Source organism: Cupriavidus sp. CuC1 (assembly GCF_044627735.1).
GTDB lineage: Bacteria > Pseudomonadota > Gammaproteobacteria > Burkholderiales > Burkholderiaceae > Cupriavidus > Cupriavidus ulmosensis.
In genome coordinates this window covers 1-57,131 of the sequence record NZ_JBIUHC010000043.1, presented here as the reverse complement: position 1 = coordinate 57,131, position 57,131 = coordinate 1, and the positions used below count along the sequence as shown (strand labels likewise).

At 67.4% G+C, this 57,131-nt stretch carries 50 protein-coding genes and 1 pseudogene (1 of these 51 running past the window's edge); 35 read left to right on the top strand and 16 right to left on the bottom strand.

The features are described 5' to 3' along the window. Together ACGLHR_RS19750 and ACGLHR_RS19745 are read left to right on the top strand one after the other, a co-directional pair. On the top strand, positions 1-46 hold the end of the coding sequence (locus tag ACGLHR_RS19750) for a hypothetical protein (RefSeq protein ID WP_400095972.1). Its footprint begins 254 nt before the window's first position; 46 of the gene's 300 nt are visible here — the last part of the coding sequence; its start codon lies beyond the left edge, outside the window; the stop codon is at positions 44-46. 62 nt (positions 47-108) lie between these two features. Continuing rightward, complete coding sequence (locus ACGLHR_RS19745) at positions 109-582, top strand: PRC-barrel domain-containing protein (RefSeq protein WP_400095971.1); 474 nt, start codon at positions 109-111, stop codon at positions 580-582. Between the two features lie 304 nt (positions 583-886). Here ACGLHR_RS19745 and ACGLHR_RS19740 read toward each other — a convergent pair whose 3' ends face one another. From ACGLHR_RS19740 to ACGLHR_RS19705, 8 genes are all read right to left on the bottom strand, one after another. Next, complete coding sequence (locus tag ACGLHR_RS19740) at positions 887-2,845, bottom strand: response regulator (RefSeq protein ID WP_400095970.1); 1,959 nt, start codon at positions 2,843-2,845, stop codon at positions 887-889. Positions 2,846-2,852: 7 nt separating this feature from the next. Beyond that, positions 2,853-4,250, bottom strand: a complete 1,398-nt coding sequence (locus tag ACGLHR_RS19735) for a sensor histidine kinase (RefSeq protein WP_400095969.1) — start codon at positions 4,248-4,250, stop codon at positions 2,853-2,855. Beyond that, the gene (locus ACGLHR_RS19730; protein WP_400095968.1) at positions 4,247-5,353 is read right to left on the bottom strand and encodes an ATP-binding protein; all 1,107 of its coding nucleotides are present in this window, start codon (positions 5,351-5,353) and stop codon (positions 4,247-4,249) included. The genes ACGLHR_RS19735 and ACGLHR_RS19730 overlap by 4 nt, the downstream gene beginning before the upstream one ends. Before the next feature lie 11 nt (positions 5,354-5,364). Next, a complete protein-coding gene (locus ACGLHR_RS19725; protein WP_400095967.1) occupies positions 5,365-5,835 on the bottom strand; it encodes an anti-sigma regulatory factor in 471 nt (156 codons plus the stop codon). After that, the gene (locus ACGLHR_RS19720; protein WP_318233437.1) at positions 5,832-6,185 is read right to left on the bottom strand and encodes an STAS domain-containing protein; all 354 of its coding nucleotides are present in this window, start codon (positions 6,183-6,185) and stop codon (positions 5,832-5,834) included. Before ACGLHR_RS19720 ends, ACGLHR_RS19725 begins: the two co-directional genes overlap by 4 nt. A 23-nt stretch (positions 6,186-6,208) precedes the next feature. After that, positions 6,209-7,090 (bottom strand): STAS domain-containing protein, encoded by an 882-nt coding sequence (locus tag ACGLHR_RS19715; RefSeq protein ID WP_400095966.1) that lies wholly within the window; start codon positions 7,088-7,090, stop codon positions 6,209-6,211. 192 nt (positions 7,091-7,282) lie between these two features. Further along, positions 7,283-7,894: a type 1 glutamine amidotransferase domain-containing protein gene (locus ACGLHR_RS19710; RefSeq protein ID WP_400095965.1), complete on the bottom strand. Its 612-nt coding sequence runs from the start codon at positions 7,892-7,894 to the stop codon at positions 7,283-7,285. 146 nt (positions 7,895-8,040) lie between these two features. Next, the gene (locus ACGLHR_RS19705; protein WP_400095964.1) at positions 8,041-8,355 is read right to left on the bottom strand and encodes a hypothetical protein; all 315 of its coding nucleotides are present in this window, start codon (positions 8,353-8,355) and stop codon (positions 8,041-8,043) included. A gap of 91 nt (positions 8,356-8,446) precedes the next feature. Here ACGLHR_RS19705 and ACGLHR_RS19700 point away from each other — a divergent pair, with 91 nt between their 5' ends. The 7 genes from ACGLHR_RS19700 (at position 8,447) to ACGLHR_RS19670 (ending at position 15,286) form a co-directional block, all read left to right on the top strand. Then, positions 8,447-9,505, top strand: a complete 1,059-nt coding sequence (locus ACGLHR_RS19700; protein ID WP_400095963.1) for a ligase-associated DNA damage response exonuclease — start codon at positions 8,447-8,449, stop codon at positions 9,503-9,505. Further along, entirely contained in the window at positions 9,502-11,160 is a 1,659-nt protein-coding gene (locus ACGLHR_RS19695; protein ID WP_400095962.1) for an ATP-dependent DNA ligase, read from the top strand. Before ACGLHR_RS19700 ends, ACGLHR_RS19695 begins: the two co-directional genes overlap by 4 nt. Before the next feature lie 120 nt (positions 11,161-11,280). After that, on the top strand, positions 11,281-11,961 hold the full coding sequence (gene nthA / locus ACGLHR_RS19690; protein ID WP_400095961.1) for a nitrile hydratase subunit alpha: 681 nt from the start codon (positions 11,281-11,283) through the stop codon (positions 11,959-11,961). Then, positions 11,958-12,629 (top strand): nitrile hydratase subunit beta, encoded by a 672-nt coding sequence (gene nthB / locus ACGLHR_RS19685; protein ID WP_318233443.1) that lies wholly within the window; start codon positions 11,958-11,960, stop codon positions 12,627-12,629. Before nthA ends, nthB begins: the two co-directional genes overlap by 4 nt. Continuing rightward, complete coding sequence (locus tag ACGLHR_RS19680; protein WP_400095960.1) at positions 12,622-13,035, top strand: nitrile hydratase accessory protein; 414 nt, start codon at positions 12,622-12,624, stop codon at positions 13,033-13,035. Before nthB ends, ACGLHR_RS19680 begins: the two co-directional genes overlap by 8 nt. 176 nt (positions 13,036-13,211) lie before the next feature. After that, entirely contained in the window at positions 13,212-13,808 is a 597-nt protein-coding gene (gene ribA, locus ACGLHR_RS19675; RefSeq protein ID WP_043355124.1) for a GTP cyclohydrolase II, read from the top strand. A 131-nt stretch (positions 13,809-13,939) separates the two neighbouring features. Further along, positions 13,940-15,286, top strand: a complete 1,347-nt coding sequence (locus ACGLHR_RS19670; RefSeq protein WP_400095959.1) for a sensor histidine kinase — start codon at positions 13,940-13,942, stop codon at positions 15,284-15,286. Positions 15,287-15,293: 7 nt separating this feature from the next. On the opposite strand, the gene cqsA is transcribed toward ACGLHR_RS19670, so the two are convergent. After that, the gene (cqsA, locus tag ACGLHR_RS19665; protein WP_400095958.1) at positions 15,294-16,622 is read right to left on the bottom strand and encodes an alpha-hydroxyketone-type quorum-sensing autoinducer synthase; all 1,329 of its coding nucleotides are present in this window, start codon (positions 16,620-16,622) and stop codon (positions 15,294-15,296) included. 220 nt (positions 16,623-16,842) lie between these two features. Further along, positions 16,843-17,694, bottom strand: a complete 852-nt coding sequence (locus tag ACGLHR_RS19660) for an AraC family transcriptional regulator (RefSeq protein ID WP_400095978.1) — start codon at positions 17,692-17,694, stop codon at positions 16,843-16,845. A gap of 155 nt (positions 17,695-17,849) precedes the next feature. On the opposite strand from ACGLHR_RS19660, the gene ACGLHR_RS19655 reads away from it, so the two are divergent. Beyond that, positions 17,850-18,659, top strand: a complete 810-nt coding sequence (locus ACGLHR_RS19655; protein WP_400095957.1) for a sulfite exporter TauE/SafE family protein — start codon at positions 17,850-17,852, stop codon at positions 18,657-18,659. 54 nt (positions 18,660-18,713) lie between these two features. On the opposite strand, the pseudogene ACGLHR_RS19650 reads toward ACGLHR_RS19655, so the two are convergent. Both ACGLHR_RS19650 and ACGLHR_RS19645 read right to left on the bottom strand, forming a co-directional pair. Next, positions 18,714-19,376, bottom strand: a pseudogene (locus ACGLHR_RS19650) (PIG-L deacetylase family protein); the annotation flags it as partial. Positions 19,377-19,388: 12 nt separating this feature from the next. Continuing rightward, entirely contained in the window at positions 19,389-21,665 is a 2,277-nt protein-coding gene (locus tag ACGLHR_RS19645) for a catalase (protein ID WP_400095956.1), read from the bottom strand. 405 nt (positions 21,666-22,070) lie between these two features. On the opposite strand from ACGLHR_RS19645, the gene ACGLHR_RS19640 reads away from it, so the two are divergent. The 5 genes from ACGLHR_RS19640 (at position 22,071) to ACGLHR_RS19620 (ending at position 25,215) form a co-directional block, all read left to right on the top strand. Then, the gene (locus tag ACGLHR_RS19640; protein ID WP_318233450.1) at positions 22,071-22,520 is read left to right on the top strand and encodes a PA2169 family four-helix-bundle protein; all 450 of its coding nucleotides are present in this window, start codon (positions 22,071-22,073) and stop codon (positions 22,518-22,520) included. Positions 22,521-22,552: 32 nt separating this feature from the next. After that, positions 22,553-23,599, top strand: coding sequence for an acyl-CoA dehydrogenase (locus ACGLHR_RS19635; RefSeq protein WP_400095955.1), 1,047 nt, complete (start codon positions 22,553-22,555; stop codon positions 23,597-23,599). Continuing rightward, on the top strand, positions 23,596-24,264 hold the full coding sequence (locus ACGLHR_RS19630) for a class I SAM-dependent methyltransferase (protein ID WP_400095954.1): 669 nt from the start codon (positions 23,596-23,598) through the stop codon (positions 24,262-24,264). Before ACGLHR_RS19635 ends, ACGLHR_RS19630 begins: the two co-directional genes overlap by 4 nt. Further along, positions 24,261-24,944 (top strand): glycosyltransferase, encoded by a 684-nt coding sequence (locus ACGLHR_RS19625; protein ID WP_400095953.1) that lies wholly within the window; start codon positions 24,261-24,263, stop codon positions 24,942-24,944. The genes ACGLHR_RS19630 and ACGLHR_RS19625 overlap by 4 nt, the downstream gene beginning before the upstream one ends. A 70-nt stretch (positions 24,945-25,014) precedes the next feature. Beyond that, entirely contained in the window at positions 25,015-25,215 is a 201-nt protein-coding gene (locus ACGLHR_RS19620; RefSeq protein WP_400095952.1) for a hypothetical protein, read from the top strand. Between the two features lie 21 nt (positions 25,216-25,236). Here the strand turns inward: ACGLHR_RS19620 and ACGLHR_RS19615 are convergent, their stop codons facing one another. The 3 genes from ACGLHR_RS19615 to ACGLHR_RS19605 form a co-directional block, all read right to left on the bottom strand. After that, positions 25,237-25,662 (bottom strand): hypothetical protein, encoded by a 426-nt coding sequence (locus ACGLHR_RS19615; RefSeq protein ID WP_400095951.1) that lies wholly within the window; start codon positions 25,660-25,662, stop codon positions 25,237-25,239. A 104-nt stretch (positions 25,663-25,766) separates the two neighbouring features. Beyond that, the gene (locus ACGLHR_RS19610; RefSeq protein WP_400095950.1) at positions 25,767-26,738 is read right to left on the bottom strand and encodes a diguanylate cyclase domain-containing protein; all 972 of its coding nucleotides are present in this window, start codon (positions 26,736-26,738) and stop codon (positions 25,767-25,769) included. 364 nt (positions 26,739-27,102) lie between these two features. Beyond that, on the bottom strand, positions 27,103-28,281 hold the full coding sequence (locus ACGLHR_RS19605) for a site-specific integrase (protein WP_400095949.1): 1,179 nt from the start codon (positions 28,279-28,281) through the stop codon (positions 27,103-27,105). 122 nt (positions 28,282-28,403) lie between these two features. Between ACGLHR_RS19605 and ACGLHR_RS19600 the strand changes: the two genes are divergently transcribed. Next, on the top strand, positions 28,404-29,372 hold the full coding sequence (locus ACGLHR_RS19600) for a DNA-binding protein (protein ID WP_400095948.1): 969 nt from the start codon (positions 28,404-28,406) through the stop codon (positions 29,370-29,372). A gap of 208 nt (positions 29,373-29,580) precedes the next feature. On the opposite strand, the gene ACGLHR_RS19595 is transcribed toward ACGLHR_RS19600, so the two are convergent. Next, positions 29,581-31,053 carry a long-chain-fatty-acid--CoA ligase gene (locus tag ACGLHR_RS19595; RefSeq protein WP_400095947.1) on the bottom strand — a complete coding sequence of 491 codons (1,473 nt, stop codon included), beginning with the start codon at positions 31,051-31,053 and terminating at the stop codon, positions 29,581-29,583. A 266-nt stretch (positions 31,054-31,319) separates the two neighbouring features. Here ACGLHR_RS19595 and ACGLHR_RS19590 point away from each other — a divergent pair, with 266 nt between their 5' ends. The 19 genes from ACGLHR_RS19590 (at position 31,320) to ACGLHR_RS19500 (ending at position 56,865) form a co-directional block, all read left to right on the top strand. After that, positions 31,320-33,137: an acyclic terpene utilization AtuA family protein gene (locus tag ACGLHR_RS19590; RefSeq protein ID WP_400095946.1), complete on the top strand. Its 1,818-nt coding sequence runs from the start codon at positions 31,320-31,322 to the stop codon at positions 33,135-33,137. 265 nt (positions 33,138-33,402) lie between these two features. After that, entirely contained in the window at positions 33,403-34,173 is a 771-nt protein-coding gene (locus ACGLHR_RS19585; protein ID WP_400095945.1) for a helix-turn-helix domain-containing protein, read from the top strand. 108 nt (positions 34,174-34,281) lie between these two features. Next, the gene (locus ACGLHR_RS19580; RefSeq protein ID WP_400095944.1) at positions 34,282-35,094 is read left to right on the top strand and encodes a TIGR03084 family metal-binding protein; all 813 of its coding nucleotides are present in this window, start codon (positions 34,282-34,284) and stop codon (positions 35,092-35,094) included. A gap of 17 nt (positions 35,095-35,111) precedes the next feature. Further along, entirely contained in the window at positions 35,112-35,993 is an 882-nt protein-coding gene (locus ACGLHR_RS19575) for a phosphatidylglycerol lysyltransferase domain-containing protein (protein ID WP_400095943.1), read from the top strand. 123 nt (positions 35,994-36,116) lie between these two features. After that, positions 36,117-37,739, top strand: a complete 1,623-nt coding sequence (locus tag ACGLHR_RS19570; RefSeq protein WP_400095942.1) for an acyl-CoA carboxylase subunit beta — start codon at positions 36,117-36,119, stop codon at positions 37,737-37,739. Positions 37,740-37,804: 65 nt separating this feature from the next. Beyond that, positions 37,805-38,959, top strand: a complete 1,155-nt coding sequence (locus ACGLHR_RS19565) for an acyl-CoA dehydrogenase family protein (protein ID WP_400095941.1) — start codon at positions 37,805-37,807, stop codon at positions 38,957-38,959. Between the two features lie 44 nt (positions 38,960-39,003). Then, entirely contained in the window at positions 39,004-41,004 is a 2,001-nt protein-coding gene (locus ACGLHR_RS19560) for an acetyl-CoA carboxylase biotin carboxylase subunit (RefSeq protein WP_400095940.1), read from the top strand. 50 nt (positions 41,005-41,054) lie between these two features. Then, a complete protein-coding gene (locus tag ACGLHR_RS19555) occupies positions 41,055-41,840 on the top strand; it encodes an enoyl-CoA hydratase/isomerase family protein (protein ID WP_400095939.1) in 786 nt (261 codons plus the stop codon). A 57-nt stretch (positions 41,841-41,897) separates the two neighbouring features. After that, positions 41,898-43,481, top strand: coding sequence for a long-chain fatty acid--CoA ligase (locus tag ACGLHR_RS19550; protein WP_400095938.1), 1,584 nt, complete (start codon positions 41,898-41,900; stop codon positions 43,479-43,481). Positions 43,482-44,232: 751 nt separating this feature from the next. Further along, a complete protein-coding gene (locus ACGLHR_RS19545; protein WP_400095937.1) occupies positions 44,233-44,844 on the top strand; it encodes a methyltransferase domain-containing protein in 612 nt (203 codons plus the stop codon). Between the two features lie 274 nt (positions 44,845-45,118). Further along, entirely contained in the window at positions 45,119-45,991 is an 873-nt protein-coding gene (locus tag ACGLHR_RS19540) for a branched-chain amino acid ABC transporter permease (protein ID WP_400095936.1), read from the top strand. A 7-nt stretch (positions 45,992-45,998) separates the two neighbouring features. Further along, positions 45,999-47,075, top strand: a complete 1,077-nt coding sequence (locus ACGLHR_RS19535; RefSeq protein ID WP_400095935.1) for a branched-chain amino acid ABC transporter permease — start codon at positions 45,999-46,001, stop codon at positions 47,073-47,075. 11 nt (positions 47,076-47,086) lie between these two features. Next, positions 47,087-47,884: an ABC transporter ATP-binding protein gene (locus ACGLHR_RS19530; RefSeq protein ID WP_318233471.1), complete on the top strand. Its 798-nt coding sequence runs from the start codon at positions 47,087-47,089 to the stop codon at positions 47,882-47,884. Continuing rightward, positions 47,881-48,693, top strand: coding sequence for an ABC transporter ATP-binding protein (locus ACGLHR_RS19525; protein WP_400095934.1), 813 nt, complete (start codon positions 47,881-47,883; stop codon positions 48,691-48,693). The genes ACGLHR_RS19530 and ACGLHR_RS19525 overlap by 4 nt, the downstream gene beginning before the upstream one ends. Positions 48,694-48,774: 81 nt before the next feature. Beyond that, positions 48,775-50,604 carry an AMP-dependent synthetase/ligase gene (locus tag ACGLHR_RS19520; protein ID WP_400095933.1) on the top strand — a complete coding sequence of 610 codons (1,830 nt, stop codon included), beginning with the start codon at positions 48,775-48,777 and terminating at the stop codon, positions 50,602-50,604. Between the two features lie 71 nt (positions 50,605-50,675). After that, entirely contained in the window at positions 50,676-52,934 is a 2,259-nt protein-coding gene (locus ACGLHR_RS19515; RefSeq protein WP_400095932.1) for a 3-hydroxyacyl-CoA dehydrogenase NAD-binding domain-containing protein, read from the top strand. Between the two features lie 61 nt (positions 52,935-52,995). Beyond that, positions 52,996-54,168, top strand: a complete 1,173-nt coding sequence (locus ACGLHR_RS19510; protein WP_400095931.1) for an ABC transporter substrate-binding protein — start codon at positions 52,996-52,998, stop codon at positions 54,166-54,168. A gap of 46 nt (positions 54,169-54,214) precedes the next feature. Then, entirely contained in the window at positions 54,215-55,825 is a 1,611-nt protein-coding gene (locus ACGLHR_RS19505; protein WP_400095930.1) for a class I adenylate-forming enzyme family protein, read from the top strand. A gap of 182 nt (positions 55,826-56,007) precedes the next feature. Beyond that, positions 56,008-56,865 carry a helix-turn-helix domain-containing protein gene (locus ACGLHR_RS19500; protein WP_400095929.1) on the top strand — a complete coding sequence of 286 codons (858 nt, stop codon included), beginning with the start codon at positions 56,008-56,010 and terminating at the stop codon, positions 56,863-56,865. Positions 56,866-57,131: the final 266 nt, after the last annotated feature.

The following is a 57,131-nucleotide window of genomic DNA, read 5'->3' as shown; positions in this document are numbered from 1 at the left end:
GGCAAAGCCCGCCGCGCATCGCAAGGGCAAGACGGATTCGCATTGAATCGCAGCCGGCCCGGCTTCTCACCCTTCACAGCCTGAATTCGAACCTGGAGGTACAGACACATGAACCCACTACAAACCAACCCAGCCAACCCAGCCAACCCGCCTGTGCCCGGCGCCGCCATCGTCGGCGAGCTCGATGCGGACCGCTCCGGCCCGGGGCCATTCGTGATGGCCGCCGATACGCTGGAAGGCAACAAGGTGATCGGCCCGGGCGGCGAGGATCTCGGGACCATCGACCACATCATGATCGACGTGCGGGGCGGGCGGGTCGCCTATGCCGTACTGTCGTTTGGTGGCTTCCTCGGCATCGGGGAGAAGTTGTTCGCGGTTCCCTGGTCGGCGCTGACGCTAGATACGCGGCGCAAGTGTTTTGTGCTTGGCATCGACAAGGAAAAGCTCAAGGGCGCGCCCGGATTCGACAAGGATCACTGGCCGACCATGGCCGATCCGCAATGGGCGACCAGCATCCACCAGTATTACGGCACTTCGGCGTATTGGGAGTCCGATCACTATGACCCGTGGGTCGGCCGGTGAGCGCGTGTGAATAACGGGGTGAGGTGAGCGGGTGGGGTGTGCGGGCGGGGTGAGCAGGATTTCCTGCGTGCAACGATTGCGGGATACCGGGCGGGCCGGATGCGCGGCCAGCCCGGTCTCTTGTTGGCGTTGAAGCCTCACGCCCGCTGTGGCGGCGGCGGCCTGTCCCCGGGCGGCGGATCGCTCACGGGAGCGGGCGGATCGGGATCAGGCACTTCCGGCGGCGGAACTTCCGGCGGTGTCGGGGTCTGATCAGGCTCGGGTGTGATATGAAAGTGCAGCTGCATGTTCCATCTCCGAAAAGTCAAGGTCGGGGGGCAACCGGCTCCCCAAGGTCATCCAGAATCCGCAACAACGCCTCCAGATCCACCGGCTTCACCAGATGCTGGTCGAATCCGGCTTCCGTCGTGCGCTGCCGGTCAGCCGGCTGGCTATAACCAGTCAAGGCCACCAGCCGCACATGCTGCAACTCCGGTATGGCCCGAAGCCGCTGCGCAATCTCGAAACCATCCATCGCCGGCATCCCAAGATCCAGCAAGATCACATCGGGCTGCGCCTTGACTGCCCGCACGATGGCGGCCGGCCCGTCGATGGCGGTCACCACCGTGTGTCCCATGGCCTCCAGCGTCAGCGCCATCGCCTCCAGCGCATCGATGTTGTCGTCCACCACCATCACCGTGCGCGGCGTGCCGGGCCGGGACCGTAGCTTGCCCACCTCGGGCTGCCAGCTCTGCCACGGCTGCGCGGGCAGTTCCACCACAAAGGTGCAGCCCAGGCCGGCGCCCGCGCTCTGCGCGTAGACGTTGCCGCCGTGCAGCTTGACCAGCTTTTGCACCAGCGAGAGGCCGATGCCCATGCCTTGCGCACTGGTGGTGCCAGCGGGCTTGTCGCCGTGATGCGCGGTGGCCGGGTCGAAGATGGCCTGCAGCGCCTGTGGTGACAGGCCGGGGCCGTTGTCCTGGACGCGGACCGTGAGCAGCGTGCCATCGCTGGTGACTTCCAGCGCAAGCTGGCCGTCCGGCTGGGTATAGCGCGCCGCGTTGTGCAGCAGGTTGCTGAAGATCTGGGTCAGCCGCACCAGGTCGCCGCGTACGGGCATCGGCCCCTCCGGCACGCTCAGCCGCAGCGTGTGGCCACGGGAATCGATCAACGGGCGCACGGCTTCCACGGCGGTATTCAACGCGGTGCGCAGCTCGACCAGGTCGTCGCGCAGCACGATCCGGCCCTGGGTGAAGCGTGCGACATCGAGCAGGTCGTCCACCAGGCGGGTCAGGTGATGCAGCTGGCGGGCAATGATGTCGCGCGCCTTGAAGGTGTCCTCGCGGCTTGGCGCGCAGCGCATCAGCAAGTCGGCGGCGCTGCGCATCGGTGCGAGCGGGTTGCGCAGCTCGTGGGCCAGCATGGCGAGGAAATCGTCCTTGCGGTGGTCCTCTTCCAGAAGCATGCGCTCGGCACGCTTTTGCGGGGTAATGTCCTGGCAGATGCCGGCCACGCGATAGAAGACACCAGCCGTATTGGAGACCGGGGATGCGCGCGCGCGGACCTCACGTACCTCGCCATCGCCTCGCTCGAGCCGGAATTCCGCATCCATATGGCCGTCGCGCAGCATCGCATCGAAGGCGGCTTCCATGCGCTCGCGGTCCTCGGCGTGCACGCTGGCGAGCCAAAAGCGCGGGTTGTGCTTGAGGTCTTCCACCGGGCGCGCCCAGAGCTGGGCGAACGACGGGCTCATGAACAGGAACTGGTTCTCGGCGGGGTCCAGGATCCACAGCGGATCGGAGAGATTCTCGGCCAGCTGGCGGAACAATTCCTCGTTTTCGCGCAGGGCTTGCGATGACTGGCGGGAGGCTTCCTCAGCCTTGCGCATGCGCAGCAGGGCATTGATGCTCGATACCAGTTCTTCTGCCTCCACCGGCTCGACCAGGTAGCTGTCGGCGCCGCCATCCAGCGCCTGCACCCGGTGGCGCGATTCGGTCAGCGCGGCCGAAGTCTGCAGCACCAGCGTGCTGGCGGTCTCGGGATCGCTCTTGATCAGCCTGCACACTTCCAGCCCATTGATGTCGGGCAGCTTCACATCCAGCAGCACCAGGTCCGGGGCATGCTGGCGGACCAGGGACAGCGCGGCCTGTCCGCTCGCGGCCTCCAGCACGGAGAAGCCCGCGCGCTGCAGGATGCGGCCCTTGACGTAGCGAGGCCCGTCGCTATCGTCCACGTTAAGGATCAGCGGGCGCTTGGCGTTGATGGGAGAGGGCAGGATGTTCATGGCGAACTCAGCGATGTGGCGTATCGAAAGGTGCAGCGTGGCGCGTTCGCGCGTGGCAGTGGGCAGGGATCATCAGCGTGAAGGTGGATCCCTTGCCAGCCTCGCTTTGGACATGGATGTCGCCGTTCAGCAATTCGGCAAGCTGGCGGCACAGCGGGAGGCCCAGGCCAGTTCCCTTGACCCGGTGCTGCAGCGGGTTGGCGACCTGCACGAACTCTTCAAAGACCATCGGCAGGTGATCGGGGGCAATGCCGATGCCGGTGTCCGCAACCGTCAGCACCACTTGATCGGTAGCAGGAAGGTAGACGGCGCCCACGCGCACCTCGCCGCGCTCGGTGTACTTGAGCGCGTTGGAGACAAAGTTGCGCAGGATCTGCGCCACCTTGCCCTCGTCGGTATGCAGCGACGGGATATGGTCGACGGAGCCGAACACCAGTTCCACGTCGGCGGTGTGCTGCAGCGGGCGCATCATGCCGCGCAGCGCGCTGAAGGTATTGTCCAGCGTGAATTCGGTGACGTGCACCTCGGTCTTGCCAGAGGCGATCTTCGCCAGGTCGAGCAAGTCGTCCACCAGCTGGCTCAGCGCCTCGGCGGAATGGCGCACCATCGTCACCTGATGTACCTGCTCGGCATTGAGCGGGCCATCGGTCTGGTCGAGCAGCAACGTGGACAAGGCCCGGATCGAGCTCAGCGGCGTGCGCAGTTCGTGGCTCACGTTGGAGAGGAAGCGGCTCTTGGTTTCGTCCGCTGTGCGCAGGCGCTCGGCGCGATCATCCAGCTCCGCGTACAGGGCCACCACGCCGCGGTTGGTGTCCGCCAGTTCGTTGGCCAGCAGCTCAAGTTCGCGCTGGCGGGCGGCCAGCTCGTGCAGCGTGCCCGCCAGCTCGCGGTTCTGCTCGCGCAGCTCGCTCGCAATGAGATCGGGCGAGCGCTCGAGGCAATGCCCGGAGATGGCAGCCAGCGCGGCGGGCGCAGGCTCGGCCGCGGCTGGCGGCAGATGCCGGCGAATCGCGAGACGGGTTTGCGGCGATCCTTCGGGCTCGAGCGACCAGGTGTCGGCCAGCGCCACGGCATGCAGTAGCGCTTGGGCCGGCGGGTCGTCCGGCAGGGCCTCGCCACGCAGCATGCGCGCCAGCGTTGAAATCGCGGAGGGCGCCGCATCGACGACGATGGCGAGTTCGCGCGCCATCTCGTTGCGGCAATCGCCGCGAATCATCTCCGCGCGCAGCGTACGGGGCTCGTCCATCGCCAGCAGCAGGCGCGCAAGCTCCGACACCGTGGTGGCGATGGCCGTTTGCTCGATCGCGGAGAAGCCAAGCTCGGCCGCGGCGTTGCGGGCTGCCTGGCGCGCCACCACCACATCGGTGTCCGCGCGCAGGGCGAGCTGGAAGAGCGGGAGCCTCATGACAAGGCTCCCTGGCCAGCTGCGGCAGGCGAATCCGGGGCGCTCGCGGGGCCCGTCCACGTGCGGCATTCGCTGTTGCGGCGGCACACGATCACGGTGACGTCATCGCGCCCACGCGCGAAATCCCGGTACAGCACCGCCGCAACGATGGCCGGGTGCCGCGCGCTCAGTCCGGGATAATCATCCAGGTCCCAGTGCGTGCCCAGGCCATCGCTGTGCAGGATCAACAGTGTGTCGGGTGGCCACGGCGCCTCCACTTCAGTCACCTTGCGCATGGTGCAGCCGACAATGCCGTTGTGCGACATCAACTGGCGCCGCGTGCCGGCGCTGCCCAGCGCCCCGGGTGTGACCACGCAGGCGCAGATGTTGCCGATGCCGGCAAAGCGGATCCGCCCGGCCTCCGTCTCGATGCGGGCTACCGCGATCGCCGCGCCGCGCGTGGCGCGCAGTGCCGCATGGGCGTGCCCTATCAGCACCGCGGGGGCCACGAAGGCATGGGCGGCGGCAACCCGTTTGGCGGCCTCGGCGGCGCGCGCCGCATCGGGGCCGTGGCCGAGCCCGTCGGCCACCGTGAGGCTGGATAGCTCGCGCGCGGAACTCACGTGCCAGCCGTCGCCGCATTCAGTCTCGCCGGCGATGGGCACGCACACCGATCCCACCGAGATCGCCGGCAAGTCCGGCGCGGCCATCCGGTCGGACGGGGAAAAGGCCATGCGCAAGACGGTGCCTTTGCCGGGCGCGCTATAGATATCGAAGGCGGTGGCGAGCCGGCTCATTGCCCCCAGCCCGTTGCCGGCGGTGCCGGCCGTGGAGAAGCCATCGCGCAAGCTGGCGCCGAGGTTGGCCATGCCCGGGCCGCGGTCGATGGCGATCACCTCCACCTGCGGCGCGGCCGGCCCGGCGACTTCCTCCTGCAAGGTGCGGATCAGCAATTCGCCGTCCCCGCCGTACTTCAGGATGTTGGTCGCTGCCTCGGAGACGGCGATGGCAAGGCGGCCCGTGGCCACCTCGCCAAAGCCGCAGCGGATGGCCAGGTCGGTGACCGTGCGCCGCGCCTGCGCGACATGGCTGGCTTCCTGGATCGAGGCTCGAATCTGCATCATGTTTCCCGTGTTCAGAACACGCCGTAGCGGGCGATGGTCACGGTCGTCCCCCGGCCCGGCGCGCTATCGATCTCGAAAGCGTCGGACAGCCGGCGCGCGCCGCCCAGGCCAAGGCCCATGCCGTCGCCGGTGGTGAATCCGTCCTGCATGGCCGCCTGCACATCGGCAATGCCGGGGCCCTGGTCGATAAACCGCAGCTGCACGCCGCGCCGCGCGCCCGCCGTCACCGGCAGGACTTCCGCGGTGCCGCCGCCGCCGTAGAGCACCGTGTTGCGCGCCAACTCGCTCGCCGCGGTGACCAGCTTGGTCTGGTCCACCAGGGACATGCCCTGTGCCACCGCCGCTTCGCGCACCAGCTTGCGCAGCCGCACCACGTCCTCGCCCGTGCGCAACGGGACGTGTTGCACCGCCGCGTCGGTCTCGCGCAAGGCCTCCTGGAGCCAGGGCCACTGGGCCGCGAAAGCGCCGTCGTGGGGGTTCATGCGTCGGCCTGCAGCAGGGCCATGCCGCGCTCCACGTTCAGCGCGGTGCGTACCCCATCCAGCGTGACGCCGAGCTCGACCAGGGTGATCGCCACCGCGGGCTGCATGCCGACGACCACGGTCTGGGCGTCGAGCACGCGTGCTATGGCGGCGGTATTGCCGATCATCCGGCCGATGAACGAATCCACCAGGTCCAGCGAGGAGATGTCGATCAGCACGCCCTTTGCACGATCCATCACGATGCGCTCGGAAAGGTCCTCCTGCAGCGTCAGGGCCAGCCGGTCGTGCATGTCGACCTGGATCGTCACCAGCAGCAGGCGGCCCATGCGAAGAATTGGAATGCGCTCCATATCCGTTCGTCCGTTGCGCGCGGCTAGCGCTGGGCGGCGCTGGTAATGGCGCCCCCGGTACGCTTGAGCGCGACCTGGAACGCATCCGCCAGGGTCGCCTTGGTGGTGACATCGGCCAGGTCCACGCCGAGGTGGACGATGGTCTGCGCAATCTGCGGGCGAATGCCGCTGATGATGCAGTCCGCGCCCATCAGCCGGGCCGCCGCCACGGTTTTCAGCAAGTGCTGCGCGACCAGCGTGTCCACGGTGGGCACGCCAGTGATGTCGATGATGGCGATCGAGGCGCCGGTATCGACGATCTTTTGCAGCAGGCTCTCCATCACGGTCTGGGTCCGCGCGCTATCCAGTGTGCCGATCAGCGGCAGCGCCAGGATGTCGTCCCAGAGTTGCACCACGGGCGTCGACAGTTCCATCAGCTCGCGTTGCTGCCGCGCGATCACCTCTTCACGGCTGGCCTGGTACAGCGTCGTGGTGTAAAGGCCGAGCCGGTCCAGCAGGGTGTTGGTCGCCCAGGTCTCGTCCGCCAGCCGGACCGGGTCCTGGGCCAGCAGCTTGCGCAAGCGCATGAAAGCCGGCTGCTTGAGCGAGAACACGAACATGGCCGTGTCAGCCGGGGAGAAGCCTTCGCGGGCACGGCGGCGCGAGATATCCACCAGCACGCCGCGTACGCGCTCCCATTCCGGCTTGCTCAGGTCCTCAGCGGCACCAGCGCGCAGCGCCTCGCGCAGGCCATGCAGGAAGCGCTGGGACTGGTCACGCAGATCCGCCTCCGCCAAGCGCTGCCCGCCCGGCAGGGCAAGCTGCTGCGCTACCCATTCATTCAACAACGCCTCAGGCTCGCTTGTAAGAGCTACAAGGAAGTCCGGGCCCTGATCGGTATTTTCTGCATGTAGCGTTTGCGCCACGATTCCCCCCTTGGTATGCCGATTATTGCGTTTGCCTTGGCTGGCCACGGTTTGCCGGTACTCGCATGCAATCGCGCTGGCCTGACTCGCGCCGCACCGCGGCCCGATCACGGGAAACGGCGCAAAAGCCGTGCCCGCGTGTAGGACAAGGACCCAAGGTGGCGCCCGGTGGCGTCCTACCCGGCGCGATGCTCACCGGGTATTGGCCGTGGTGCGCGGCTGGGCTGGCCCGGCGAACAAGGCCACCATTTCCCGGTTGAAGGCCGGAATATCGTCCGGCTTGCGGCTGCTGACCCAGTTGCCGTCCCGCGCCACCTCGCGATCCACCCATTCGCCGCCGGCGTTGCGAATGTCGTCGGCTAGCGATGGCCAACTGGTCAGCGTACGGCCCTTGACCAGCCCGGCGGAGACCAACAGCCAGGCGCCATGGCAGATCACGGCGATCGGCTTGCCGTCATCCTGGATCCTCTTGACGAAGCGCTGGGCCTCCGGCTTGGTACGCAAGGCGTCTGCATTCATGACACCGCCCGGCAGTACCACGGCGTCGAAATCGTCGGGATGTGCTTCGGACAGCACGGCCTGCACGCCAAAGCGGTCGGCCTTGGCGTGGTGGTGCGCGCCCTGGACTTCGCCGTGCTCCGGCGCCAGGATCACCGTGGTGGCGCCAGCCTGCTGCAGGGCCTGGCGCGGGCCGGTGAGCTCGACCTGTTCGAACATGTCGGTGACCAGCAGCGCAACGCGCTTGCCGGCAAGCGCGCCGGCGGATGGGTCGGCATGGGGGGTATGGGCTGGTTGCTGGGTCATGTCTGGCTCCTGGAGTCGGTGGGTAGGAATGAAACAGGGGGCAGGCGGCAGTGCCCGGTCACCGTGTAGCTTTGGCATGCGCTTGTAAATGCGGCATGCCGCGAGGGGCCCAGAAAGGGCAATGGCAAGGCAGGTTCCGGCGGCACTTACTTGCGCGCCGCCTCGCCGCTGTGTGCCTCGGCGCTCGGCGATGTGCCGCCGCTTGGCCCGGCGTTGCCTGGCGCCTCTACTGCCTTCCGGGGAATCTGGGCGGGCGACGATTGCGCCGAGATTCCCCCGCCCTTGCCGAAGCGGGCGGCCAGGGTGTCCTGCGCCCGCGTCAACGCTTCGACTTGCCGCTGGGCTTCCTCCGCTTCCTTGGCCTTGCGGGCGTCGGCGGCCTGTTGCTGCTCTGGCGAAAGCGGGGGCAGGCGCGTGTGGAGCGAAAAACAAACTCCGCTACCGCCAGTGGCAATATCCATGCCCCGCCGGCGCCGGTGTATCGTGGCGCGACGGCCCTTGCCCGGATCTTGCGGCTCTACGCCGGGTCAACCTTGCTTGTGTCACCCCAATATGGACCTCATCGTCGCCCGGCCTGAAGGACTCTATTGCCCGCCCGGAAACTTCTACATCGATCCCTGGCGCCCGGTGGAGCGTGCCGTCATCACCCACGCCCATGCCGATCATGCCCGCCCCGGGCATGGGCATTACTTGTGCGCCGAACCCGGCCGGGGCGTGATGCTGGCGCGGTTGCCCGGCATCCGGCTCGATACGCTGGCCTACGGCGAGAGCATCAATCACCACGGCGTGCGCCTGAGTCTGCATCCCGCCGGCCACGTGCTCGGCTCGGCCCAGGTGCGGCTGGAATACGGCGGCGAGGTATGGGTCGCCTCGGGCGACTACAAGGTCGAGGCCGACGGCACCTGCGCGCCGTTCGAGCCGGTGCGCTGCGACACCTTCATCACCGAGAGCACCTTTGGCCTGCCGGTCTACCGCTGGCAGCCGCAGGCGCGGATCATGGCCGAGATCCACGCCTGGTGGCGCGCCAATGCCGAGGCGGGCCGCGCCAGCGTGCTGTACTGCTACGCCTTTGGCAAAGCCCAGCGGATCCTGCATGGGCTGGCAGCAGCCGGCGAGGGCCACGGCCCCATCGTCACCCACGGCGCCATGGCCGCGCTCAACGCGGCGTACGAGGCGGCCGGCGTGGCCCTGCCGCCCACCTTGCGCACGACGGACCTGCCGGGCAAGCCGGTGGCCTTCCGCCAGGCCCTGGTGCTGGCGCCGCCGTCCGCCCAGCGCTCCAGCTGGATGCGGCGCTTTGGCGATGCCGCGGATGCCTTCGCCAGCGGCTGGATGCAGTTGCGCGGCACGCGCCGGCGGCGCGGCGTAGACCGTGGCTTCGCGCTGTCGGACCACGCCGACTGGCCCGGGCTGCTGTCCGCCATCGAGGCCACCGGGGCGCAGCGCGTCATCGTCACCCACGGCAATGTACCGGTGATGGTGCGCTACCTGAACGAAGGTGGCTGGCAGGCGCAGGCGTTCCAGACCGAGTACGGGGAAGAGGACGACGCCGCCGCTGGCGATGCCGAGGCGGCCGCATCTGTTGCCATCGCCGGCGAGGCCCCAGCATGAGGGCCTTCGCCGCGCTCTACGCGGATCTCGACGCCACCACCTCCAGCAACGCCAAGCTGGCCGCGCTGGTGGCCTACCTGCGCGCCGCCTCGCCGCGCGACGCCGCCTGGGCGGCGTACTTCCTGGCCGGCGGCAAGCCGCGCCAGCTGGTGCCGGTGGCGGTGCTGCGCGAGCTGGCGCAGACCGCCTCGGGCTTGCCACCCTGGTTGTTCGAGGAAAGCTACCAGATGGTGGGCGACCTGGCGGAGACCATCGCCTTGCTGCTGCCACCCGCGGCTCATACCGACGAAGACGGCCTGGCCGACTGGGTGGAGCAACGCCTGCTGCCGCTGCGGGGCTTGCCGCCCGAGACGCTGCTGCCGCGCCTGGACGCGCTCTGGCAGGTGCTGGACACCCCGGCGCGGCTGGTGTTGTTCAAGCTCATCACCGGCAGCTTTCGCGTGGGCGTGTCGCGGCTGCTGGTCACTCGCGCTCTGGGTGAAGTGGCCGGCATCGACCCCAAGCGCGTGGCCGAACGGCTGGTGGGCTACACGGACCTGTCGGCGCGCCCTGGCCCGCAGCGCTATCTCGCCCTGCTGGCCCCGGTGGGCGGGGAGGGTGCCGAAGCGCGCATTGGCGGCCAGCCGTATCCGTTCTTCCTCGCCCACCCGCTGCAGGCGGACCCGGACGATTTCGCCACGGTGCTCGGCCCACCACGGGACTGGCTGGTCGAGTGGAAATGGGACGGTATCCGCGCCCAGGTTGTAAAGCGCGGCGGCGAGACCTGGATCTGGTCGCGCGGGGAGGACCTGATGACCGAGCGCTTTCCGGAACTGGTGGAGATGGCGCGCGACCTGCCCGACGGCACCGTGCTCGACGGCGAGATCGTGGTCTGGGAAGGGCGCCGCGCGCAGCCGTTCGCGCGCTTGCAGCAGCGCATCGGCCGCAAGAACCTGAGCGCCCGGCTGCTGCGTGAAACCCCGGTGATCCTGCTGGCCTACGACCTGCTGGAATGGCAGGGCGAGGACTGGCGCGCGCGCCCGCACGTCGAACGTCGCCGCCAGCTGGATTCGCTGCAGGCACGGCACAAGCATCCCGCGCTGGAACTCAGCCCCCTGGTCAGCGCGCCAGACTGGCAGGCCTACGCCCGCCTGCGCGAGGCCTCCCGCGAGATGGGCGTGGAAGGCATGATGCTCAAGCAGGCGGGGGCAGGTTACGGCGCCGGGCGGACCAAGGACACCGGCGTATGGTGGAAGTGGAAGATCGACCCCTACACCGTGGACGCCGTGCTGATCTACGCCCAGCGCGGTCACGGCCGCCGCGCCAGCCTCTATACCGATTTCACCTTCGCCGTCTGGAACGCGCCGGCGGGCAATCCGCAGCGTGCACTGGTGCCCTTCGCCAAGGCGTACTCGGGGCTCACGGATGAGGAGATGCGCCAGGTCGATGCCATCGTGCGCAAGACCACGGTGGAGAAGTTCGGCCCGGTGCGCAGCGTGGCGCCCAGCCTGGTGTTCGAGCTGGGCTTCGAGGGCATTGCCCGCAGCAGCCGACACAGGAGCGGCATCGCGGTGCGCTTCCCGCGCATGCTGCGCTGGCGCACCGACAAGCGCATCGATGACGCGGATACCCTGGCCGTGCTGGAGGCGATGCTGCCCGCCGAGGCGATGGCATGAGCGCACGCCGCCGCGCTCCGACGGCGCCGGGCGGATTGCCAAGCGCCGCAGGCGCGGCCATACTGGCCGTTTCGCAGTATCCATGCCAGAACGATCCCCGAACGATCTCCCAGAACACCGATGCGCCAAGACTCTTCCGACTCGCCAGCCGCTCCCTCGCACGACCATGGCCATGACCATGACCACGGTGGCAGCACGCTCTCCGAGATGGACCTGCGCGTGCGTGCGCTGGAATCCCTGCTGGTAGAGAAGGGCTATGTCGACCCGGCCGCGCTGGATGTCCTGATCGAGACCTACGAGCAGCACATCGGCCCACGCAACGGCGCGCGCGTGGTGGCCAAGGCCTGGTCCGACCCGGCCTACAAGGCCTGGCTGCTGGCCGACGCCACGGCTGCGATCGCCTCGCTCGGCTTCACCGGCCGCCAGGGCGAGCACATGATCGTGCTGGAGAACACGCCCGCTACCCACAACATGGTGGTGTGCACCCTGTGCTCCTGCTATCCCTGGCCGGTGTTGGGACTGCCGCCGGTCTGGTACAAGTCCGCGCCTTACCGTGCCCGGGCGGTGATCGACCCGCGCGGCGTGCTGCGCGATTTTGGCTTTACCCTGCCGGAGGCGGTGCAGATCCAGGTGTGGGACTCCACCGCCGAGCTGCGCTACCTGGTGCTGCCCATGCGCCCGGCCGGCACCGAGGGCTGGAGCGAGGACGCGCTGGCGGAGTTGGTGAGCCGCGACTCGATGATTGGCACGGGGCTGCTGCCGGATGTGACCACGCCGGCAACGGCAGGGGAGAGGCAATGAACGGTGGCCAGGACCTTGGCGGCATGCAGGGCTTCGGCCCGGTTCGCCCGGAACCCGATGAGCCGGTGTTCCACGCCGGCTGGGAGCGCCGCATGCTCGCGCTCACGCTCGCCATGGGTGCGGTGGGCAAGTGGAACATCGACACCATGCGCGCGGCCCGTGAAAGCCTGCCTCCGGCGCAGTACCTTGGCAGCAGCTACTACCAGATCTGGTTCGAAGGCCTCAAGGCCATGCTGGTCAAGACCGGCCTGGCCAGCGCGGAGGAAATCGCCAGCGGCGCATCCACCGCGCCGCCACTGCCCCTCGCGCGCATCCTTGGCGCGGATCAGGTGGCCCCGGCCCTGGCGCGCGGCACGCCCAGCGCCCGGCCAGCGCCCGGAGAAGCCCGCTTCCATGTGGGTGACCGGGTACGCACCCGCCAGATGCATCCCGCCGGCCACACCCGGCTGCCGCGCTATTGCCGCGGCCGGCAAGGCGAGATCGTGGCAGTGCATGGCGCCCATGTGTTTCCGGACGCCAGCGCGGCCGGCGCGGGCGACCAGCCGCAGTGGCTCTACACCGTGCGCTTTGCCGCTACCGAGTTGTGGGGCGCCGACACCACCGCGGCGTCGGTCTGCGCGGATTGCTGGGAGTCTTACCTTGACCCGGCGGAGGTGGCCCATGGTTGATCCCAGGACCGCATCGACCGCATCGACCGCATCGACCGCATCGACCGCGCCGGCGAACCTGCAGGCCATCCGGGCAGCGCTGCCGGCGCTGCCTTGCGACAGCACCGGCCCGGTCTTCCGTGAGCCGTGGGAAGCACAGGCCTTTGCGCTGGCGCTCGCCCTGCATGAGCGCGAGGCCTTTACCTGGACGGAATGGGCGGCCACCCTGTCCCAGGTCATCCGCGAAGCCCAGGCGGGCGGGGACCCAGACAATGGCGAGCATTACTACCGCTTCTGGCTGACCGCGCTGGAGCGGCTCGCGGCTGCCAAGGGCATGGTCGACGGCGCCGCGCTGCTGGACAGGCGCGACGCGTGGGACGCTGCGGCCCGGCGCACGCCCCACGGCCAGCCGATCGAGCTCGACTAAGAAGGTGCCCGAGGGGCAGGTTTGAACGCGACTTTCAGGCCAAAGACACGCCGCTGGCGGGCTCCCGGCTACTTGCCCGCCAGCGATCCGGCCCCGCTCGTGCTACCGTAGCGGACTAGACGCTATCAAGCGCCCCGATGCCGCGCCGCCAAGGCCGGCGCCAAACTCCGACTGACATGAACGACACAGAGATCCAGCTGATCGGCTCGGCCCGCTTGCCGACCCGTTTTGGCGAATTTACCGCCCACGCCTTCAAGGGTGCCGTTTCAGGCATCGAACACCTTGCGCTGAGCGTCGGCGACATCACCGGCGAGGCCGTGCTGACCCGCCTGCATTCCGAATGCCTGACCGGCGACGTGTTCGGCTCGTGCCGCTGCGACTGCGGCGAGCAGCTCGACCTGGCCATGAAGAAGATCGCCGAGGAAGGCCGCGGCATCCTGTTATACCTGCGCGGCCAGGAAGGGCGCGGGATTGGCCTGGGCCACAAGATCCGCGCCTACGCGCTGCAGGACGGCGGGCTCGACACGGTCGACGCCAACCTGGCGCTGGGCCAGGAAATCGACAGCCGCAACTACGCGTTTGCGGCCGACCTGCTGCACCAGTGGGGCGTCAAGTCGATCCGGCTGATGAGCAACAATCCGAAGAAGAAGCAGGCGCTGGAAGCCGCAGGCATCAAGGTGGTCGAGCAGATGCGCCACATCGTGCCGTCCAACGCCGAGAACGAAAAATACCTGGAGACCAAGCGCGAGCGGATGGGGCACCTGCTGGATTGAAACCGGGCGCGGCAAGCCAATGGCGGAGTCCGGCCTAAGCTACGAAAAGCGCACAAGATCGGGAAAAAGGCCGGTGTATCCGGCTACACTTTCGCATCGTTGCCACCATCAGCCATCAGCCGGTTCTCAACATGCTTGCCCAGATTCAACGCAGTTGCGGTGAAAGCGCGATGCGCCTGCGCCGGGTGCTTGCCAGGGAAGTCCATCTCGATGTCCGCCAGCCAGCCCAGGTCAAGCGCATCCGCCTGCTGGGGTGGCTCGCCTTTACGGGCTACCCGGCGTTCTACCTGATCTGGAAATTCTGGTTTCCCCAGCCTTACGAGAGCCTGGCCCTGCGGCTGGTGGCCATGGTCCTGTGCCTGCCGCTGATCGTCTCGCGCGACCTGCGCGACAAGAAATGGCTTCCTGCGCATTTTTTGGCGACATTGACGTACAGCTTGTCGTTTTTCTTCGTCTACATGTATTTGATGAATCACGGCAACCTGGTCTGGTCCCAGTCGCTCGTGATCGCCGTCATCATCCTTTTCAACTTCAGCGGCTGGCTGGGTGGCGCCACCTCCCTGGTGGTGGGCACGGCCATGGCGTGGCTGGTCTATAACTTCGTCACGCCGCCGCCGGCTGCAATGCTTGAGGTTAACTGGCCGATGGAGCTGCCGATCATCGGCTTCACCATCTGTACCATCGCTGTGCTGAAGATCGACCAGCGCATCCTGATCCAGGAAAAGCTGGACGGCATGGCGATAGCGCTGGGCACGGTGGCCCATGAGTTGCGCACGCCGATCCGCAGCATCGGCTCCACGGCGCTCGGCATGGGCCGGTACCTGCCGGGGCTGATCCGCTTTTATGAGGAAAACGAGACGCCGGAGAACTCGCTGCACCTGCCACGGGCGCATTTTGGCCTGCTCAAGGATGCGCTGCCGCGGATCCAGCTGGAGGTCGACCGCATGAACCACGGCATCGACGTGCTGCTGGTCAATGCGCGCGCCAAGACCCTGCACGGGCCCAGCGAGCATTTCCTGCTGGGCCAGGCGGTGGACGAGGCGCTCTCCCGCTACCCGTTCGAAGCCGGCCAGCGGGAGCTGGTGCGCGCCGATCTGGAGGAGGATTTCCTGATCCACGCGGACCAGAAGCTGATGGTCATGGTGCTGTTCAACCTGATCAAGAACGCGCTGCACGCGCTGGCGCGAGCAGGGCACGGCGATATCCGGCTGCGGCTGGAGCATGGCACCCGGCGCAACCGGCTGATTTTCCGCGATACCGGCACCGGGGTGCCTGAGCGCGAACTGCCGTCCATCTTCAAGCGCTTCCACACCTATCCGCGCAACGAGGGAACCGGCATCGGCCTGGCTTTTTGCCGGGAGACCCTCGAGGCCTGGGATGGGCGGATCCATTGCAGCTCGGTCGAGCACGAATATACGGAGTTCGTCCTCGAGTTCCCGGCTGCCAAGCCCGGCCCGGGCGGCGGCGCGGCAAGCTGAGCCTGCTTCAGGCCGTGCCGTGCAGCGCTTCGAGGCTGGCTTGCAGCGCGGTCTGCCTGGCCATCGGCGGGCGCGCCACGGGCGTGCGTGGCTTGCGCTGGGTGGAGCGCCAGCCGGCCAGGTTCACCTCATCGCGGATTTCCGCGCAGACCTGGATCAGGCGATCGATTTCCACGGCGGTAAGGTGGGCATGCATGGTCAACCGCATCAGCGCGCGGTCGCGCGCGGTGGCCGGGGCGCAAAAGACGGCGCCAAAGATGCCGCGCGATTGCAAGGCATTGCGCAATACGAGCGTCTGCTCCTCGGTGCCTGACTCCAGCGCGATGATCTGCTCGGATCCCGCCGAGACGTTGTACCCCAGCCCGGACAGCGCGCGGCGCACGTGAGCCGATACCGCGTGCAGCTGCCTGCGGCGATCGTCCGCCCCGACGATGAAATCCGTGGCGGCGTCGAACCAGGCCAGTTCATGGCTGAGCAGCCCCGAGCTGAAAATGGCCGGGCGCGATTCTGCCGCGAAGTACCCCTTGAACGACGACGGGCAGGTCACCAGGCCGGCACGGCCGCCAAACGCCTTGGCCAGGCTGGCCGTCTGGAAGTGAACCCGCTTCGACAGTCCGAGCTGCGCCACCAGGCCGGCGCCGCCAGGCCCGTGCGTGCCGAGAGAATGTGACTCGTCAACCACGATTACACTGCCGGTGCGCTCCGCTACTTCGACGAAATCGGTCAGCGGGCACAAGCTGCCATTGGTGCTGTAGACGGAATCCACCACGATGATGCCGGGGCCGTCCTTGCGGATCTGGCGCTCGGCGTGCTCGGCGTCGTTGTGCATGAACGGCACGGCACGGGCACGCGCAGCGTGGGCGCCTTCCCACAGCGACATATGGGCCAGCATGTCCAGGTAGACCGGCGTGCGTTCGTTGGCAATGCTCTGCAGCAGGCCCACATTGGCCACCCAGCCGGACTGGCACAGGATGCTGTCCTGGGCGCCGCTGAACTGCGCCAGCTTGCGCTCCAGCCGGCTGGTGGGATTGTCGCCATACTGGAACACCGCCGACATCAGCAACTCGCTATCCGGCCCGCGCATGGCGGCCGTCTGCGCGCGCACCAGCTTGTCTTCGCCGAGCAGGCAAAGATAGTCGTTGCTAGAGAAATGCACCGCGTCGGGCCCGGGTTGCCGGCCGTGCAGCAGGTGGCTGCCCCCCCAGCGCTTCTGTACGCGTTCTACCTCGTGCCCCGCCACCCGCGCGGTGACAAAGTCCGGCCAGGCCGCCACCGCGGCGGCGGCCTGGTGCGACGTACGGCTAGCTTGCAGGCAACCCGCTTCCATATTGCTCATTACATTCCCCTTTGAAGTACTCCGACTAAAGAAAATGGCCGAAACGGCCGATATAGGTCGAGGCAATACAGGTGCTCCCCGCGTCCTTTGTTTGCAATATAGGTTCCGGGGCGGGAGGGCAGCCTGCTGCGCGTCTGATGTTGCGCCGACAGCCTATTCTGACGCGTGTCTGGGATTTCGCCTTGTTCCGTAGCATACAAATGGCGCGGCGATGCCACGCCTAGATGTGGCCGAGGGCTTCGACGGGCAAATTGGCAGGCAGCAATGCGGCGGCCAGCGGCTTAGCGGCGGCGGGCTGGCTGCCCATGCCCAGCTGCAAGTATTCAGTTGGGGCGTGGCCCAGCACGCGGCGAAACATGGTCGAGAATGCCGCCGGGCTGTCATAGCCGAAATCCAGGGCAATGCGGGTGACGGCGTCGCCGGCGGCCAGCCGTGACAGGGCCAGGACCACGCAGGCGCGCTGGCGCCATGCCGAGAACGCCATGCCCGTCTGTTCGCGGAAAAACCGGCTGAAGGTCCGGCTGCTCATATGCAGCGCCAGCGCCCAGCGCTGCGGCGAATCATGCGTGTCGGGCTGCCGGAGAAAGGCGTGGCACAGCGGCGCGAGCCGCGCATCGCGCGGCAGCGGAATATGCAAGGGCAGCGCCGTCAAGCCCGCGATCTCGTGTAGCAGCAGGGTGACCAGTGCGCCGTCCCGGCCGTCGGGATCGTAATGCGCGGGCATCTCTACCGCGCCAATCAGCAACTGCCGCATCAAGGCAGATATCCCCACCACCTGGCACGTGTCGCCCGGCCCGGGCACGGCGCCGGGCTCGATATACAGGCTGCGCGTGCTGACGCCCAGCATCGTGACCTCATGCGCCATCCCCGGCGGAATCCAGACCGCGCGCTGCGGCGGAACGATCCAGTTGCCATCGCGCGTAGCCACGTGCATCACACCGGTGGCGCCATAGAGCAGTTGCGCGCGGCGATGGGCGTGGCGCGGCAGCAGGTAGCCCTTGGGGTAGTCGGTGCCGATCGCAACCACGGGCCTGGGCACGTGGTCGTAGTCGTCGATCCGGACGTTGAGCATGGAGGGGAAGGGCGGCGGCAGGGGTGGAACGGCCAAATGGCCTAATGTCAGAAGCCTCAATGGCTGAAACACAAACATTATTGACCAATCTTCGAAAGTTGGCCATGCCAACCGCACGTATCGTGGACTGACCTGGAACCCATTCCTCTTCTGCGATGCTTTATCTCCTCTTTATCCTGTTCGGCTGCCTGACAGGCGTGACCACCGTGCTGTTCGGCTTCGGCGGCGGGTTTGTGGTGGTGCCTTTGCTTTACCGCGCATTGAGCGCCGCCGACGCGCACACGCCAGGCCAGTCCGCCATGCACATAGCCGTAGCGACCTCAACGGCGGTGATGATCCTGAGCGCCTCGCTCGCCACACGCAAGCACCGCCTGGCGGGCAACATCCTGTGGCCCTATGTATGGCCGCTGGCGGGATTTATCGGGTTGGGCGCGGTCATGGGCGCCGGCGCCGCCACGCTGGCGAGCAGTGACGTGGTGCGCCTTGCCTTTGTGGCCTACCTTGGCGTCACGCTGCTCGATTGCCTGGCGCGCCGGGGATTTCTCTCGCGCGCCGGGGAGGGTTCGCCCCAGCGGCTCGGGCAGGCGAAGACGGTGGCGGGCGGCCTGGCGATCGGCCTGGTCGCCACCTTCCTCGGGGTGGGTGGCAGCGTCATGACCGTGCCCCTGCTACGCCGCCGCGGCCTGAGCATGACGCAAGCCACGGCGATGGCTAACCCTTTGAGCCTGCCGATTGCCGTGCCGGGCACCCTGGCCTACGTGGCCATGGCGTGGTACCAGCCGGTGGCGCTGGGCAGCGGCTATCTGGGGTACATCGACCTTGCCGCGTTCGGGTTGCTATCGCTCGGCTCCCTGGCCGGCATCCGCCTTGCCGCCCCGCTGGCCGGGCGCATCCCCGACCGGGTGCATGCGCGCGTCTATCTCGGCCTGCTGGCCCTGGTGATGGTCAGCATGCTGTTCAAGTAAGCGCAAGCCTGAAGCCGAACGCGCGCGCTTAAGCGCAATCCTTAGCAAGCCATCGCGCCAGTAGCGTTCGGGCGCGGATAAATCGGCCAGTTGTGCGCCGCTGAACAGCGGCAACTGGCTGGCATAGGCGGCCACCGCGCGGGCCTTGCGGGCCGCATGCGAGGGCTCGCGCAGGGGCGTCTGCGGCGTAGCCGCCACGCCGGCTGCATGCCAGTTCACCAGTTGCCGCTGAAGCTGCCCGGGGGTACGGCGGTGGATCGCATCCTCTTAGAACAGCCAGGCCCGCTCCCGGCTGCCGGCCCATGCCTGCGCGCAGGCGGCGTGCACCAGGAGATGGTCGCTGTGGAAGACCCCCGCGGGCGCGAGCACCGGCGCATCCGGATGTGCCGCCACGACCTCTGACAACGCTTGCACGAGCGCCGCCAGCGCGCTTGGCACGCCGTACTGCCCGTCGAGAAAGTCCAGCCAGAGCGGCGTTGCCTGCAGCATGGCGAGCGCGGTGCGATCTTCCTCGCGCCTGGCCAGCACCGCCTCGCGCGCGCTGGCAAAGCCCGCACCCGCGTCCCACGGCGGCGCTGCCACGGATGCGGGTGGCAGGCCCGCCAGCACGGTGACCACCATGGAGCCGGGACACGCTGCCAGCCATGCGCCGCAACTGAATACCGCGTCGTCAAGGTGGGGCGAGATCACCAGCGCTGGCGGGCCCGTATCGCACATGGCGCCGGCTACTCAGGCCATGACGCGCGCAGCGTCCGTGCGCGCCCACCAGCGATGCTCACCCACGGCTTCCAGGAACGCATCGTGCTCGGCCTCTCCCTCCTTTTTGGCGAGCACCACGCCCGGACCGGCAAAGCCGCCGTCGATCCCGGCCGCGCGCGCGGCGGCGGCAACCAGCACCGCGCCGCTGCCACCCGCGCCGATCGGCTTGTAATGCTTGTAGGCCTCGCAGATGAAGAGCAGGGCGGCGGGGTCGGCCTGCAGGGCGTCGACCTCGCCTTGCGGCACATAGACGGCATCGAACAACACGGAGCCCACAGAGGACAACGCGTGGTCCACCGGCACCGTTTTGCCTTCGGCGGAGGTCACGCCATTGGCGCGCGGGCCGATGACCTTGGCGGATGCCCCTGCCTTCTCGGCGCGCGTCTTGAGCGAGGCCACCGCAGCACCGCTCACGCCGTCCGCGACCAGCACGGCAATCTTGCGGCCGCGGATGTCGCCCTTGGGCTGCGACTCCAGGCTCAACGCCGGCGAAGCGGCAAGGTCGTAATCATCGATCTCGGCGGGCTTGCCCACGGGCTCCACGTCAATCCCGAGCTTGCTTGCCACGCCAGCCGCCAGCTCCGGCGCAATATGGGCCAGCTGGCCAACCACACGGGCACGGATCTCCGGGAGTCCCACCTTGGAGAGCTCGAAGGTGTAGGCATCTACGATCTGGCCCTTTTCCGTATCGGTCTGGCTGCGCCAGAACAGGTTGGCTTGCGAGAAGTGATCGGAGAACGTATCGCTGCGCCGGCGCACCTTGGCGGCGCCTTGCGCGGCTTGTTCCGCATAGCCCAGATGCGCATCGGTCTCGCCAGCCAGGAACGGGCAGCCGCCGCCCACGCCATTAGGCTGATAGCTGGAGCGTCCCTTCACCACCGTCTGGCGCATGAAGCCGTCGCGCTGGTTGTTGTGGACCGGGCACAGTGGGCGGTTGATCGGCAGCTCGTGGAAATTGGGGCCGCCCAGGCGCGTGAGCTGCGTATCCAGGTAGGAGAACAGCCGCCCCTGCAACAGCGGGTCATTGGTGAAATCCAGCCCCGGCACCAGGTGCCCGGGGTGGAAGGCCACCTGCTCGGTCTCCGCGAAGAAGTTGTCCGGGTTGCGGTTCAGCACCATCTTGCCCACGCGGCGAACGGGCACCAGCTCTTCGGGAATCAGCTTGGTCGGGTCAAGCAGGTCGAAGCCGAACTTGTGTTCGTCCTCCTCGGGCACCAGCTGCACGCCGAATTCATACTCGGGGAAGGCGCCGTTCTCGATCGACTCCCACAAGTCGCGCCGGTGGAAGTCCGGGTCCTTGCCATTGATCTTGAGGGCTTCGTCCCAGACCAGGGAGTGCGCGCCCAGCACGGGCTTCCAGTGGAACTTGACGAAGGTGGCGCGCCCCCCGGCATTGATCAGGCGGAAGGTATGCACGCCAAAGCCTTCCATGGTGGCGAAGCTGCGCGGCAGGGCGCGGCCCGACATGGTCCACAGCACCATATGCATCGACTCCGGCTGCAGCGAGACGAAGTCCCAGAACGTATCGTGGGCCGACGCCGCTTGCGGGATCTCGTTGTGCGGCTCCGGCTTCACCGCGTGTACGAAGTCGGGAAACTTGATGGCGTCCTGGATAAAGAACACCGGCATATTGTTGCCGACCAGGTCGTAGTTGCCTTGGCGCGTATAGAACTTGACGGCAAAGCCGCGCACGTCGCGCGCCAGGTCCGCGGAGCCGCGCGAGCCCGCCACGGTGGAAAAGCGTACGAACACCGGCGTCTGCGCCCCGACACGCTGGAGGAAATCGGCCGTGGTGAAATCCGCCAGCGATTCATGCAGCTCAAAGTAACCATGCGCGGCGGCGCCGCGCGCGTGCACCACCCGTTCAGGGACGCGCTCGTGGTCAAAGTGGGTGATCTTCTCGCGCAGCAGGAAGTCTTCCAGCAGCGTGGGGCCGCGTGCGCCCAGGCGCAGCGAGTTGTCGTCCTCGCCGATCGGCATGCCCTGGTTGGTGGTCAGCACGCGATCCTCGTTGGAGACCACGTTGCCGACCGTGTCCGAGCCCAAGGCCTTGGGCTGGGGAGCAAGCCGCTCTTTCACGGCGCGGTCGTACGCGGCATCGGCCCCGGTGGCTGCGCGCGTGGCAGTTTGCGTGACATCGCTCGTGCAAGCGCCCGTGAGCGTTTGCGGCGCGTCAGCACTACTGGCAGGCGTGGGCTTTTTGATGGCGGTGGCGGCGGTCTTTTTGGAAGAGGGCGTTTTTGGCATGGCGAGAGTCCTGGGCAAGTGTCAGCAGGAGAGAGCAGCAAAGACTGATCCAAGGCAGAGAGCGTGCCAAGGGCGCATCGGCATGCACAGGCGCGCTCCGGCTGGTCCTTGCCGGGCAAGGCACGCGGAATTTTCATGGAGATGTAATTTGTGCCGGCATTTGTGTGCGGTTGCGCCCACGTCACCGGGCTGCTGTAGGCCGGCACCGACAAACCGTCGCGCTTCCTCCCTACAGCCGGCGGGGCCGCGCTTTCGTAAGGTGGAGGGGTGGCAAGGCAGGGCGCATCACCGCGCCCGCACCAAGGCCCGCTTCATCGACTGTCGTCTTCACGGCGCCATTCATTTTGAGGTCCTGAATCCCTGAACCTTTGAACACTCTCTTTGAACACTCTGCAAGGAGCTGACATGGCTGACAAGAATATCTCCGTACTGAACGACCTGATCGAAGTTTCGCGCGACGGCGAGCAAGGCTTTCTCAAGGCAGCGGAAGATGCCCAGAATCCTGAGCTCAAGTCGCTCTTCACCAGCCGTGCCACGGAAATCGCCGCCAGCGTGAGGGAATTGCAGGCACAGGTGGCGGCGCTCGGCGGCAAGCCCGAGGAACACGGCAGCGTGGCCGGCGCGCTGCATCGCGGCTGGGTCAGCCTGCGCACGGCGGTGGCCGACCGCAACGATCTCGCCATTCTGGAAGAAACCGAGAAGGGCGAGGACGTGGCCAAGAAGAAGTACGCCGACGCACTGCAGGAAACCGAGCTGAGCTTCGATATCCGTGCGCTGGTAGAGCGCCAGTACCAGGGCGTGCTGCGCAACCACGACCTGATCCGCGACCTGCGCAACCGCTATCGCGCAGCCTGAGGCCAGCTAGCATCCGGCACGGCAGGCTCGTCATGACAGCCAGCGCCTCGCGTGACCCCGATGGCGATGTAGCCCGCCAGTTCTTTCGCCTGACAGAGCAGGCGGGCGACATGCCGTTGCCCGGCGCCGGCAACACCTGGCAAAGGTGGATGGCGCTTGCGCAAGTGGCGGCGCAAGACGTCTGCCTGATCAAGCTGTTCGAAGCCCACGCCGATGCGCTTGCCATCCTGGCGGAGCTTGGACGGCCCAAGCCGCCGCCCGGGACGCGCTGGGCGGTCTGGGCCGCGGAGCCGCCGGATGCGCGCGTGGTGCTGCACGCGGACGGCGGCGCCAACGGTGGCGCTGTGCTCTCAGGACGCAAGGCATGGTGCTCGGGCGCGCCGCTGGTCACCCATGCCTTGTTGACTTGCTGGGATGCGCGCGAGCAGCCGTGCCTGGCCGTGCTCGCGCTCGATGCGCCCGGCATCGCGGCCGACGAGGGCGCGTGGCGCTCCCCGGCCATGACAGCCGCGCGCACTGCCGACCTTGTGCTTGACGGCACGCCGGCGCGGCAACTCGGGGCATCCGGCGCCTACCTGCGCCGCCCCGGCTTCTGGCACGGCGGCGCGGGCATCGCCGCTTGCTGGCTCGGCGCGGCGGTTCCCTTCGTGCTCGCCCTGCGTGCGCTGGTGGCGCGGCGCGCCGAGGCGCATGCCGCCGCGCATTTTGGTGCGGCGGATATTGCCCTGCGCGGGGGCTGGGCGATGCTGCGCGAGACCGCGGCCTGGATTGACGCGAACCCCGCGGCCGATGCCGTAACTGTGGTCCAGCGCGCGCGGCTTGCCGCGGAAAAGGCTGCCACCGATATCATGGCGCACGCCGGCCGCGCCCTTGGCGCCGGGCCCTTGTGCCGAGACGCCGCGCTGGCCGCGCGTTTCTGCGACCTGCCGGTCTTCCTGCGGCAGAGCCACGCCGAGCGTGACCTGGCTGCGCTCGGCACCGGCCTGGCTGCGCCCGGGCAAGGCAGCGACGCCGGCTGGGCGCCATGGCTATCCGTGATGCCCGGGCTGGATCCATCCTGCCTAGGGGTAGCGCCATGACTTTCCCTACGCTACCGGCAGACAAGCACGACGATGCGCTGGCACCGGCACCCGACGCCACTGCTGCCTCGGGCCTCGCCTCGCACTTCGATGCCCTTTACGCCTGCGGCGACGACCCATGGTCCTACCGCACCAGCTGGTACGAAGCCCGCAGGCGCGGACTCATGCTGGCCATGCTCGACCGGCCGCGTTACCGCTCCGCGTTTGAGCCCGGCTGCGGCAACGGCGAGCTCAGCGCGGTGCTGGTCCGCCGCTGCGACAGCATGCTGGCCGCAGACATGCATCCCCGCGCAGTGGAAACCGCGCGGACCCGGCTCGCGGGGATCATGAACGTGCGCGTGATGCAGATGCGCGTGCCCGAGGAATGGCCCAAGGGTAGCTTCGAACTGATCGTCATCAGCGAGTTTGCTTACTACCTGCCCGAGGCCACCGTCGCCAAGATTGCGCGCCGCGTACGACGCACGCTGGCACCCGGCGGCCTGCTGTTGGCCTGTCACTGGCGGCACCCGTTCACCGAGCGCCTGGTTTCGCCTGAGCGCGCCCACGAACTGTTGGCGAAACATGCCGGCCTGGAATGCATCGCCACCCATACGGAGGCGGATTTCCTGATGCAGGCCTGGATGCACGAGGGTCGTTCAGTGGCAAGCCGGGAGGGCATCGCGTGATTGGCGTGATCGTTCCGGTGCATAACGAGGAGGGCTGCCTGGCGGCCTGCCTGCAGGCCGTGGCGCGCGCGGCCGTCTGCCCGGGGCTGCGCGGCGAAGCCGTGCTGGCCATCGTGGTGCTGGATACGTGCCATGACCGCTCGGCCGATATTGCCGCCGAGCACGGCGTGCTGACGCTGTGCATTGCCGCGCGCAATGTCGGCATGGCGCGCGCCGCTGGCGCGGCCCATGCGCTGGCGCTGGGCATGCGATGGCTGGCGTTTACCGATGCTGACACCATCGTCTCGCCCGACTGGCTCAGCACCCAGGTGCAACTCGGCGCCGACGCCGTCTGCGGCTGCGTGCGCGTGGAAGACTGGCAGGACAATCCGGAACGGGTGCGGCAGCGCTACCAGGAGCGTTACCGCGAAAGGGATGGCCACCAGCACATCCACGGCGCCAACCTGGGGGTAGCGGCGGATGCCTATGTGCGTTGCGGCGGATTTCGCTCGCTGCCAAGCAGCGAGGACGTGGCGCTGGTGCGTGCGCTGCAAGCCTGCGGCGCCAGCATTGCGTGGAGCGCGGCACCGCGCGTGGTGACCAGCGCACGCCGGCACGCCCGGGTGCGGGACGGCTTCGCCGGCTACCTGCGCACGCTTGCCGACACGCCGGAGTCCGGCACTGCCGGGGCTTGCGCATAAGCGCAGGATTGGCATGCCGCCCAAAAGCCTTCTAAGATCAAGTCACACTCACCCGTCCGGGGATATGGCCATGACCAATGCGAGCAAGCCTGCAGCGCCGACGCCCCACAAGACGCCCCACAAGGCTCCCGCACCACCCAAGGCCAAGCCATCGCAGGGCAGCAAGGACGATCACGTGGAAGACGAGCTCGACGAAGCCCTGAGGGAAACCTTTCCCGCGAGCGACCCGATTTCGGTGGACCACGGACGCGTCACCCGCCCTGCGAAGTAGCCGGAGCGCCGAGCCGCCTCGCTAGACCAGTTGCCGCAACTGCGCGACGACTTTCATCAGTTGCCCGTGCGCCACGATCACGCCGGACTCGTCCTGCAGCGCTTGCTGGTAGCGGTCGCGAAACGCTGGATCGCTGTCGGGCCCAAACAGTTTCTCGGTGGCCGCGGCCACCGCCTTGCAGGTTTCATCGTGATGCTCGGGCGCTTCCAGCTCTTCGTCGATCTCGATGATCAGCCGCGAGAGCGGGTCCAGCCAGCGGAAATAGGTCTCCTCGGTCACAACCTGCACGAACAGCCCGGCCGGGATCGGGCCATGCAAGCGTTCGTACTCCGTGCGGTTCAGCGCGATCACTTCCTTATGCACCTTCAAGAGCGCGGCCCGCAAGGCGCGCAGCCCGCTGCGGCGATCCTCCTGCTTGGCCAGGAACTGTTCGTGAGGCATAGACATTCTCCTTTTCTTGTCGGCCCAGTGGGGCCGGTTGCGGCCCGCTTGTCAGTATAGGCAGGAGGGCGGGCGTGGCGGCGCTCGCGTAGCTTGGCAGCAACCTAGGGTTAGCGCTGGCTTGCCTTGCGGGATGCCTTGTTGGCATACATGGCGTTGTCGGCTTCGGCCAGCAGCGCGTCGGTGTCGTCGTGGCGCTGCGCATCGAACTCGACGGTGCCGACGCTGAACGCGATGTCATAGCCTCGCGCCGCGTGCGCATTGATCGCATCGATGGCCGTCTCCAGGCGTGCCAGGGTGGCGTTGCACTGCGCGGCATCGGTACTGGTCAGCAGCGCCACGAACTCATCCCCACCCAGCCGGCCGATCACATCGGAGTCTCGCAGCGACTGGCGCAGTTGGCCGGCAAAGACAGACAACGCGCGGTCGCCCTCGGCGTGGCCGAAGCGGTCGTTGATGCTCTTGAAACCATCCAGGTCGAAGAACAGCAGCGTCGCAGGCTTGTCCAGGCGCTTGCACACATTGAGCGCGTGTTGCGCCAGCGCCGAGAAGCCACGGCGGTTGGACAGCAGCGTGAGCTCGTCCATCGTGGCCAGTTGCAGCGCGGTCAGTTCCTGCTCGGCCATGCGAGCCAGGTCTCGCAGCAAGGCGCGGTCCTCCTCGCCGAACTCCCGGGGCTGCACGTCGATCAGGCACAGCGTGCCCAGCTTGCTGCCGTTGGCCACCGATAGCGGGCAGCCCGCATAGAAGCGGATGCCTGGATCGTGCGTCACCAGCGGATTATCGTGAAAGCGCTCGTCGAGCAGCGCGTCAGGCACCATCTGGATGCCGTCATCGAGGATCGCATGCCCGCAGAACGAGATCTCCCGCTGGGATTCCGTCGCGGACAAGCCAATGCAGGACTTGAACCACTGGCGGTTGGCGTCAACCAGGCTGACCAGCGCAATGGGTACGCCAAACAGGCGCCGCGCCAGCCGGGTCAGGCGGTCGAAGCGTTCTTCCGCCGAGGTATCGAGGATATTCAGCGAGCGCAGCGTATCCAGCCGAAGCTGTTCGTTGGCCGGGATCGAGGGCGGTGTCATAGGCGTTCGGCTACTGGCAAGAGATAGTGTGCGACATCGGGCTCTCGGGCTGCGATTGCACGCGCACCGCATGTATATCGGCACGCCAGGCGCGGATTGTAATGACTTCCGGGATTCAGACAGGCATTCGACGATGCCCGTGTCCTCAGCACAGCAGCCGCGCCTGCTGGTCGCGCAGATTGCGGTAGCGCGAGCGGTAGTCCTCCGGCTCCGGCAAGCGCGCCTGATATTCGCGCTCCTCCGCCTCGCGCCGCGCATCGGCCATGGCGTCCCGGTCATCCAGGGAGCAAATCAGCTTGGCGGCGCCTCATTGCGGATCGGCTTGGGATCCGTTCTGGAATTGTTCGTCCTGTTATTCGTCCTGTTATTCGTCCTGGCATTCGTCCCGGCTTTTGTGTTCGTCCAACACACCGATCAGGTCAGCCGCCACCGAGCGCCGGGCGTCCGCCGCCCGGAAATACCGCACCAGCGTAGCCACGCTGGTGTGGCCCGTCATGGCCATGGCTTCGGCCATCGGCACCTGGCGCGTCGCCGCCTCGGTCACAAAGCCCGAGCGCAACGAGTGCGCCGAGAAATCCCCCTCCAGCCCGGCCGCCTCGCAACGCTGCCTGACGATCTTGCGCACGGCGGCGTCGGACAGCGCTTCGCCCACATGCCCGCCACGGCGGACGCGCCGGAAGATCGCGCCCTCGTCAAGCCCTGTCGCCTTCAGCCAGGCCTCCAGCGCCGCGCCTGCAGCGCCGATGACCGGCTTGGCGTTGTCCGGCAGGTCTGCGCCGGCCTGGTTGGTCTTGGACCAGCCCAGTTGATAGACGAATTCACCCGGCGCGAGGCGCGTCAGGTTGGCCAGGGTGGCGCCCGCCACCTCGGAGCGCCGCCGGCCGCCGCTGGACCAGGCGAACAGCAGCAGCGCACGGTCGCGCAGCCCGATCAGCGAATCGTCACAGGTTTCCAGCAGGCGGGATAGCGGCTCACGCGTCAGCGCCGCCTTGCGCGCCGGACGCTCGCCGCGCTTGGCATAGGCTCTGCGCGTGCGGGCCACCAGTTCACGCACGGCCGGGTCTGCACAGGGGTTATCCAGGCTCTCCAGCCGATGCGCCTTGGCAATGACGGCCAGCCGGTGCATCAGCGTGGCTAACGCCGGTGGGCCAGTGCGCGCCTTGCGCCCGCTAGCGACCAGTGCGGCGTCGATCGCCGGCGGCAATTCGCTCGCAGGGCCGTGGGGCGTGGTTCGCGTGGCATGGTCTACGACGAACTGGATGATGACCGCCGGCAGCAAGGGAAGGGCGATCGGCTGGCCGTAACGCAGGGCGAACCAGCCTGCCCAATACCGTAAGGCGGAACGATAGCTGGCCACCGTGTTGGCGGATTCGCCTTCGCGGTACAGCGCTTCGGCGGCCTGGCGGCCAAGCGGATCGAGTTCGGACGGGCGGAGCGGCGCGGGGAAATCGGCATGAACAGGTGTCAGGCTGGATGAATCGTGGCGGTTTGGCGGGTTTTCGGCCGTTCCACCGGGCAGGTAAGGCAGTTTGCGAGAAATCATAATAAATATGATGTATGCTGTATGAAATTATACACCAATAAACGATAAGGCACGATAACTATTCATTATCATGCCTTATCCGGGTGGCGATGGCCAAAGCCGCCCAAAAACTTGCCCGGACCATGCAAAACGCCAATCTGCCCGCCACGCGCTCCCGTTCCATCACCCAGCAAGACGTCTGGCAAGCCGCCGATGCCTTGCTGCTGGCCGGCCAGCGCCCAACCATCGAACGGATCCGGCTGCATCTGGGGCGCGGCTCGCCAAATACCGTCAGCCCGCACCTGGATGCCTGGTTTGCCGGGCTGGGCGCCCGTTTGCAGGATCCGCAGGCGTTTGCGGCGCCAGCGAACCTGCCCGAGCCGGTGAACCAGGCCGCGCGGTACTTGTGGGATGTGGCGCAAGCCGAGGCCCGGGCCATCGTTTCTGCCAGCTACGCCACGCGGGAAGCGGAACTGGAGCAGGCGAGGGCAACCCTGGCGGCAGAGCAAGCCGCGCTGGCGCAGGAGCGCGCCATCCTGATGGCGAAGCTGGAAGCCGCCGACAACGCGCTGGCCGAACTGGCACGCGCCCGGGATGAAGCCGGCGAACGCGCCGCCCGCGCCGAGGAGCAACTGGTGGCGCAGCAGGCGGAAAACGAAGCCGTACGCGCCGCGCTGCGACGCGCGCAGGAAGAGAAAGATGCGCTGCTGCGCGATACCGCTAGCCAGCGCGCCGCCTGGGACAAGGAGCGCGAAACCATGGCGGATCGCTCTGGCGCCAACGAGCGGCGCATGGCGCTGGAACTGGACGCGGCGCGCTTGGCGCTGCGGGAAAGCCAGCGTCAGATGGACAACGAGCGCAAGGCCGCCCAGAAAAAGCTGGCGGATGCGGCCGAAGCCGCGGGGCGGCAGGCCGAAGAACTGGCAAAGGCAGGGAATGCCGCAGCCGTGCTGGATGAGCGGGTCAGGCAGCAGGAGGGCTTGCTGGCCGAGTACCGGCAGCTATTGGAAAACCGGGGCGAGCCGGATCCGGATGTCGCGCGGGCAGTGCGCCCGCCGGTGCGCAAAGCGCGGCCGATCCGGCCCGCGCGGCCTCCGCGCTTCAAGGTGTAGGGCGGCCTGTTCTTAATGTTAGATCTAGCTTTTTGATTCCCGCATAACCTGCTGATTTCAAAGAAATTCTCTACAGTCATTCCGCAACGGAATTTCTAAGATCATGCGGTAAATATATGGACTTAAGCTATTGATTCTTATTGACTAATCTATTGCCGTTTCGAATGCCGGGCACGCCGGGGCGTGGCAGGCATGTGGCCCGCCACATTTACTTCACCCGCAGCAGATGCTTCTGGATCTTCCCGCTCGTAGTCTTCGGCAGCGCATCCACGAAGTCATACCGGCGCGGCCGCTTGTGCCCCCAGGTAGCATCCGCCTCTCCGATCACCGCCACTTCCAGCACGGCAGCGTGCTCGATCAGCGCATCCTCGACTTCCCGCGGATACACGTTCTCGGCGCCCGAGTTGATCATGTAGTCGATGCGATCGCGCACCCACAGGTAGCCGTCGGCATCCAGGCTGCCGAGGTCGCCGGTGTGGTACCAGCCGTGGGCCAGGGCGCGCGCGTTGGCGTCCGGGCGGTTCAGGTAGCCGGCCATCATGCACGGGCCGCGCACCAGGATCTCTCCGACTTCGCCGGGCGTGCAGGGCTGCGCCGGATCGGTCGGGGCGCCATCCTCGCGCAGCACCGCTACCACCAGGTCGTGATTGAGCGAGGGCAGGCCGGCCGAGCCGGCGTGGCTGAGCTGCTCGTGCGGATACAGCACGGACATGCAGGGCCCCATCTCGGTAGTGCCGTACACCTGCACCAGCCCCGCGCCAACCACGCGGTCCCACTCGCGGATCAGGTGCGGCGCCATCGATGCGCCGCCGTACTCCACCAGCCGCAGCGATGACGCATCGCGCGTGTGGGCGTCCGGGTGGTTGAGCATCATGCCGACCATGGTCGGCGCGGCGAAGAAGTGCGTGACTTTTTCGGCCTCGACCAGTTGCCAGGCCTCCCCGGCATCGAAACGCCGCTGCAGCACCTGCGTGGCGCCCAGGTGCAGGCGCGGCAGGAAGCTGGTGTGCAGCTCGGCCGTGTGGTTCAGCGGCGCAACCGACAAGCCGACGTCCTCGCGCGACAGCGTCATGACCTGATGCATCATCGCGTTGTGCGCGAGCTTGCTGCGGTGCGTGTGCAGCACGCCCTTGGGGCGGCCGGTGGTGCCGCTGGTGTACATCAGGATGCAAGGATCGTTCTCGTCCACGACGATGCCGGGCGCGTCATGCGGCTGGCCCGCGGCGAGCGTGGCGAGGTGATGCGTAGCAAAAGCCGGCGCCGGCTCGGGGTCGGCGTAGATCCAGCGCGCCGTGCCAGGGGCGAGCTCGCGGGCTTTCTCCACCACGGCACAGCCTTCCTGCTCGAACAGCAGGGCGCTGGCCTTGCCGTCTTCGAGGATGAAGGCCAGCTCCTGGGCGGCCAGCCGGTAGTTGATCGGGTTGAAGATCGCGCCCACCCGGGCCGCCGCCAGCATGCTGAAGACAAACGCCGGCGTGTTGTAGAGGAAAGCCGCGACCACATCGCCATGGCCCACGCCGATGGACAGCAGCGCGTGGGCGTGGCGGTTCACCTGCGCATCCAGCTCGGCATAGGTCCAGCTGCGGCGGCTCGGCCCCATGCCGGCGACCAGCGCAGTCTTGCGCGGCAGGTAGCGCGCGGGCCAGGCAAGGGTGTCGCCCAGCGTAAGGACGTGACTCAAGGCAATGCTCCAACAGCGGGGGTGGGGGCGCCGGCAGGCAAGGCACGCCGACGAAAGCGGTCGAATATAAAGCCGGCGTCTCTTTTTTGGAAATAACGATTTGCACTTTGCATATGTGGGATCCGCCGGAGCGCACGCGGTGCCGAAGCCAATTGACGCAAGACACCGAGCCAGCGGCTCGCTATCGTGCCAGCGAGGCCCGGCGAGCCATGACTCGCCGATGACAACGGCAATCGATGACAGAGACAAAAAGGGGAAGCGCGTCCATGAGCGAGCAAAGTCGGCAGGGCAAGGAACACGTGCGGATAGGCGGTGCCTCCGGTTTCTGGGGCGACAGCGCGATCGGCCCGGTCCAGCTGGTGGACAAGGGCGACATCGACTACCTGGTGTTCGACTACCTGGCCGAGCTCACCATGTCGCTGCTGGCGGCGGCGCGCCTGAAGAACCCGGAAGCCGGTTTTGCGCTGGATTTTGTCAGCGGCGCCCTGCGCGCGGTGCTCAAGCCCGCCATGGCCAAGGGCATCCGCATCGTGAGCAATGCCGGCGGCGTGAATCCGCGGGCCTGCGCGGCGGCGGTGCACAAGCTGGCCGAGGAACTGGGCGTGACGGTGCGGGTGGCGGTGGTCGATGGCGACGACCTTCTGCCACAGCTCGACGCGCTGCGCGAGGCCGGCACGCGCGATATGCAAAGCGGCGCCGCGATGCCGGCCCGCATCCTGACGGCCAATGCCTATCTGGGCGCCGTGCCGATCCGGGCTGCGCTGGATGCCGGCGCTGATATCGTGATCACCGGGCGCTGCGTGGACAGCGCTGTGACGCTCGGCGTGCTGATGCACGAGTTCGGCTGGCGCCCCGCCGACTACGACCTGCTGGCCGCGGGCAGCCTGGCGGGACACATCATCGAGTGCGGCTGCCAGGCCACCGGCGGCCTGCACACCGACTGGGAGCAGGTGCCGGACTGGGCCAATATCGGCTATCCGGTGGTGACCTGCCGGGCGGATGGCACATTCCTGGTCGGCAAGCCGCCCGGCACCGGCGGGCTGGTCAGCCCCGCCACGGTCGGCGAGCAGTTGCTGTACGAGATCGGCGATCCCGCCGCCTACCTGCTGCCCGACGTGATCTGCGATTTCACCGGCGTGACGCTGCGCCAGGCCGGACCGGACCTGGTGGAAGTGCAGGGTGCCAGGGGCCGCGCGCCCACGCCCAGCTACAAGGTGTCGGCCACCTATGCCGACGGCTATCGCTGCTCGGCGCAACTGACCATCGTGGGCTTCGATGCCGTGCGCAAGGCGCGCCGCAGCGGCGAGGCTTTCCTGGAGCGCACCCGCGCCATGCTGGCCCGGGCCGGGCTGCCGGATTTCACCGAAACCCGGCTGGACGTGCTCGGCACCGCCGCCGCCTTTGGCCCGCATGTGCCGCAACCGTCCTTGTTCGAGGCGGTGATGTGGCTGGCGGTGACGCATCCGGACAAGCGCGCGCTAGAGCTGTTCGCACGCGAGATCGCGCCGGCAGGCACGTCCTGGTCACCCGGCACCACCGGCGTCGGAGGCCGGCCCTCGGTCAGCATGGCCATCAAGCAGTTTCCCTTCCTGGTGGCGAAAACGCTGGTCCAGCCCGCCGTCTGGCTCGACGAGCAACCGGTGCCGCTGCCGGCGACTTTCGTCTCCGGGACCGATGTGCCGGCTGCTGAGCCAGCCGGCGCATCGACGCCATCGACCGCCACGAAGCCCGGCGCGGACTGGGTCGACGTACCCCTGATCCGGCTGGCATACGGCCGTAGTGGCGACAAGGGCGATTTCTCCAACATCGGCATCATCGCGCGCGACGCCGCCTACCTGCCGCTGATCGAAGCGCAGCTTACCGAGGCCGCGGTGGCCGCGTTCCTCGCGCACAACGTGAAGGGCAGGGTGACGCGCTACGCCCTGCCCGGCATCGGCGCCTTCAACTTCCTGTGCGAGCAGGCGCTGGGCGGCGGCGGCATGGCTTCGCTGCGCAACGATCCGCTGGGCAAGGGGATGGGACAGGTCCTGCTGGCCATGCCGGTGCGGGTGCCGCCGGCGCTGGCGAGGGCACTGGGCGCTTGAGCAAGCGCCTGATGCCCCGGGCGCCATGCGGGCATCGGGATAAACCCCCATCCGGCGGCTGTTCGGCCGCCTTCGCTGGCATGATGACGCAGGCGCGCAATGCCGCAGGGCGGCTGCCCGCGCCTCTTCTTGCCGAACCAGGCGCCAGCCGTTGGCCACATGAGCCATTCGCGGCGCCGCGAACAGTGAGACCCAGATGCTGCCAGTTTTGCCATGCACACCGGATGCCACGGGCCAGCCGTGCGGGCGCCCGAGCGGAAGCTTCATGTGGATCGACCCCGACCGCGTGCTCTACGTGGGCCTGCTGGGCGCGCCCTCGGTGCGCTCCATCGGCGCAATCCTGCTTTATGTGGCGCTGGACGCGCCGTTTCGCCTGAGCGTGGCGGATGGCGAGTGGCAAACCGCCGAAATTGCCTTCGTGCCGCCCTACGTGCCGCACCGCATTGCTTCCGATAGCCGCAGCCTGTGCGGCTTCCTGATCGAGCCCGAAACAGTCAACATGTCCGGCTTGCCCATGCTGCTGCGCGGTCCGGGCGGCGCGCTGGCGGCGCCGCGGGTGGCGCAGCATGCGCGCGACCTGATTGCCCAGTTGCGCGGCATGCGGCGCCCCGAGCTGGACGCCGGGCTGCTCGACACGCTGTTGCTGGGCGAGCCGCTGGTGCCGCGCTCGCTTGATCCGCGCATCGATGCGGCGGTGCGCCAGATCAAGGCCGATCCAGGCGGGCGTAGCGCCGCCAGCGACCATGCGCGCGACGCCAACTTGTCGTTTTCCCGCTTCCTGCACCTGTTCAAGGAGGAGGTTGGCACGCCATTCCGCACCTTCCGCACCTGGAAGCGCGCCCGCAGCCTGCTGCACTACGTCACCCAGGAGGCCAACCTGGCCGAGGTCGCGCTGGATACTGGCTATCCGGATTCCACGCATTTCAGCCACTCCATCCGCCGCGTGTACGGGCTCAAGCCACGTGACATCTTTGCCGGCTCGCGCAAGCTTGCGCTGCATGGCCTGCCGCCAATGACCGCCTATCGCCCCGCGTAGCTGGCCGGGCGGCGACCACTTTGCACAAGACCAACGGCGCGCCGCGCGCCAGAATCGAAGCCATCGACCCTCGCCAAGCCTGCCGCCAACGGCAGCCGGATGCCTCCCATGAAAGAAACCTGCCAGGACCTGCTGGCCGAATACCGCGAGCTGGCCGCGCTTTGCGCCACGCTCACCCCCGCGCAATGGCGCGAGCCCAGCGCCTTCCATGACTGGAGTGCCTGGGACGAGATCGCCCACCTGTGCTACTTCGACCAGACCGCGCTGCAGGCTGCCACCGACCCGGAAGCCTTCCTGCGCGGCGCGCAAGCGCTCAACACGCTGATGGCGGGGGGCGGGCATATCAGCGCGGTGGCGCGTGAAACCTACGGCCACCTTGATGGCCCCGCCTTGCTGGCGTACTGGCAGCCGCTGTACGAGCGGCTGGTGCAAACGCTGGCCGCGCTCGACCCCAAGGCCCGCCTGCCCTGGTACGGGCCGCCCATGAGCGCCCGCAGCTTTGCCACCGCGCGGCTGATGGAGACCTGGGCCCATGGCCAGGACGTGTGGGATACGGTAGGCCGGGCCCGCGCGCCCACCGCCCGCCTCAAGCACATCGCCCATATCGGCGCGACCACCTACGGCTGGACCTTCGTCAACCGCGGCGAGCCGGTGCCGGGGCCGGCGCCCCATGTCGCGCTGAGCGCGCCAGACGGCAGCGAGTGGACCTGGAACGAACCACAGCCGGACAACTACGTGCGCGGCAGCGCGGAAGATTTCTGCCTGTTGGTCACGCAGCGCCGCCACCTGGACGATACCGGCCTGCAATACAGCGCCGGCCCGGCCCAGCAATGGCTGGCGCAAGCCCAGTGCTTCGCCGGGCCGCCCGCCACCGGGCCGGCCGCCGGCACGCGCGTATTGCGTACGGCTTCGCCAGGGTGAGCGGCACCGCAGCTCCCATGCGCATCGCGGCTGGCTTGCCGCTGGTCCCGGGGCTGGCCGCAGGGATCGACGCAGCGTTGCGCAGGCTCAGCGCCGATCCCGGCGAAGCCTGCCTCTCCGAGCACGCCTTCGCCAACCTGTACCTGTTCCGGCAGGCCCATGCCTACCGTTATGTCGGCGGCGACTATCCCCACATCAGTGGCGTGACCTATGACGGCGCGCGCCACGTGCTGCCGCTGTTCGCGCTGGAAACCGCGCCGCTTGAAGTACTGCAGGTGCTGCTGCGCGAGCACGCATGCTTTTTCCCGCTTTCCACGGCACAGGTTGCACGGCTCGACCCCGCCATCTTCGCCTGGACCGAAGCGCGCGCCGACGCCGACTACCTCTATCCCGCGGCGAATTTCACGGCCTATCGCGGCACGACGCTGGCCAAGAAGCGCAACCTGATGAAGCAGCTGCTGGCCACGCACGCAGTCACTGCGCGCCCATACCATCCGGGGCTAGCCGACCAAGCCCTGGCCGTGCACGAAGGCTGGATGCAAGCCAAGCACAAGGCGCATGGCGAGGCAGACGACACGCCCTGCGGCGAGGCCCTCCAATACGCCGAACGGCTCGGCCTGGAAGGCTTCCTGTACCAGGTGGCAGGCCAGCCGGTGGGCTTCGTGCTGGCGCAGGAGATCCGCCCGACGGTTTTCGCCATGCGCTTCGCCAAGGGCCTGGCCGACTACAAGGGCATCTACCAGTACATGTTCCATCACTTCTGCACGGCGTTCCCACGCCCGGTGGCGTGGCTGAATTTCGAGCAGGACATGGGGCTGGACAACTTCCGGCAGACCAAGCTTTCCTATGCGCCCAGTGCATTGCTGCCGAAGTTCAGGGCGCGCTTGCGGGTGGGGTGACGTAGTTCCGGCACCTGCCGCGCAAAGGCTCAAAGCAGCACAGCCAGTTCTCGCAAGACCCTGTCGGCTCCCACCCCTACCATGGCTTCACACCGGCGCACCGCCTTCGAACAGTGAACCCCCATGGCAAATATCGAATCCAGACTCTCCGCCGGCAGTGAAGCATTCCAGGCCAACCGCGCCGGCATGCTGGCCCTGCTGGAGCGCATCCGCGCCTTCGAGCAGCGCGCCGCCAGTACGTCCGCCGCCTCGCGCGAGCGCTTCGAGAAGCGCGGGCAGTTGCTGCCGCGCGACCGGCTGGCTCTGCTGCTGGATCCGGGCGCGCCCTTTATCGAACTCTCGTCGCTGGCGGGGCTGGGACTGGACAACCCCGACCTGGACAAAAGCGTGCCCGGCGGCGGCCTGATCGCGGGCATCGGCTTTGTGTCTGGCCTGCGCTGCATGATCAGCGCCTCGGACTCGGGCATCAACGCTGGCGCCTTGCAGCCCAAGGGGCTGGACAAGCAACTGCGGGTGCAGGAAATCGCGCTCGAGAACAAGCTGCCCTATGTGCAACTGGTGGAGAGCGCTGGCGCCAACCTGATGACCTACAAGGTCGAGGATTTCGTGCGGGGCGGCAACCTGTTCCGCAACCTCGCGCGCCTGTCGGCCGCCGGGCTGCCGGTGGTGACGGTGACGCATGGCTCGTCCACCGCCGGCGGGGCTTACCAGACCGGCTTGTCGGACTACATCATCATGGTGCGCGGCCGCTCGCGCGCCTTCCTGGCCGGCCCGCCGCTGTTGATGGCGGCCACCGGCGAAGTGGCCACCGAGGAGGAACTGGGCGGGGCGGTGATGCATACCTCGGTCTCCGGCCTGGGCGACTACCTGGCCGAGGACGATCGCGACGCGCTGCGCATCGCCCGCGAGATCCTGGGCAAGATCGACTGGCACCGCGACCAGCCCGCCGCCGCGCCGCGCAGCTTCAAGCCGCCGCGCTTTGATGCCGAGGAACTGCTCGGCGTGATGCCGATGGACCATAAGCGGCCGGTCGACATGAAGGAAGTGATCGCGCGCATTGCCGACGACTCGGACTTCCTGGAGTTCGGCGAGAACTACGGCGGCGCCACCGTGTGCGGCCATATCAAGATCGAAGGCTGGCCGCTGGGCATCATCACCAACAACGGCCCGATCGACCCTGCCGGCGCCACCAAGGCCACCCACTTCATCCAGGCCTGCTGCCAGTCGCGCACGCCCATCCTCTACCTGAACAACACCACCGGCTTCATGGTGGGCCGCAGCCATGAGGAGGCCGGCATCATCAAGCACGGCTCCAAGATGATCCAGGCGGTGAGCAACGCCACCGTGCCGCAGATCACGATCTATTGCGGCGCGTCGTTCGGCGCGGGCAACTATGGCATGTGCGGGCGCGGCTTCCATCCGCGCTTCTGCTTCTCCTGGCCCAATGCCAAGACCGCGGTGATGGGCGGCGAGCAGGCGGCGCGCACCATGGCCATCGTGACGGAGGCCGCCATGAAGCGCAAAGGTGGGGAGGCCGATACCGACCAGTTGGAAGCACTGCAAAAAGGCATCGTCGAGCGCTTCGACCGCCAGATGAGCGTGTTTGTCACCAGCGCCCACGTGCTGGACGACGGCGTGATCGACCCGCGCAATACGCGCGCGGTGCTGGCCAATGTGCTGGCGGTCTGCCGCGAGGGCGATGCCAGGACGCCGCAGGCCATGCAATTTGGCGTAGCGCGGCCCTGACGGCCACGGACTCAACCAGAACAGAAGTGCAAAAGAGTGCAAAAGAACGAACGGAGACCAGCGACATGCTACTGACACCCGAACACGAGGCGCTGCGCGCCACCATCAAGCGCTTTATCGCCGAGCAGATCAACCCGCATGTGGACGCCTGGGAAGAGGCCGAGATCTTCCCGGCGCATGAAGTCTTCCGCAAGATGGGCGAGCTGGGCCTGCTGGGCCTGTCCAAGCCGGAAGAGGATGGCGGCATGGGCCTCGATTATTCCTACAGCGCGGTGCTGGCGGAAACGCTGTCCGACATCAACTGCGGCGGCGTGCCGATGGCCATCGGCGTGCAGACCGACATGGCCACGCCGGCCCTGGCCCACCATGGCAGCGCGGAGCTGCGCCGCGAATTCCTGGCGCCCGCGATCCGCGGCGAGTACGTGGCCTGCCTGGGCGTCTCGGAAGTAGGCAGCGGCTCCGATGTGGCCTCGGTCAAGACCACCGCACGGCGCGACGGCGACGACTACATCATCAACGGCGGCAAGATGTGGACCACCAACGGCACCCAGGCGGACTTCTGCTGCGTGCTGGCCAACACCTCGGATGGCGCCCCGCACCGCAACAAGACGCTGATCGTGGTGCCGATGAAAACGCGCGGCGTCTCGGTGGCCAAGAAGATCCGCAAGATCGGCATGGACTCGTCCGACACCGCGCAGCTGTACTTCGATGACGTGCGCGTGCCGCAGCGCTATCGCATTGGCGAGGAGGGCATGGGCTTTACCTACCAGATGGAGCAATTCCAGGTTGAGCGCCTGTGGGGCGCGCTCAGCTCCGCCAGCCGCTGCGCCAAGGCGATCGACCTCACCATCGAATACACCCGCGAGCGCAAGGCGTTTGGCCGCTCCATCCTGGACAACCAGTGGGTGCACTACACGCTGGCCGAGTTGCAGACCGAAGTGGAAGCCCTGCACGCGCTGTGCTGGCGCGCCGTGGAGATGATGGTGCGCGGCGAGGATGCCACCCGCCTGGCCACCATGGCCAAGCTCAAGGCCGGCCGGCTGTCGCGCGAGGTGGCTGACCGCTGCCTGCAGTTCTGGGGCGGCATGGGTTACGTGCTGGAGAGCCCGATCTCGCGCATTTTCCGGGACGGGCGGCTCACCTCCATCGGCGGCGGCGCCGACGAGGTCATGATGCAGATCCTGTGCAAGTTCATGGGGACCTTCCCCCAGGCGAAGTAAGCGTTCAAAGCGCTACGGCAGATTAAAGACCAGACCAGGCCACCATGAAGCAGCCCACGCCATTCCACAAGATCCTGATCGCCAACCGGGGCGAAATCGCCTTGCGCGTCATGCGCAGCGCCACCGCGCTGGGCTACCGCACCGTGGCGGTATATTCCAGCGCCGACGCCGGCGCGCGCCATGTCCGGGAGGCCGACCAGGCGGTCTATATCGGCGAGGCACAGCCGGCGGAGTCCTATCTGCGCATCGACGCCATCATCGCGGCGGCCCGGCGTTGCGGCGCCGATGCGGTACATCCCGGCTACGGCTTCCTGGCGGAGAATGCCGCCTTTGCCCGCGCCTGCCGCGAGGCGGGGCTGGTATTTATCGGCCCGTCGGCCGAGTCCATCCTGGCCATGGGCAACAAGGCCGGCGCCAAGCGCTTGATGATGGATGCGGACGTGCCGTGCATCCCGGGCTACCAGGGCGATGACCAGGAAGAAACGCGCCTGTGCGCCGAGGCTGCGCGCATCGGCTTTCCGGTCATGATCAAGGCCACGGCAGGCGGGGGCGGGCGGGGCATGCGGCTGGTGCCGCACGCGCGGGCCTTTGCCGAGCTGCTGCGCAGCGCGCGCTCGGAGGCGCAAGGCGCCTTCGGCGATCCGGAGGTGATCCTGGAGCGGGCCGTGGTGGAACCGCGCCATATCGAGATCCAGATCCTGGCGGACCGGTATGGCAACGCCATCCATCTGGGCGAGCGCGACTGTTCGGTGCAGCGTCGCCACCAGAAGCTGATCGAGGAGGCACCGTCCCCCGCGGTCAGCCCCGAGCTGCGGGCCCGCATGGGCGCCACCGCCGTGGCGGCCGTCAAGGCCATCGGCTACGAAGGCGCCGGCACGCTGGAATTCCTGCTCGACCGCGACGGCAACTACTACTTCATGGAGATGAACACGCGGCTGCAGGTGGAGCACCCCGTGACCGAGGCCATCACCGGCCTGGACCTGGTGGCGCTGCAACTGCGGATCGCCGCAGGCGAGCCGCTGCCTCTTGCGCAGGAAGACATACGCTTTTCCGGCCACGCCATCGAAGTGCGGCTGTGCGCCGAAGACGCCGATCAAGGCTTTATGCCGCAAAGCGGCGAGATCGCGCTGTGGCAGGCCCCGTCCGCCTTGCGCGTGGAGCATGCGCTGGCCAGCGGCGCCGCGATCCCACCGTACTACGACTCGATGATCGCCAAGCTCATCAGCTACGGCGGGACCCGCGACGAAGCGCGGCGCAAGCTGTCGCGAGGCCTGGAAGACCTGGTGGCGCTCGGCGTGACCACCAACCAGGGGTTCCTGGGCCGCTGCCTCGCCCATCCGGCCTTTGCCGCGGGAGAAGCCACCACTGCCTTTATCGGCCAGCACCAGGACGCGTTATTGCGCCCCGATGCGGCGCTGCGCCAGCGCGCCGCGGCACTGGCGGCGCTGTTGCTGTATGAAACCTCGCCGGAGCGCCAGCCGGGCGCGCCAGCCGCGAGCCTGGCACCCACGCTGCCAATTGGGCTGCGCTACCGCGTCAACGGCGCGGAGCATCAGGCCAGCCTGGCATTTGGCGGAGGCAATCGCTTCGAAGTCGCCATGGGTGAGTCGCGCTTCACCTTCGAGACCATCGCGCTAACCGAGCATTCGGTACGTTTCAACTGCGATGGCCTGGTCGAGAGCGCCACCTTCCACCGCGACGCCAGCACGCTGCTGCTGCACTACCAAGGCACGCCGTTGCGCATCGAGGACCACACGCGGGCCGCAGCCGCCAGGGCTGGCGAGGCAGCCGGCGACGGCAAGCTGCGCGCCTCGATGAATGGCCGGGTGGTCAACGTGATGGTGGCCACCGGCGACCAGGTCGAGGCGGGCCAGCCCATGGTGACGCTGGAAGCCATGAAGATGGAGCACATCCACGTGGCCCCGGCCGCCGGCCGGGTTGGCGCCGTGCACGTGCAGGTCGGCGACCAGGCCGCCGCCATGCGCGTGATCGTGGAGATTGAGTTCGAGGCGCCGCCGGCGGAACCGGTAAAGGCCGCCGCCTGAGCCCATTGAGCCTTTTCCCAACACAGACAAAGCCTATCCGGCGGAGCACCATGAGCGAATCGGAAACCCCAGCCGTCCTCCATGAAAAACGCGGCGCCGCGTTCTGGATCACCATCAACCGGCCGGACAAGCGCAACGCCATCAACAAGGAAGTCGTGGCCGGCATCCGTGCGGGCTACCGCGCGGCGCACGCCGACCCCGCCATCCGCGCCATCGTGCTGACCGGCGCCGGCGACAAGGCATTCTGCGCCGGTGGCGACCTGCAGCCGGGCAAGGGTTTTGCCTTCGACCTCTCGCAGCCTAATGTGGACTATGCCGACATGCTGCGTGAATCCCAGCAAGCCACGCTGCCCAGCATTGCGCGCATCAACGGCACCTGCATGGCCGGCGGCATGGGCCTGCTGTGCATGACCGACATGGCCGTGGCCGCCGACAGTGCCTTGTTCGGCATGCCGGAAGTCAAGGTGGGCGTATTCCCGATGCAGGTGCTGAGCCTGCTGCAGACGCTGGCGCCGCCCCGGCTGGTACGCGAATGGTGCATCAGCGGCGAGCCGTTTTCCGCCGCCGAGGCCAAGGCCGCCGGCCTGGTCAACCACCTGGCCGCAACGGGCGAGCTGGACGCACGCACCGAATGGCTGGTCGCCCGTGTGGCCGACAAGTCGCCCACGGCAATCCGGCGCGGCAAGTACGCCATGCAGGCCATGGCGGCGATGAGCTTTACGGAAGGGATCGCTTATACCGAAAGCCAGATCGCGCTGCTGGCGATGACCGAAGACGCGCGCGAAGGCCTGGCCGCCTTCAACGAGAAGCGCAAGCCGGTCTGGACTGGCAAGTAAACAACCAGCGCGGCGCGCGCTGGCAGAGTCTGCAACGACTGAATAAGGGATCGGCCTATGAACAAAGCATCGTCGGCAACATCGTCCACCCAGCCGGCCGGCGCCGGCGACAATGCGGCCTTCCTCGCGCTAGGCATGGCGCAATGGCTGTGCCGCCGCGCCGCGCGCAGCCCCCAACGCCCCGCGCTGACCTGCGCGGGGCAGACGTGGACCTATGCCGAACTGGTGGCGGACGCCGAAAAGATGGCCGCAGTGCTGGCCGCAGGCGGCGTCGGACGCGGCCAGCGCGTGGGCTACCTTGGCCTGAACGATCCGCTGTTCCTGGTGACGCAGTTTGCCTGCGGCTGGCTGGGCGCCATCTTCGTGCCGCTCAATTTCCGGCTCACCGGGCCGGAACTGGCCTTTATCCTCAACGATGCCGGCGTGCATACGCTGTTCGCCGACGAGGACTATGCCGCGTTGATCGATGAGGTCCGCCCTACGCTGGAATGCCAGCGCTACCTGCGCCGCGCCGACGCGCCGGGCTGGGAGGGCCTGCTGCCCCTGATGGCGCAAGCCGGCGCCGCGCCGCCGGCCGTGCCCACCCATCCGGATGAAGTGGCCGCGGTGATGTACACCTCGGGCACCACCGGCCACCCCAAGGGCGCCATGCTCACGCACGGTAACTTCTGGGCCAACAACCTGAACGTGATGATGCTGAGCGACCTCGCCAGCACCGATGTCGCGCTCAACTTCGCGCCCCTGTTCCACGTCGGCGGCATGTGCTGCGTTTCCCTGCCCATCCTGATGGCAGGCGGCCATCTCGTGCTGCAACGCAGCTTCGATGCGGCCAGGGTGATGCAGGCGGTGGCCGAGCACCGCGTGACGGTCAGCTTCGCGGTGCCCGCCATGCTGCTGTTTGTCAGCCAGCACCCGGATTTCACGCGGGCGGACCTGTCCAGCCTGCGAACCATTTCGGTCGGCGGGGCACCCATGCCCGAGCCGCTGCTGCGCCTGTTCGCCGGGCGCGGCATCCCGGTCAACCAGGGCTACGGCCTGACCGAGACCGCCGCCGCGACCACCTTCCTCGCCCCGGAACGCGCGCAGGACAAGCTCGGCTCCTGCGGCACGCCGGCCATGATGACCGAGGTCTGCATCCGCGATTTCGACGGCAAGCCACTGACCGAGCCCCAGGCGCGCGGCGAGATCTGTGCGCGCGGCGGCAACATCATGAAAGGCTACTGGAACCGGCCGGACGCCACGGCCGGCGCCTTCTACGAAGGCGGCTGGTTCCGCACCGGCGACGTTGGCTATGCCGACGAGGAAGGCTTCTACTACGTCTGCGACCGCCTCAAGGACATGGTCATCACCGGTGGCGAGAACGTCTACCCGGCCGAAGTCGAAAGCGTGCTGTACGAACACCCGGCCATCGCCGAAGTCGCCGTGATCGGCGCGCCCGACGAACGCTGGGGCGAGCACGTGATAGCCGTGGTGGCGCTCAAGCCGGGCTCGGGCCTGACGCTGGAGGAATTGCAGGCCTTTGCGGAGCCAAGGCTGGCGCGCTACAAGCTGCCGCGTGCGTTGCGGGTAGTGAAGGCATTGCCGCGCAATCCGACGGGGAAGGTGTTGAAGGTGCGGTTGAGGGAGATGGAATTGGAGTAAGGGGGTCGTGTGATCCATGGCTGGGGGGGCGTGGTGGTTTCTTGAACGGTTTTGGCGTTTGGACCCGACAGCCGTGCGACATCCCCCTGCTGGGTTGGTCGCTGTTTCTTTGATCGGCGATGGCTCTTGATTGACCGGCCACGAACCTGCCAGCCTCCGGGATTCGTGGTGGGGCCCCCGGTAGCGGACGTCGCTTGCTTCAAGCCGTCTGTCGCTCGCGGAGTGGCTGGCCACGAAGTTGCAGGCGCACCGGTTCCGTCGTGGGCGCGGTGGCACCGGGTTGATAAGCCCGAGACCATGGCCACCGCGCCCGCCCCACCACGAAACCATTGACGGGCGATGTGTCGTGGTGCCTCGCGCCGGTAACGGCAGATGGGCGAATGGGCAAGGATTCCGCTACCGGGGGCCCCACCACGCATCTCGGAAACCAGCAGATTCGTGGCCGGTCAAGCCGATACCGGCAGATGCCAGCAGAACCGCCGGCCGTACGACGAAACCAGCGTCCCTAGCCCCCGCGATGGCTCTGCCCCCGGCAGGGTCGGCTTTCTTCTCGTTAGTCTTCTTTGCCGACGCAAAGAAGAGTGACCGGCGTCCCCCGCAGGGGGATGTCGTACGGCTGTTGGGTGCAAGAGCCATCGCCGATCAAAGAAACAGCGAGCAACCCAGCAAAGCACAAGAGTCAGTTGCCACGCCGAACCGGAAACTTCTGAACTCGCCCGGGAAATTTCATAAAAACGCAGAGGAGCACCCAATGGCAGGACCGACAATTGACTTCTGGCAGTCTCGCTTCGAATCCGGGCAAACGCCGTGGGAACGCGAAGCCGCCAGCCCGCAACTCCAAGCCTGGCTGGCGCAAGGCGCCATCCAGACCGGGGAGCGCGTGGTCGTGCCCGGCTGTGGCGGTGGCTGGGAAGTCGCCGCGCTGGCCGCGCATGGCGCGCGGGTCAGCGGCATCGACTACGCGCCCGGGGCGCTGGCCCGCACGCTTGCCCGGCTGGAGCTGAGCGGACAGCAGGCGGACCTGGAAGAGGCGGACGTGTTGCATTGGCAGCCGGGCACGCCAGTGGACGCCGTCTATGAGCAGACCTGCCTGTGCGCGCTGCATCCCGACCTCTGGACCCGTTATGCCGCCCAGCTGCATGCCTGGCTGCGTCCCGGCGGGCGCCTGTTCGCCTTGTTCATGCAGATGCGCCGCGACAGCGCTGGCCAGGGCATGGTGGAAGGGCCGCCGTATCACTGCGACATCAATGCCATGCGTGCGCTGTTCCCCGCCCGGTTGTGGGATTGGCCCAAGCCGCCGTTCAGCGCTGTGGCGCATCCCAGTGGCGCATTCGAGCTTGCGGTGGTGCTGGCGCGCCGCTGATCCCCTGGCGGCGAACGGCGCCAGCCACGCCAACCATGGGTAATCCCCAGTCCATATACAGCCAGTCCACACAAGAGCCACCCCGGTAGTTTTGTTACGGTGGCACCAGTGGCACCAGAGGCAACAGCGGCACCAATGCCAACACGGCGAAGCGCACGACGGCACCAGCTGCAACCGCTGCCATCGTGCGCGCTTGACCCACCCAATACCGAGATCGACCCCGGCCGCCCGCACGCCGTGCGCGGCAAGGGGACGGGCGGCACAGGAGACAAGATTGGAGATCCTGCAATTGACGATCTCGGGGATCGCGCTGGGCTGCATCTACGCGCTGATTGCCCTGGGCTTCGTCCTAATCTACAAGGCCACCGAGACGGTGAACTTTGCCCAGGGCGAGTTCATGATGCTGGGCGCCTTCGCCGGCGTGGTGATGACCATGCTTGGGTTGCCGCTGGTCCTTGCCGTGCCGTTGACGGTGGCGGGCATGGCCGGCTTCGGCATGCTGGTCGAGCGCCTGGCGATTCGTCCTATCCTGGGCCAGCCGCAGTTCACCGTGGTGATGCTGACCATCGGCATGGGCTACGTGATGCGCGGCCTCATCACCATGGTGCCGGGCATCGGCGCCGGCACGCATACCTTGCCGGTGCCTTACCAGGGCATGGTGTGGCGCACCGGCGGGCTGGTGCTGAGCGTGGAGCAGGTGGCGGTGATCGGCGTCACCGCCGCGCTTTGCGTGGTGCTTTACCTGGTGTTCCGCTACAGCCGCATCGGCGTGGCGATGCAGGCCAGCTCGCAGAACCAGCTTGCTGCCTATTACATGGGCATTCCGGTGCGGCGGCTGAACGGGCTGGTTTGGGGCCTGTCGGCGTCGGTGGCCGCGATAGCGGGCCTGTTGCTGGCGCCCATCACGTTTGTCCATGCCAGCATGGGCATGCTCGGCCTCAAGGCCTTCCCCGCAGCGGTGGTGGGCGGCTTCGGCAGCCTGCCGGGCGCGATCGTGGGCGGGCTGGTGATCGGGGTGGTGGAGTCGCTGGCGGGCTTCTACCTGCCGGAGGGCTTCAAGGACGTCGCGGCCTATGTCGTGGTGCTGATCATGCTGGTGGTCAAGCCGAACGGCCTGTTCGGCGAGAACCTGCGTAAAAAGGTGTAGAGACGCGATGCGATTCCTCTTCAAGACCGACTATCGCCAGGATCTGCGCCTGGCCAGGCACCCCGGCCATGTGTTCTGGTACGGCTTGCTGCTGGTTTGCCTGCTGATCGCGCCGGGCTGGGCCAGCAGCTACTGGATCGCGCAGCTTGGCTTTGTGCTGATCTATGCCATTGCGGGCCTGGGCCTGATGGTGCTGTCCGGCTACACAGGGCTGCTGTCGATCGGCCACGCGGCCTTCCTAGGCGTGGGCGCGTATACGCAGGCGTGGCTGACCGGCCACGGCGTGCCCTTTGTGCCGGCCTTGCTGGCCGCGGCAGCGCTGTCGGCGCTGGCGGGCGTGGTGGTGGGACTGCCGGCGCTGCGCGTCAAGGGTATCTACCTGGCCATTGCCACGCTGGCCTTTGGCCTGATCGTCGAGGAAGTGCTGGCGCGCTGGGAGAGCGTGACCGGCGGCAACGCCGGCCTGCCGGTGGCCGCGCCGCAACTGTGGGGCTATGTCCTGGACGGGCCGGTGGCGTTCTACTACCTGTCGCTCGCGGTTTGCCTGCTGGCCACGCTGGCCGTGCTCAACCTGCTGCGCAGCGCCACGGGGCGGGCCTTCATCGCCATCCGGGACTCGGAGATCTCGGCGCAGAGCATGGGGATCCACCTGGCGCGCTACAAGACCTTGTCGTTTGCGCTGTCCGCCGCGCTGGTTGGCATCGCGGGCGCGCTGTATGCCCACAAGCTGCGCTATCTCTCGCCCGAGCAGTTCGGCATCGCCCAGTCGATCGATTTGTTGCTGCTGGTGGTGGTGGGCGGGCTGGGTTCGGTGCATGGCGCCTTTCTTGGCGCGATCTTCCTGATCGTCATGCCGCAGATGATCGTGCTGGCCAAGGATTTCCTGCCGCCGGCCATTGCGCAGGCGAGCGGCCTGCAGGCGCTGGTGTACGGGCTGGTGCTGATGGCGTTTGTGCTGTTCGAGCCGATGGGGCTGTATGGGCGCTGGTGCAAGATCCGCACGTACCTGGATCTGTTCCCCTTCTACCGGCAGGGCATGTTCCGCCGCCAGAAGGCTTTCCAGCGCTCCGAGCGCCTGAAATAAGGACCGCCACCATGACAGATACTCTACTCAGCGTGCGCGACCTGTCGGTCCGCTTTGGCGGCGTGCTGGCACTGGGCGGCGTGAGCTTCGATGTGCGGCGCGGCGAGGTCTTTACGCTGATCGGGCCCAACGGGGCCGGCAAGACCACGGTGTTCAACCTGATCAGCCGCATCTATCCGCCTACCAGTGGGGAAATCCTGTGGCAGGGCAACGTGCTGACGCAGTTGCCGCCGCACGCGATCGCCGCGCAGGGCATCGCGCGCACCTTCCAGAATATCGAGCTGTTCGAGCACGCCACGGTGCTGCAGAACCTGCTGATCGGCCACCACACGCATCGGGCCGCGGGCTTCTGGGCCGACCTGCTGTTTTCGCCCGCCGCGCGCCGCTCGGAACTGGCGGCGCGCCACAAGGCCGAGGAAATGATCGAACTGCTGGACCTGCAGGCGCACCGCGATGCGCTGGTGGCGGGCCTGCCCTACGGCGTGCGCAAGGTGGTGGAGCTGGCGCGGGCCTTGTGCAGCAGCCCGCGCTTGCTGCTGCTGGATGAACCATCCTCCGGGCTGAACGTGGAAGAGACCGAGGACATGGCCTGGTGGATCCGCGATATCCAGAGCGAGCTGGGCATCACCGTGTTGATGGTGGAGCACGACATGAGCCTGGTGTCGCGCGTGTCGGACCGGGTACTGGCGATGAACCAGGGCCAGGTGCTGGCGCAGGGCACGCCGGCGGAGGTGCAGGCGCATCCCGGCGTGATCGAAGCCTATCTGGGCACGGTGGACGATGTGGCCTCATTGCGGAGGGCGGCATGAACCTGATGGAAGGCGCTGACAAGATGCGCGAAATCCAGGACACGCCCGTGCTGGCGCTGGCCAACGTGGAAAGCGCTTACGGCCCCGTCAAGGCGATCCGGGGCGTGAGCCTTGCCGTGCAGCGCGGCAGCATCGCCACCGTGCTGGGGGCCAACGGCGCCGGCAAGACCACCATCCTCAAGACCATTTCCGGCGTGCTCGACCCGACCCGCGGCAGCATCGCGTTCAAGGGCGAGAGCATCGCCGCGATGGACCCGGCGCAGATCGTGCGGCGGGGCCTGAGCCATGTGCCCGAGGGGCGGGAGGTATTTCCGCTGCTATCGGTGCGCGACAACCTGCTGATGGGGGCCTATACGCGGCGGGACCGCGACGGCGTGGCGCGCGACATGGAGATGGTCTACGGCTACTTCCCGGTGCTGCGCGAGCGCGCCGCGCAGGACGCAGGACTGCTCTCGGGCGGCCAGCAGCAGATGCTGGCGATCTCGCGCGCGCTGATGGCGGCACCCGAGCTGATCCTGCTCGACGAGCCCAGCCTGGGCCTGTCGCCCAAGCTCACCAAGGACATCTTCGAGATCGTGGTGCGCATCAACCGCGAGCGCGGCACCACCATCCTGCTGGTGGAGCAGAACGCCAACATGGCGCTCAACGCGGCGGACTACGGCTACGTGCTGGAGAACGGCCGCATCGTGGCCGAGGACACCTGCGCCGTGCTGCGCGAGAAGGACGATATCAAGGAATTCTATCTCGGCATGAAGGACAGCGGCGTACGCGGCGAGCGCCGCTGGAAAAAGCGCAAGACCTGGCGCTAAGGCATCAGCGCATCGGGGCATCGGGTCCCCAAACGATCACCAGATTGAGAGCAATCCATGGCAATGGCGACAGCACACACCATGCAGCCCCTTTCCGATGCGGCATTCGAGACCTTGCCGCAAATGTTCTGGCACGCCGTGACCCAGCGCGGCGACGCCGTGATGATGCGGCAAAAGGAGCTCGGGGTCTGGCGCAGCTACCGCTGGCGCGAAGTGGGCGAGATCGTGGCAGACGTCGCCGCCGGCCTTGCCGAACTGGGCCTGCAGGCGGGCGAGGTGGTATCGGTGCTGTCCAATACCAACCGGGAATGGGTGTGGAGCGACCTCGGCGCGCTAACGGCCGGCGCCGTGGTCAGCGGTATCTATCCCACCGATTCGCCCTCGCAGGTGGAGTACCTGTGCCACGACTCGGGCAGCGTCATGCTCTTCGTCGAGAACGAGGAGCAACTCGACAAGTACCTGGAGGTGCACGAGCGCCTGCCCCGGCTGCGCAAGGTGGTCGTATACGACATGGAAGGGCTGGCGGGCTTCGATGACCCAGACGTGCTCAGCTTCGACGCGCTGCTGGCGCTCGGCAGGCAAACGCGGGCGCGGCAGCCGGGACTGGTGCAGGCGAGGTTGGCCGCCGGCAGCGCCGATGCGCTGGCCGTGCTGGTTTATACGTCCGGCACCACGGGACGGCCCAAGGGCGCAATGCTGTCGCACCGCAATGTGTTGCGCAGCTGCCTGACGCTGCGCGAGTTCCTGCCCGCCACTACCATCGGCGAGCGCATGGCCTTCCTGCCGCTATGCCACGTCTCGGAGCGGATCTTTGGCGAGTATTACTCGATCCTGTCCGGCGCCGTCGTCAACTTCGTCGAGAACCCCGACACCATCTTCGACAACATCCGCGAGATCCAGCCCGATGCCTTCCTGGCGGTCCCGCGCGTCTGGGAGAAGCTCTATTCCAGCGTGACCATCGCGGTCCGGGAAGCCACCCGCCTGCAGCGCTGGGCCTATGACTGGGCGCTGGCCGCCGGTCGGGACCGCGTGCACGAGGACGGGCAGGCGAGGGCGCTGCCGCTGGGCGCCCGCCTGAAGCTCTGGCTGGCCGATACGCTGGTGCTGGGCAACGTACGCCGCATGATGGGCCTGAACCGCGTGCAGCTGGCGGTGACCGGCGCGGCGCCGATCTCGCCCGACCTGATCCGCTGGTATATGGCGCTGGGCATCGTGCTGCACGAGCTATGGGGCATGACCGAGATCACCGGCGCGGCCACCTGCAACCCGCCGGGCCGGATGCGCCCGGGCAGCATCGGCATTGCCTTGCCGCATACCGAGGTGAGGGTCTCGCATGAAGGCGAGCTGCTGGTGCGGGGCCCGCAGGTCTTCATGGGCTACCTGAACCTGCCGGCCAAGACCGCCGAGACCATGGCCGACGGCTGGCTTCGCACCGGCGACGTGGGCCGGGTGGACGAGCAGGGCTACTTCTATATCACCGACCGCATGAAGGACCTGATCATCACCGCCGGTGGCAAGAACGTCACGCCGTCCGAGTGGGAGAACCAGCTCAAGTTCAGCCCCTATGTGACAGACGCCGTGGTGATCGGCGACCGCCGTCCCTACCTGAGCTGCCTGGTGATGATCGACCAGGACAACGTGGAGCAGTGGGCGCAGGAGCACGACGTGCATTTTTCCGACTACGGGTCGTTGTGCCGCAGCAAGGAGGTGATCGCGCTGGTGGGGCAGGAGATCGACAAGGTCAACAAGCAGTTCGCGCGGGTCGAGCAGATCAAGGCATTCCGGCTGATCGAGACCCGCCTTGGCGCCGAGGACGAGGAGCTGACGCCGACCATGAAGCTCAAGCGCAAGCTGGTCAACGACAAGTACAGCGCGCTGATCGAGTCGATGTACCTGGCCAAGGTGGCCTGAGCGCGATCCGCGATCCGCAATCCGTAATCCGTAATCCATAATCCATAAGCGGCCCCGAAACAGGAGGCGCCATGAGCCACGCAGGAAACACCGCCACCGTCAGCCTGGTCCGGCATGGCCGGATCGGCCTGCTGTGCATCGATCATCCGCCGGTGAACGCGCTGTCGGTGGCCACGGTGGCGGGCCTGGATGCGCAGTTGGCCGCCTTCGAGGCCGATCCCTCGCTCGATGGCTTGCTGATCTGGTGCGCGGGCCGGACCTTTGTGGCGGGCGGCGACATCGCCCAGTTCGGCGCGCCGGATTTCACGGCCGCGCCTTACAACCGCATCCTGGCCCGGATCGAAGCCAGCGAGCGGCTGGTGGTGGCCGTGCTGCACGGCACCGCGCTCGGCGGCGGGCTGGAACTGGCGCTGGCGTGCCATTACCGGGTGGCCCTGCCTGGCACGCGGGTCGGGCTGCCCGAGATCAAGCTGGGGCTGCTGCCCGGCTCGCTGGGCTCCCAGCGGCTGCCGCGCGCCTGCGGGGCGGCCCTGGCGCTGGACCTGATGCTGAGCGGTCGCATGCTTGACGCCGAGGCGGCGCTGGCCGCCGGCATCGTCGATGCGCTGACACCGGGCGAGCCGCTGGCCGTGGGCCTTAATTTCCTGGAAGACCTGCTGGAAAGGCCGGCGCCGCCGCGCCGGCTGTCCGCGCTGTCCGTGCCGGTTGCCGGCCTCCCGGCGGACTTTTTCGCGCAGGCCCTGCGGCACGCCACGCAGGAGCGCGCGCGCTATCCGGCCGCAGCGGCCATCGTGCAAGCGGTGCAGGCGGCGGCAACCTTGCCGTTCGCCGAGGGCGAGGCGGTGGAGGCCGGCTTGCTTGCCGCCTGCGTGGCGTCACCGGAATCGCGAGCGCTGCGCCACCTGTTCTTTGCCGAACGGCAGGCGGCCCGCGTGCCCGGCGTGCCTTCGGGAATCGCGCCGCGTGCGCTGCATACCGCCGGCGTGGTGGGCGCCGGCACCATGGGCAGGCGCATCGCCATGAGCCTGGCGGACGCCGGCTTGCCGGTGACGCTGGTTGAAGCCAGCGACGCCGCGCTGGCCAAGGGCCTGGCGTCCGTGCGCGCCCAGTACGAGGCCAGCGCCGCGGCCGGGCGGCTGCGGCCCGATCAGGTGGCCAGGCGCATGGGCCTGATTGCCGGCACGCTGGACTATGGCGCGCTGGCTGGCTGCGAGCTGGTGATCGAGGCGGTGGTGGAGGACATGGCGCTCAAGCAGCAGGTGTGCGCCCGCCTCGGCCACATCTGCAAGCCCGGCGCGATCATTGCCACCAATACCTCCACGCTGGACGTGGAGGTATTGGCCGAGGCCAGCGGCCGGCCGGACGATTTCGCCGGCCTGCATTTCCGTAATCCGGCCAATGGCGGGCGGCTGATCGAGGTGGTGCGCGGCAGCGCCACCGCGCCGGATGTGCTGGTGACAGCCATGCACCTGGCCCGGCGGCTCGGCAAAGTGGCGGTGGTGACGGGCGTGTGCTTCGGCTTTATCGGCAATCGCATGGCCGAAGCCTACCTGCGCGAGAGCGAGTTCCTGTTGATGGAAGGCGTGAGCCCGGCGCGGCTGGATGCGGTGATGCAGGCTTACGGCATGGCGATGGGCCCGTGCCGCATGCTGGACCTGGCCGGGATCGACACGGGTGCCAAGATCGTGCTGGAGTATGGCAAGGCCGGCGGCCTGCCGCCTGACCCTGCTTATCGCGCGGTGGTGCGCACCTTGTTCATGCTCGGGCGGCTCGGCTGCAAGAGCGGCGCTGGCTACTACCGCTACCCGGACGGCGAGCCGGTGGCGGACCCGGAGGCCGAGCGCATCTGCGCCGCGCTGGGCCGTGCGCACGGCATCGTCCGCCGCACGGACATTGCCGACGCCGAGATTGTCGAGCGCCTGATGTTTCCGCTGATCAACGAGGCCGCCAAGCTGCTGGAGGAGGGCGTGGCCTGCCGGCCCGGCGACATCGACATGGTGTGGACCGCCGGCTATGGCTTTCCCGATTATCTCGGTGGCCCGGTGTGGCAGGCGGACAGCATTGGCCTGCCTCGCATCAAAGCCGGGCTGGAGCGCTACGGCCGCCTGCGCGGCAATGCTTACGACTACTGGGACATCTCCTCCTTGCTGGCGGCGCTGGCGCGGGGCGGGCAGCGCTTGTCCGACTGGTCGGCACCGACACCCGTGGCCGATGCCGTGGGCCTGGGCGGCCAGGCACAGAGCAATGCGCCCATCTCATTACCGCCGGACCCGCGGTCCGTGCCAAGCAGGATCCAGTCGGGACCCAAGCCGCCACAGAGCGTGCATTGAAGCCAAGGCAATCCACCAATAGAGCAATAAAGCAACAAACCGATAAGACAAGGAGACAACCATGATCTTGAAGACCACCATCGCCGCCATTGCGCTCGCGCTCAGCGCCGGCGCGATCGCGCAGGCGCGCGGCGTCACCGACAAGGAAATCGTGCTCGGCCTGATCACCGATATGTCCGGGCCGATCGTCAACTATGGCAAGGAGTCGCGCAATGGCATGACCATGGCCGTGGAAGAAATCAACGCCCGCGGCGGCGTGCAGGGCCGCAAGCTGCGGGTGGTGGTGGAAGACAACGGCTACGAGCCCAAGCGGGCCGTGCTGGCCGCGCAGAAGCTGGTCACGCAGGATGGCGTGTTCGCCATCATCGGCCACCTGGGCACCGCGCCCAATATGGCCACGCTGCCGTTCCTGCTGCAGAGCAAGGTGTTCAATTTCATGCCGCAAAGCGCGGCGCGCGATATGTACGAGCCGGCCAGCCCGTACAAGATCGCGCTGGGGCCGTCCAACTTCCTGATGTCCACCACCATCATGGACTACTTCCTCAAGCAGAAGCCCTACCAGCGGGTTGGCATGCTGTACCAGGACGACGACTACGGGCGGGAGTCGCTGGAAGGCGCTCAGGCCTATCTCAAGACCAGGAACATGACCCTGGTGGAAAAGGTCTCGTACAAGCGCGGGGCCACCGATTTCTCCTCGCAGATGGCGCGACTCAAGGCGGCCAACTGTGACCTGGTGTTCAATGCTTCCACCATGCGCGAGTACATCGCGTCGGTGCAGGAAGCGCGCAAGATCGGCTTCAACCCGGTCTTCGCGGGGACCTCGGCCAACTACGCGCACCAGGTGCCGCTGCTCGGCGGCAAGGCGCTGGACGGTGTCCACGCCGCGGCCTTCACCATGCTGCCCTATGCCGATGATCCAAACCCGGCTGTGCGGCAGTGGAGCGCCGCGTACAAGAAGCGCTTCAATGAAGACCCGGGCGTGTATTCGATGTTCAGCTACTACGCCTATGTCACCTTCGCGGCTCTTGCCGACAAGGCCGGACGCAACCTGACCGCCGAGACGTTCAACGCCGCCATGGAATCGACCAAGCTGCCGCCCGACGAGCTGGGCAACCCGGGCTTCAATGTCTCCGCCAGCAACCGCCTGAGCAACGACCGCATCCGCATCATGAAGGTAGCGGGCGACAAGTGGATTCCGGCCAGCGAGCTGCTGCCGCCGCCCAAGATGAACTGAGCGGGAGCAACGGCAATCCACATTCGGAGACACTTTGGAGACACAGATGAGCACAGCAACGGAACAGGCGCGCGAGCGCATCGGGCGCATCGCCCTTGGCGACGTGATCCACCGCTCGGCCCGGCGCTTCGGCGCCCGCACGGCCTTGATCGAGGGCGAGCACAGCCTGACCTATGCGGCGCTGGACGCCGCCACCAACCAGTTTGCCCACTACCTGCTGACCCAAGGCATGCGCAGCGCCGAGCGCGTCGGCATGCTGTGCAACAACTCGATCGACATGATCGTGGCAGTGCTGGGCATCCAGAAGGCCGGCATGGTGTGGGTGCCGATCAATACGGCGCTGGCGCCGGACGCGATCCGGTACATCCTGGAACACGCGGAGGTGACGCGCCTGGTGGCGGACGCATCCGTGCTGGCGCGGCCGGGCATTGGCGAACTGGTCGCAGCGTCGCGCATTCCCGTCGTGCTGCTGGAGCCGGCGGGCGAGGTAGCGGGTGAGACGGCCGGGCTGGCCGTGACCAGGTATGCCAACGCGCTGGCCGGCCAGCCGGCCACGCTGCCGGATGTGGACATCGCCAGCGGCCAGCTGGCGCAGATCATGTACACCAGCGGCACCACCGGCCCGCAAAAGGGCGTGATGCACTCGCACGCCTCGGTGCACTCGGTGCTGTCGGCCAACCTCGTCGATACCGGCTGCGGGATGGCGCGGGAAGTCTTTACCTGCCTGCTGCCGATGTTCCACTGCGCGCAGCACGGCAATACCATGAGCGCGCTGCTGGGCGGACACTCCGTGGTGGTGGGGCGCGGCTTCGATCCGGCCCGGGTGCTGGCGGACCTGGCGCGGCACCGCGTCACCGTGGTGGTGGCGCTGCCGATGATGTACCGGGCCATGCTGGAGCACCCGCAGTTCGCCGCGACCGACCTCTCCAGCGTGCGGCTGTGCATCTACGGCATGGCGCCGTTGCCCAAGAACCTGCTGCTGCGCCTGCTCGACGCGTTCTGCCCCAACTTCATCCTGTGCTCCGGCCAGACCGAGATGTACCCGGCGGCCACCATCTTCGAGGCCGAGGAGCAGCGCAAGCGCTTTGGCGCCTACTGGGGCGTGGGCACGGTGGTCAACGAGGTGGCGGTGATGGGCGACGACGGCCGGCTGCTCGGCCCGGGCGAGCCCGGCGAGATCGTGTTTCGCGGACCTAACGTGATGCTGGGCTATTACAAGGATCCCGAGGCTACCGCCCGCGTGCAGCGCTTTGGCTGGCATCACTCCGGCGATCTCGGCGTGCTGGACGAGGATGGCCAGCTGCTGTTCCTTGACCGCATCAAGGACATGATCAAGAGCGGAGGCGAAAACGTGCCCTCGATCAAGGTCGAGGAGGTGCTGCTGCGCCACGCCGCCGTGGCCAATGCGGCGGTGGTCGGGCTGCCGCATGCGCGCTGGGGCGAGGCGGTCACGGCCTTCGTGACCCTGAAGCCCGGCACACGGGTGGAGGAGGATGAACTGGGCGCGCACTGCAAGGCCCACCCGGGCGGCTTCGAGGTGCCTAAGGCGGTGGTGGTGCTGGCGGCATTGCCGGCCACCTCCACCGGGAAGATCCAGAAGTTCGCGTTGCGCCAGCGCTATCGCGAGCACTACGGCGAGCACCACGGCGAGGGCTGAGCACCGGACCACCCGTGGCCGGCATAGCCACCTGACGCAAGACGTAGCCGGTAGCTCCGGCTATGCTGTTTTTTGCGTCGTTTTTTTGCATCGCATCATGGCTGGCGCACCGAGACCACATAACTAGCAGGCCTGGCGACGCACCCACCGGTGCGCAGACTGCGCCAGCAGGAGACAAGGACATGCAGATGCAAGCACAAGGCATTGCGTGCCCGCCAGCGACGACCGTGGCGCCTTGCGCCCGGGACGGAGCCGGCCGGGTGATGTGGCTCACGCCTGACCGGCTGTTCTACGCCGGCCTGCTTGGCGCCCCTTCGGTCCGCACCATGGGCGGGCTGTTGATCTATGTGTCTTTGCGTGCACCCATTCGCATCCGATTTGACGACGGGCCCTGGGAATCCACGGAACTGGCGGTGGTGCCGGCGTACACGCCGCACTCGGTGGCTTGCGACGACCGCATGATCTGCGACCTGGCCCTGGAGGCGGAGAGCATCGACCTTGCGCGCCTGCCAGCGGTGATACGCGAGCGGGCAGGGCCGGTGGACGATCCGGCCTTTGTGCGCCACGTGCGCCAGGCGCATGCCTACCTGAGCGAGCGTGGGCGCGAGCTGGAACTGCAGGCGGACAGCTTCGACCAGATCTTCTTTGGCGAGAGACTGGCGCCGCGCCGGCTGGATCCGCGCATCGAGGCCGTGGTGCAGCGCATCCGCAACGCGCCGTCGGCCACGGCCACAGCCGAGTCATGCGCCGCGTCGGCCCATCTGTCCTTCTCGCGCTTCCTGCACCTGTTCAAGGAAGACGTCGGCACGCCGTTTCGCAGCTTTCGTACCTGGAAGCGTGCCCGCAGCCTGCTGCACTACGTCACCCAGGACTCCAACCTGGCCCATGTGGCGCTGGATACCGGCTACCCCGACTCCACCCACTTCAGCCATTCCATCCGGCAGGTATTCGGGCTCAAACCCAGCGACATCTTTGCCGGCTCACGCAAGCTCGCGCTGATTGGCGAGCGTGCGGAGGTGGGCAGCGGCACGCCTGGCTAGACAGTGTCCCGTTCCGCTGATTCGTTCGCAAAGTCTGTTGAGATTGGAGGAGGAATTGTAGGTTGGGGGAAGTGTGCGATGTGTATGGCTTGTAGCCCGCTGACGCGGGTTTTGGCGCTTGCTGGGCGGGGTTTTCATGCTTCTAGCTGCTGATGCTGAATAGCGTGAGTGGGCGGTGTTTTAGCGCTTCTAGTGTAGTGTTCTGTTCTTGATGGAACTTATATGAATTCGGCGTCTCCAAAGCGCTACTGCGACACAGCGTGGAG

Bases quoted from the DNA above. Each gene is read 5' to 3' on its own strand.
- ACGLHR_RS19745 (WP_400095971.1), top strand. From the start codon at position 109: ATGAACCCACTACAAACCAACCCAGCCAACCCAGCCAACCCGCCTGTG.
- ACGLHR_RS19740 (WP_400095970.1), bottom strand. From the start codon at position 2,845: ATGAACATCCTGCCCTCTCCCATCAACGCCAAGCGCCCGCTGATCCTT.
- ACGLHR_RS19735 (WP_400095969.1), bottom strand. From the start codon at position 4,250: ATGAGGCTCCCGCTCTTCCAGCTCGCCCTGCGCGCGGACACCGATGTG.
- ACGLHR_RS19730 (WP_400095968.1), bottom strand. From the start codon at position 5,353: ATGATGCAGATTCGAGCCTCGATCCAGGAAGCCAGCCATGTCGCGCAG.
- ACGLHR_RS19725 (WP_400095967.1), bottom strand. From the start codon at position 5,835: ATGAACCCCCACGACGGCGCTTTCGCGGCCCAGTGGCCCTGGCTCCAG.
- ACGLHR_RS19720 (WP_318233437.1), bottom strand. From the start codon at position 6,185: ATGGAGCGCATTCCAATTCTTCGCATGGGCCGCCTGCTGCTGGTGACG.
- ACGLHR_RS19710 (WP_400095965.1), bottom strand. From the start codon at position 7,894: ATGACCCAGCAACCAGCCCATACCCCCCATGCCGACCCATCCGCCGGC.
- ACGLHR_RS19705 (WP_400095964.1), bottom strand. From the start codon at position 8,355: ATGGATATTGCCACTGGCGGTAGCGGAGTTTGTTTTTCGCTCCACACG.
- ACGLHR_RS19700 (WP_400095963.1), top strand. From the start codon at position 8,447: ATGGACCTCATCGTCGCCCGGCCTGAAGGACTCTATTGCCCGCCCGGA.
- ACGLHR_RS19695 (WP_400095962.1), top strand. From the start codon at position 9,502: ATGAGGGCCTTCGCCGCGCTCTACGCGGATCTCGACGCCACCACCTCC.
- nthA (WP_400095961.1), top strand. From the start codon at position 11,281: ATGCGCCAAGACTCTTCCGACTCGCCAGCCGCTCCCTCGCACGACCAT.
- nthB (WP_318233443.1), top strand. From the start codon at position 11,958: ATGAACGGTGGCCAGGACCTTGGCGGCATGCAGGGCTTCGGCCCGGTT.
- ACGLHR_RS19680 (WP_400095960.1), top strand. From the start codon at position 12,622: ATGGTTGATCCCAGGACCGCATCGACCGCATCGACCGCATCGACCGCA.
- ribA (WP_043355124.1), top strand. From the start codon at position 13,212: ATGAACGACACAGAGATCCAGCTGATCGGCTCGGCCCGCTTGCCGACC.
- ACGLHR_RS19670 (WP_400095959.1), top strand. From the start codon at position 13,940: ATGCTTGCCCAGATTCAACGCAGTTGCGGTGAAAGCGCGATGCGCCTG.
- cqsA (WP_400095958.1), bottom strand. From the start codon at position 16,622: ATGAGCAATATGGAAGCGGGTTGCCTGCAAGCTAGCCGTACGTCGCAC.
- ACGLHR_RS19660 (WP_400095978.1), bottom strand. From the start codon at position 17,694: ATGCTCAACGTCCGGATCGACGACTACGACCACGTGCCCAGGCCCGTG.
- ACGLHR_RS19655 (WP_400095957.1), top strand. From the start codon at position 17,850: ATGCTTTATCTCCTCTTTATCCTGTTCGGCTGCCTGACAGGCGTGACC.
- ACGLHR_RS19645 (WP_400095956.1), bottom strand. From the start codon at position 21,665: ATGCCAAAAACGCCCTCTTCCAAAAAGACCGCCGCCACCGCCATCAAA.
- ACGLHR_RS19640 (WP_318233450.1), top strand. From the start codon at position 22,071: ATGGCTGACAAGAATATCTCCGTACTGAACGACCTGATCGAAGTTTCG.
- ACGLHR_RS19635 (WP_400095955.1), top strand. From the start codon at position 22,553: ATGACAGCCAGCGCCTCGCGTGACCCCGATGGCGATGTAGCCCGCCAG.
- ACGLHR_RS19630 (WP_400095954.1), top strand. From the start codon at position 23,596: ATGACTTTCCCTACGCTACCGGCAGACAAGCACGACGATGCGCTGGCA.
- ACGLHR_RS19620 (WP_400095952.1), top strand. From the start codon at position 25,015: ATGACCAATGCGAGCAAGCCTGCAGCGCCGACGCCCCACAAGACGCCC.
- ACGLHR_RS19615 (WP_400095951.1), bottom strand. From the start codon at position 25,662: ATGTCTATGCCTCACGAACAGTTCCTGGCCAAGCAGGAGGATCGCCGC.
- ACGLHR_RS19610 (WP_400095950.1), bottom strand. From the start codon at position 26,738: ATGACACCGCCCTCGATCCCGGCCAACGAACAGCTTCGGCTGGATACG.
- ACGLHR_RS19605 (WP_400095949.1), bottom strand. From the start codon at position 28,281: ATGATTTCTCGCAAACTGCCTTACCTGCCCGGTGGAACGGCCGAAAAC.
- ACGLHR_RS19600 (WP_400095948.1), top strand. From the start codon at position 28,404: ATGCAAAACGCCAATCTGCCCGCCACGCGCTCCCGTTCCATCACCCAG.
- ACGLHR_RS19590 (WP_400095946.1), top strand. From the start codon at position 31,320: ATGAGCGAGCAAAGTCGGCAGGGCAAGGAACACGTGCGGATAGGCGGT.
- ACGLHR_RS19585 (WP_400095945.1), top strand. From the start codon at position 33,403: ATGTGGATCGACCCCGACCGCGTGCTCTACGTGGGCCTGCTGGGCGCG.
- ACGLHR_RS19580 (WP_400095944.1), top strand. From the start codon at position 34,282: ATGAAAGAAACCTGCCAGGACCTGCTGGCCGAATACCGCGAGCTGGCC.
- ACGLHR_RS19575 (WP_400095943.1), top strand. From the start codon at position 35,112: ATGCGCATCGCGGCTGGCTTGCCGCTGGTCCCGGGGCTGGCCGCAGGG.
- ACGLHR_RS19570 (WP_400095942.1), top strand. From the start codon at position 36,117: ATGGCAAATATCGAATCCAGACTCTCCGCCGGCAGTGAAGCATTCCAG.
- ACGLHR_RS19565 (WP_400095941.1), top strand. From the start codon at position 37,805: ATGCTACTGACACCCGAACACGAGGCGCTGCGCGCCACCATCAAGCGC.
- ACGLHR_RS19560 (WP_400095940.1), top strand. From the start codon at position 39,004: ATGAAGCAGCCCACGCCATTCCACAAGATCCTGATCGCCAACCGGGGC.
- ACGLHR_RS19555 (WP_400095939.1), top strand. From the start codon at position 41,055: ATGAGCGAATCGGAAACCCCAGCCGTCCTCCATGAAAAACGCGGCGCC.
- ACGLHR_RS19550 (WP_400095938.1), top strand. From the start codon at position 41,898: ATGAACAAAGCATCGTCGGCAACATCGTCCACCCAGCCGGCCGGCGCC.
- ACGLHR_RS19545 (WP_400095937.1), top strand. From the start codon at position 44,233: ATGGCAGGACCGACAATTGACTTCTGGCAGTCTCGCTTCGAATCCGGG.
- ACGLHR_RS19535 (WP_400095935.1), top strand. From the start codon at position 45,999: ATGCGATTCCTCTTCAAGACCGACTATCGCCAGGATCTGCGCCTGGCC.
- ACGLHR_RS19530 (WP_318233471.1), top strand. From the start codon at position 47,087: ATGACAGATACTCTACTCAGCGTGCGCGACCTGTCGGTCCGCTTTGGC.
- ACGLHR_RS19525 (WP_400095934.1), top strand. From the start codon at position 47,881: ATGAACCTGATGGAAGGCGCTGACAAGATGCGCGAAATCCAGGACACG.
- ACGLHR_RS19520 (WP_400095933.1), top strand. From the start codon at position 48,775: ATGCAGCCCCTTTCCGATGCGGCATTCGAGACCTTGCCGCAAATGTTC.
- ACGLHR_RS19515 (WP_400095932.1), top strand. From the start codon at position 50,676: ATGAGCCACGCAGGAAACACCGCCACCGTCAGCCTGGTCCGGCATGGC.
- ACGLHR_RS19510 (WP_400095931.1), top strand. From the start codon at position 52,996: ATGATCTTGAAGACCACCATCGCCGCCATTGCGCTCGCGCTCAGCGCC.
- ACGLHR_RS19505 (WP_400095930.1), top strand. From the start codon at position 54,215: ATGAGCACAGCAACGGAACAGGCGCGCGAGCGCATCGGGCGCATCGCC.
- ACGLHR_RS19500 (WP_400095929.1), top strand. From the start codon at position 56,008: ATGCAGATGCAAGCACAAGGCATTGCGTGCCCGCCAGCGACGACCGTG.